Raw genomic sequence first — 54,935 nt, forward strand, 5'->3', positions numbered from 1 at the left:
TCGACGTGCGCGTCGAGCGGATCGCCGTCGACCGCGGCTGCGAGATCGTCGAGGTGTCCTGCCGCACCGGCGGGGATCTGGTGATGACCGCGACCGGCCGGATCGCGGCCCCCAAGACCGTCTACGCCTTCCCGGGGCAGGGCATTCAGGCCAAGGGGATGGGCCTGGACGCGCGCTCGCGGTCGAAGGCGGCCAAGGAGATCTGGGATCGCGCCGACAAGCACACCCGCGAGGCGCTGGGCTTCTCCATTCTCGCCGTCGTGCGCGACAACCCCACCTATCTCAAGGCGCGCGGCGTGGAGTACCGCCACCCGCAGGGCGTGCTGCACCTGACCCAGTTCACCCAGGTCGCCATGGCGACTCTCGGGGTGGCGCAGGTGGCGGAGCTGCGCGAGGCGGGAGCGTTCGTCGAGGGCGCGATGCTGGCCGGGCATTCGGTCGGCGAGTACAACGCGCTGGCCGCGGTCGCGGGCGTGCTGCCGCTCGAGGCCGTGCTCGAGGTGGTGTTCCAGCGCGGTTCGGCCATGCACGAGCTGGTGCCCCGGGATGCCCAGGGCCGCAGCGACTATCGCATGGCCGCCATCCGCCCCTCGCAGATCGGGCTGCCCGACGCCGAGGTCGTCGGCTTCGTCGCCGGGATCGCCGAGCGGACCGGGGAATTCCTCGAGGTCGTGAACCTGAACCTGCGCGGTTCGCAGTACGCGATCGCGGGCACGGTGCGCGGGCTCGAGGCGCTGGAGGACGAGATCGAGCGCCGCCGTGCGGAATTCGGCGGCAAGCCCGCCTTCGTGCTGGTGCCCGGCATCGACGTGCCGTTCCACTCCACGGTGCTGCGCAAGGGCGTGCCGGAGTTCCGCAACCGGCTCGAGGAGCTGCTGCCGGTCGACCTGCACCCGGAAGTGCTTGCGGGACGTTATATTCCGAACCTGGTGCCGCGGCCGTTCTCGCTGGAGCGCGACTTCATCGCCGAGATCGCCGACCTGGTGCCGTCCGAACCGCTGGCCCGGGTGCTCGCCGACTGGGACAGCTGGGCCGCGCGCCCGTCGCTGCTGTGCCGGGTGGTGCTGATCGAGCTGCTGGCCTGGCAGTTCGCCAGCCCGGTGCGCTGGATCGAGACCCAGGATCTGCTGTTCACCGATACCGCCCACGGCGGGCTCGGGGTGGAGCGCTTCGTCGAGATCGGCTTGGCCGCGACCCCGACCGTGGCGAATCTGGCGCGCAACACGCTGAAGCTGCCGCAGTTCGGCACCGCGAAGGTCGAGGTGCTCAATATCGAGCGCGAGGCGGGCGTGGTCTATTCGACCGACACCGATCCCGCGCCCGTGGAGGAGCCGGAAGAGGTTGCGGCCGAGACGGTTTCGACCGCCGCCGCGCCGGCCGCCGCGCCCGCCCCCGCCGCCCCGGCCGGCGGCCCGCGGCCCGACGACATCCCGTTCACCGCGGCCGACGCCACCCGCGTGCTCATCGCGCTGTGGACCAAGCTGCGGCTCGATCAGATCGGCCCGGTGGACACCATCGAGGGCCTGTGCGACGGCGTGTCCTCGCGGCGCAACCAGCTGCTGGTGGACCTCGGTTCGGAGCTGTCGCTCGGCGCGATCGACGGCGCGGCCGACGCCGACATGGGCGCGCTCTCGGCCACGGTCGAGCGGCTGGCCCGGACCTACAAGCCGTTCGGCTCGGTGCTGTCCGACGCCATCGGCGATCATCTGCGCAAGGTGTTCGGCCCGTCGGGCAAGCGCCCGGCCGCGGTGACCGATCGGGTCACCAAGGTGTGGCAGCTCGGCGACGGCTGGGCCCACCACGTCACCGCCGAACTGTCGCTGGGCACCCGCGAAGGCGTGAGCGTGCGCGGCGGCGATCTGGGCGGGCTGGTCTCCGGCACGCTGTCCGACGCCGCCGCGGTGGACGCGGCCATCGACGCGGCCGTGCAGTCGGTCGCCGCGCGGCGCGGGGTGAGCGTGTCGCTGCCCTCGGCGGGCGGTGGCGGCGGCGCGACCGTGGACGCGGCCGCGCTGGGCGAGTTCACCGAGCAGATCACCGGCCGCGACGGCGTGCTGGCGACCGCTGCCCGGGTGGTGCTCGAGCAGCTCGGCCTGAGCGAGCGGGTGTCCGCGCCGGAGGCGACCACGGACGCCCTGGTCGATCTGGTGTCGGCCGAATTGGGTTCGGACTGGCCGCGATTGGTGGCCCCGGCGTTCGACGCCCGCAAGGCGGTGCTCCTCGACGACCGGTGGGCCAGCGCGCGGGAGGATCTGGCCCGGCTGTGGCTGGCCGAGGACGCGCACGTCGCCGAGGTCTCCGTGGACGGATTCCTCGGAGCCGGGGAAGCCGTTGCGGTACAGGCGGAGTGGTGGCGGCAACGGGCCATGAAGCAGGCCCGCTCGGTGCTGGCCGGGGTGTACGAGCGGATCGCCGAGGCGGCGCGCACGGCCGACGCGGCCGGGGTGTGGTCCTCCGACACCGCCGTGATCACGGGTGCGAGCAAGGGTTCCATCGCGGCGGCGGTCGCCGGGCGGCTGCTCGGCGGCGGCGCGACCGTCGTGGTCACCACCTCGCGGCTCGACGACGAGCGGCTCGGTTTCTACAAGCGGCTCTATCGCACCCATGCCCGGCACGGCGCCGCGCTGTGGGTGGTGCCCGCGAACATGGCCTCCTACCAGGACATCGACGCGCTGATCGAGTGGGTCGGCAACGAGCAGACCGAGACCGCGGGCGGGTCGAAGATCCTCGTCAAGCCCGCCCTGTCGCCGACGCTGCTGCTGCCGTTCGCCGCGCCGCGCGTCGCCGGTGACCTCTCCGACGCGGGCGCCCGCGCCGAAATGGAGATGCGGGTGCTGCTGTGGTCGGTGGAACGCCTGATCGGCGGGCTGTCGGTGCTCGGCGCGGATCACGATGTGGACGCGAAACTGCATGTGGTGCTTCCGGGTTCGCCCAACCGCGGCATGTTCGGCGGCGACGGCGCCTACGGCGAGTCCAAGGCGGCGCTGGACGCGGTGGTCGCCAAGTGGCGCGCGGAGAAGTCCTGGTCGCAGCGGGTCACCCTGGTGCACGCGCTGATCGGCTGGGTGCGCGGCACCGGGCTGATGGGCCACAACGATCCGCTGGTGTCGGCGGTCGAGCGGGCGGGCGTGCAGACCTGGTCCACCGAGGAGATGGCCGACGAACTGCTGAAGTGGTCCACCCCGCAGGCCCGGCTGGTCACCGCGCAGGGCCCGCAGCAGATCGACCTCACCGGCGGCCTGGCCACCGCGGATCTCGACCTGCCCGCGCTGGCCAAGCAGGCCGACCGCGAAACCGACACGGAGACAACGGAATCCACGGGCCGCGTGCTCGCCGCGCTGCCCGCGCCGCCGACCCTGACCTCCGCGCTGCCGGTGCCCGAATGGGACACCGTCACAGCGGATCTCGCGGATATGGTCGTGATCGTCGGCGCCGGGGAGCTCGGGCCCTACGGCTCGGCGCGGACCCGGTTCGAGATGGAGGTGGAGGACCGGCTGTCCACCGCGGGCGTGCTGGAACTGGCCTGGTCGACCGGCATGGTCACCTGGGAGAACGATCCCAAGCCGGGCTGGTACGACGCCGAGAGCGGTGACTACGTCGACGAATCGGAGATCGCCGAGCGGTACCACGACGCGGTCGTCGAGCGCTGCGGCATCCGCCGCTACGGCGACGACGACGCCATGGTCGACAACACCGCGCCGCTGCTGACCTCGGTGTTCCTGGACAAGGATCTGACCTTCGTGGTCAACAGCGAGGCCGAGGCGCGCGCGTTCCACGCCGCGAGCCCCGACTCCACGGTGATCACCCCGGTCGAGGGTTCGGGCGACTGGCAGGTGACCCGCAAGGCGGGCACCGAGATTCGCGTGCCGCGCCGGGCCAAGCTCTCGCGCACGGTCGGCGGCCAGATCCCCACCGGCTGGGATCCCACCAAGTGGGGCATCTCCGCCGATATGGCCGGGTCGATCGACCGGGTGGCGCTGTGGAACATCGTCTGCACCGTCGACGCGTTCCTGTCCTCCGGCTTCAGCCCGGCCGAGCTGATGAGCTGGCTGCACCCGGCGATGGTCGCCAACACCCAGGGCACCGGCATGGGCGGCATGTCCTCGATGCGCTCGCTCTACATCGACAACCTGCTCGGTGAGCCGCGCCCGAACGACATCCTCCAGGAGGCGCTGCCGAATGTGGCGCTGGCGCACGTGGTTCAGTCCTATGTGGGCAGCTACGGCGGCATGATCCACCCGGTCGCGGCGTGCGCCACGGCGGCGGTGTCGGTCGAGGAGGGTTGCGACAAGATCAAGCTCGGCAAGGCCGATCTGGTCGTCGCGGGCGGCTTCGACGATCTGGGCATCGAGGGCATCGTCGGCTTCGGCGACATGTCCGCGACCGCGGATTCGGCGGCCATGAGCGCCAAGGGAATCGGCGATCGCTACTTCTCCCGCGCCAACGATCGCCGCCGCGGCGGGTTCGTCGAGTCGCAGGGCGGCGGCACGGTGCTGCTGGCCCGCGGCAGCGTGGCGGTGGAGATGGGCCTGCCGGTGCTCGGCGTGGTGGCCTACGCGCAGTCCTTCGCCGACGGCGTGCACACCTCGATCCCGGCGCCGGGGCTGGGCGCGCTGAGCGCGGGCCGCGGCGGGCCGGAGTCGCGGCTGGCGAGCGAACTGCGCAAGCTGGGCGTGTCGGCCGACGACATCGCGGTGCTCTCCAAGCACGACACCTCCACGGCCGCCAACGATCCCAACGAGTCCGAGCTGCACGAGCGGCTCGCCGACGCGCTGGGCCGGTCCGCGGGCGCCCCGCTGTTCGTCATCTCGCAGAAGTCCCTGACCGGACACGCCAAGGGCGGCGCGGCGGCGTTCCAGCTGATCGGCCTGTGCCAGGTGCTCGAACAGGGCGTCATCCCGCCCAACCGCAGCCTGGACTGCGTGGACGAGAAGATGGCCGACTACCCGCACCTGGTCTGGCTGCGGGAACCGCTCGCCCTGCGAGATCGCTTCCCGCTCAAGGCCGGTCTGGTCACCTCGCTCGGTTTCGGGCACGTCTCGGGTCTGGTCGCGGTCGTGCACCCGCAGGCGTTCATCGAGGCGATCGAGCCGGGCCGCCGCGAGGAGTACCTGCGCCGCGCCGAGCGGCGTCAGCTGGCGGGACGGCAGCGGCTGGTCGAGGCGATGTGCGGCGGTGCGCCGCTGTACGAACGACCGGCGGACCGGCGGCTCGGTGGTGACGGGACTCCGGCGGAGCGGAGCCGACGGCTCGAGGCCGACGTGTTGCTGGCGCGGGACGCCCGGTTGAGCGACGGGGTGTACACGGTGCCGGGGACCGGCTGCCGGTAGTCGAATTCTCGGCGGTGCCTGGCCACGACGCGGTGGCGGGCACCGCCGATTCGTTTGCGTACGAGGCGGTTCGGGATACCATGGCGCGGGCCGCACCACGTCGAGACTTAGGGGCGCTGTGACGATTCTTGGGATCGGGCTGGATCTGGTCACCATCTCCGAATTCGCCGAGCAGATGCAGCGTGCGGGGACGACCATGCTGCGGGAGAGCTTCACGGTGGGGGAGCGGCGGTACTGCGAGAGCAAGGGGACCGATCCCGCGCGCAGTTACGCGGCGCGGTGGGCGGCGAAGGAGGCGGTGCTGAAGGCTTGGGCCTCATCGCGTTTCGCGCGCAGCCCGCAGATCGGCGACAATCCCTACCCGCTGATCGAGGTGGTGAACGACGCCTGGGGGCGGCCCAGCATCAAACTGCACGGGCTCGCGGCGGAATTCCTGCCGCGCGCGCGGGTGCATCTGTCGCTGACCCACGACGGGGACACCGCGGCGGCGATGGTGGTGCTCGAGGATCCGGGCGAACTCGCGGACCTCATCGAGCACTAGGAGCGCGATTCCTTCTCGGCCACAAGCAGATACGCGACCATGAGCCGCTTCAGCTCCGCGACGGCGTCCTCGTGGCGCAGCCCGTCCTGCACCGAGAAGTTCAGCATCGAGTAGACCACGTGCACCAGGACCTGCGCCATCATCGAGCGGCGGGCGCGGGGCGTGCGCGGCATCAACGGGCGCAGCATCTGCTGGACCGCCTCGGCGAACTCCTTCTCGTGGATCGCGCCGGTGGCCCGGGTCGACGGGGTGGACTGCATGGCCAGCCAGACCTCGCGCCGGGACGGATCGGTCATCCACAGGTCGGCCAGGTGGTCGACCAGTTTGTTCATGTGCCGCAGCCAGTCCATCGACGGGATCTCGCCGTGGAAGTCGGCCAGCTCCTGCCCGACCGCCACCAGATCCTGGCGGTTGAGCTCGCAGACGATGACGTACTTGTTGGCGAAGAACTGGTAGAGCGTGCCGATCGGGACCTCGGCGCGGGCCGCGACCTCCTCACAGGTGAACGACTCGAAACCGACCTCCACCAGCAGTTCTCGGGACGCTTGGAGCAGCGCGTCGAATTTCCGCTTGCTGCGTTCCTGGGTGGGGCGGCGGCGGGGCATCAACTCCTGTGGGTCGTCCTGCATCTCCAACGCGGGGTCCGGACGCCTGCTCGCCCTCGAGGCCGTACGCGTTTCCACCACATACTCAGGCTAGCGGTAGCGACACGCGGATGACACGCGGCTACGCCGTCCGTGTCCCGATTCGTTGTTCCTCATAACCCATCCACGCCGGAAGTGGCGACGAACACATACCGAGTACGAGTATTTCTTGGCCTGATTATCCAGTGCAACGGAGGCGTGATCTGTGGCTCGATCAGCGGTGACCCTAGGCGTGTCCACCGAACGCGGCACTGTCCACGCGGTGGCGTTGTCCGACGACGGCGGCCGACTGCCCGAACGGGTGCTGGTGCAGCGGTCGGTCCGGACCCGGGGTGAGAGCAAATCCGAATTGGCGCAGGCCGTCGAGGTGGCGCTGGAGAGTCTCGCCGACGAAATCGGGCCCGACCGTGAGATTCTCGGCGCGGCCGTCACCTACCGCGACGCGGCCGAGCGCCGCGCGATCGTCAGCGGTCTCGCCGCGGGCGACTGGCACGAATGTTCGCTGGTGTCGGCCAAGTCGGCGCATCTGGCCCTCGCCGAGGCGATGACCTGGGTGGACGAGTTCGAGAATCTGGTCATCTGCGAGGTCGTGCCGGGTTATCAAGCGTTCTCGCTGATCTCGCCCGGCCGGGACCGGGTGGTGTCCTCGATCGCGGCCAGCGGCGCGGTGGTCAACAAGGAGACCATGCGCCCCGCGGTCACCGCCGCCTGGGACCAGTTCGACGCGGCCGGTGTCCGGCCCGACGCGGTCGTGCTCATCGGTTCCGCCGCCACCGAACCGTCCGTCTCCTCGGCCCTCGCCAGCGGCTTCGGCGCCCCCGTCCTGCCCAGCCGCATCGCCGTCCCCGCCGCCGCGATCGGCGCCGCCCTCGTCGCGCTCCCCGAATCCACCGCCGTCATAGGCGACGAGCCCGCCCGCATCAGCCGCAGCACCACCGCCGTGTTCGCCGCCGCGAGCGTCCTCGCGAGTGGTCTGGTCGCGGGCGGCGTCTACGAAATCACCAGCCGCACAAGGTCGGTCGGCACACCCGTCCTGTCCGAGGCCCGCGTCGCCGCCGACTCCCACCGCGCCCTCGCCGCCGCCGACCCGGAAACCCCAGCCCCCGAAGACGATTCGACCCCCGACGCACCCGCCGCCACCCCGTCCCCTGACACCCAACAGACGTCCTACGTCGGCGACCCCGAAACCACCCTCATCACCCTCGACCCCGGCACGGTCCCCTGGGGCCCCGAGGGCACCCGCCACCTCGGCTTACGCCAGGACACCCAATCCCCGAATCCGGAAGACGCCGAGGCCGCCAAGACCCCCGCGGGTTCGCTGCCGCCCACGGGTTCGGCTGCGGCTCGGGCCAATCCCGGGACGGTGCCGACGCAGTCGCCGAACAACTCGCTGTTGTTCCCGGGGGAGGCGACGCCGCCGGAACTGGGGACGGCCGAGTTCGGGAAGTGGTGGGACAACCACTGGCGGTTGATGATGCAGTGGGCGTCGTCGGCGATTCCGCGGACTTAGCGGCGCTTCTTTCGAGTCTCGGATCTCGGCCCGGCTGCGAACTACGCGGCCGGGCCGAGTCGTTGTTGCTGTATCGGACTCGGTCGAATCAGTCATGGGCAGCCGAACGGACAGCGGGAAACGGCTCGATGACGAAGGGTTGGTGGGGTGTTGCCGCGTGAATATGTGGAGCGCGTTGATCGACAGCGTCGGCGTGGCCGCTCCCGAAGGAGCGGCGCTCGCCCCCGGTCTCACACCGACAGATCCTTGCGCAACTTCGCCACGTGCCCGGTCGCCCGCACGTTGTACTGCGCCACTTCGATCTTCCCCTCCTCGTCCACGACGAAGGTCGAGCGGATCACGCCTGTGATCTTCTTCCCGTACATGGTCTTCTCGCCGAACGCTCCCCACGCCTGCAGCACCTCGCGGTCGGGGTCGGACAGCAGGGGGAACGTGAGGTGTTCGTTGTCGCGGAACTTGGCCAGTTTGGCGGGTTTGTCGGGGGAGATGCCCAGGACCTGGAGGCCGGCGTCGTTGAGGTCGGTGAGGTTGTCGCGGAAGTCGCAGGCCTGCTTCGTGCAGCCGGGGGTGCTGGCGGCGGGGTAGAAGTAGACGATCACCTTCCGGCCGCGATAGTCGGCGAGCGACACCTCCTTGCCGTCGGCGTCGGGCAGGGTGAACTCGGGTGCGGTATCGCCGACATTCAAGCGGTGATTCTCGGTCATGTCCAAGCACGGTAATCGACGGCTGTGACATCGGACGGCACATCCGGGCGGCGGATACACTCGGGGCTTCAGCGAGGCAATCGACTACAGGAGATGACGTGGCGAGGGACACCGAGCGTATCGAGCGCGATATCGAGGCGGCACGCAACCGGCTCGCGAACACACTCGACGAGCTCGCGGTACGGACCGATCCGCAGCGGATCGCGAACAACACCAAACAGGCCATCCTCGCGAAGGTGAACCAGCCGAAGGTGAAGTACAGCCTGATCGGCGCCGGTGCGCTGGTGGTCGGGCTGGTGCTGGTGCGGGTCTTCCGTCGCTGAGCGCAGACAGCGAAACACCCGGTGTGGCAATGCCAACCGGGTGTTTTCGTGTCAGCGGTGAATCAGACCGTGGGGCAGGCCATTCCGGTGCCGTCGGGATCCAGGTGCGGCGAGTAGCCGGGCTCGCCCCGGAACAGCGGCGCCCGGCCCGCGGCGCGCGCCTCGTCACAGTTCTTGAACGTGCCACCGGCCGAACCGGTTTGGGCCAGACCGGCCGAACCGGTCGCGCCGATGACGTCGTCGATACCGGACGATCCGGTGCCCGCCGAACCGGACGGGATCGGGTTGTCGGCGGACGCCGACGGGGCGAGCGGGGCGGCGAGGGTGACCAATCCCGCGCTCACGGTCACGATGAGCCTGCGAACGTTCATGTAATCCTCGATGTCTGCTGCGATGTGTACGCGACGGTTCGGCCGACACTCCCCGCAGTGACACGGGCTGGGAACCGCCGTGTCTACCTTTCTGATGACGGGTGTCGTTGTCAACCGTACGGCCGATCCTCGCTCATTCGCCCAGCCGTCGGCCGGTGAGGTGTTCGGCGGGCACATGTCCCATTCGCCCGGCTTCGAAATCCGCCATGGCCTCGATGATTTCGGCCCGGGAGTTCATGACGAACGGCCCGTACTGCACCACCGGCTCGCGGATCGGGCGGCCGCCGAGCAGCAGAATCTCGAGGTCGCCCGTCGGCGTGTCCTGGTGGTCGTCGGCGGTGACGGTGATCGCCTCGCCGTGGCCGAAGACCGCCAGCTGTCCCTCGCGCACCGGGCGGTCACCGGCGTGTCCGCTGCCGGACAGGACGTACGCCAGGGCCGAAAACTCTTGCGGCCAAAGGGTTTCCAGGCGAGCGCCGGGGCTGAGCGAGGCGTGGGCATAGGAAATCGGGGTGTAGGTCGAGCCCGGACCGGTGAAGCCGCCGAGTTCGCCCGCGATGACGCGGACGAGCGCGCCGCCGTCGTGGGAGCTGACCAGCGTCAGTTCCGAGGCCCGCAGGTCCTGGTAGCGCGGCGGAGTCATCTTCAGCGCGCGCGGCAGGTTCACCCAGAGCTGGACGCCGTGGAACAGTCCGCCCGAGACCACCAGTTCCTCCGCGGGCAGCTCGTCGTGCAGGATTCCCGAGCCCGCCGTCATCCACTGGGTGTCGCCCTCGCTGATGGTTCCCCCGCCGCCGTTCGAATCGTGGTGGACCATCGTGCCGTCGAGCATGTAGGTCACGGTCTCGAAGCCGCGATGCGGATGCCACGGCGCGCCCTTCGCCTCGTAGGGCTCGTAGACAACCGGACCCATCTGGTCGAGCAGCACGAACGGATCCGCCGCGCGCAGCCCGAGACTCGGGAACGGCCGCCGCACCTCGAACCCGGCCCCTTCCCGTTGTCGAGCCGCACTCACCACGGACACGACGGGCCGCTGCCGCGCATCGGATTCGGGCCGCGGCAGCCGGGGCAGCACCAGAATGTTGTCGACGGTGACGGCGGGCATCATGATCTCCTCGGTCGCTTTGGTGTCCATGTCAACCAAATCACGGTTAGGATCATTCCCATGGTGCGCTGGCTCGACGACGACGAACAGACCACATGGTCCGCCTTCATTCGCATGCGCCAACGCCTCGACGCCGCCATGGCCGCGGGCCTCGCCCGAGACGGCCTCTCCACGCCCGACTACGAGATTCTGGTCGCCCTCTCCGCCGCCCCCGACGACACCCTCCGCGCCAAGGACCTGGCCACCGAGATCTGCTGGGACAAGAGCCGCCTCTCGAAACACCTGTCCCGCATGGAATCCCGCGGCCTGATCACCCGCACCCCCGCGACCACCGACGCCCGAGGCATTCTCGTCCACCTCACCCCTCACGGCCGCCACCTCCTCGAAGAGGCCGCCCCCCACCACGTCGCCCTCGTCCGCCACCTCTTCATCGACGCCCTCACCCCCGAGGAAGCCAAAACCATCCGCTCCCTCGCCGAAAAGGTAACCACCACAGCCGAAACCACCAACCCCCTCGACCCCTGACCCCAGGCCCACGAACCCAGCCGCACCCCTTATTCGGATCCGCACCCGTTATATAGCCCTGTAAGGGGTGCGGATTCGAATAAAGGGTGCGGCTGGGTTGCCCGGGCGTTGGGGGGTCAGCGTTTCCAGTCGCCGAAGGGGGCGTCTCGTTCTCGGACGGCTTGGCGGAAGCCGGCTTCTGTGGAGCGGGATTGGAAGGCGTAGCCCTCTCGGGTGTGGCGGGAGATGCCGTCGAAGACCGTGCTGATCATGCCGAAGTTGGCTACGCCCTGGGCGAGGAGGGCGCTGTTGAGGGCCAGTTTGGCCATGATCAGTTGGTTGATGGGGAGTCGGGCTATGCGGTTGAGGAGGTGTTCGGTGCGGGTGTCGAGTTCGTCGGCGGGGCAGGATTCCACGGCCAGGCCCCATTCGACGGCCTGTTTGCCGGTGAGGCAGTCGCCGGTGAGCAGGAGGCGTTTGGCGCGTTGGTCGCCGAGGCGGTGGGCCCACATGCCGGCGGCGGGGATGCCCCAGACGCGGGCGGGCGGGTAGCCGATCTTGGTGTCGTCGGCGCAGATGATCTGGTCGGCGAACAGGGCGATATCGCTGCCGCCCGCGACGGCGAAGCCGTGCAGCTTGGCGACCGTCGGCTTGTTCGCGTGCAACAGGCTCGCGAAGCCGCGGTTGAAGCGGCTCATCATCTGATAGTCGATCATCGGGTCCCAGGTGCGCCGCGCGTCGTGATTGCGCGCCTGCACGGTGGGATCGAGGACGGTGCCGGTCGCCGGTTGCGCGGACTCGCTCGGATCGAAGCCGCCCTCGGCGAAGATCGACAGGTCGTAGCCGCCGCAGAAACCCTTGCCGCGCCCGGACACCACGATGACGTGCACCCGCGGGTCCACGTCGGCGCGTTCGACCGCGTGCGCGAGATCGATCGGCGTATCCGCGGTGATCGCGTTGCCGTGCTCGGGCCGGTTGAACGTGATCCGCGCGATCCGTCCGGTGACCTCGTAGGTCAGCGTCGGATAGGTCGCCGAGTCCGCGGGCGTGGGCCGCCCGGCGAAGGGCGAATCCTCGCCCGCGGTCGAGTCGTCGCGCCAGGCCGCCGGCCGCGTTCCGGGGTGCTCATCGGGTGCCACTCAAGAAGTGAACCTCGGTTCATTTCTTGGTGTCAAGAGTCAGCCCTGCCAGGGCCGGACCGGCGGCTTGACCCACAGGATCTTCTCGTCGAGGTGATCGCGTTGTGCCGCAGGGTGATTCGGATGCCGCGCGGCCCACGCGTCCTTCTCGTCGAGCAGTCGCGCGATCAACTGCCGGGTCTCCTCGCTGCCGGGCGGATTGGTGTCGGCGGCGCGGGCCAGTTTGCGCAGGGTCGCGGGGGCGAGTGCCAGCAGTTCGCCGCCGCTGATGCCGCGCTGCCAGGCGTAGGCGGCCAGGCGGCGCGCCTTCTCCGCGCGGCCCTTGGACGCGTGATCGTTGTGCGCGTAATCGGTCATCCCGGCACCTCCACCAGTACCGACCATCCTCGCCCGTCGTGTCCTGGTCCCGCCGACAGGCTGCCGCCGACCAGCGCGACACGCTCCTTCATCCCCGTCAGACCGTACCCGCTGCCGGAGTCGGGTGTGCGGTTGCGCGCCGCCGGATTGTGTACCGAAACCCGTACCCATTCCGTATCGAAACTGAGCACGACCGATACCGGCGCTCCCGGCGCGTGTTTGCTCGCATTGGCGAGGGCCTCCCGGGCGGCGCCCAGCACGGCCACCGCGGCCGTGGGGTCGACCGCCCGGACGGTTCCGGTCACCTGACGGTCGATCGTCATGTGGTGGTCGCGGCGGAACTCGTCGACCAGCCCGCGCACCGCCCCGTCCAGCGGCGGGGTGTCGTCGCGCAGCACCGTCGCCACCGCCCGCGCCTCGGCCGTGCTCTCGGCCGCCAGCCGCCGCGACCGCCGCACCCGCGCGAGCGCGCCGGGCAGATCGCTGTTCTCGCTCAACAGCCCTTCGGCGAGATCGAGCTGAACCGCAAGCGCCCCAAGGGAATTGGTGAGCACCTCGTGCATCTCCCGCGCGGTCTTCGTCCGCTCGTCGAATCCGGCGGCTCGGGTCCGCTCCTGCCGAGTGCGCGCGATCTGCTCCCGCAGCGATGCCGTCGCGCGCGCCCGGAACCGATACTGTCGCCGATACAGTCCCAGCAACGTCACCGCGCACAGCACGACCAGCGCGGTGATCAACGCGTCGGCGGGCCGGTGGGCCAGCGTCGCACTCGCCGCCAGCACCGCGCCGTCGGCCGCGGCCACGGTCACGATGATCGATCCGTTCACGCGGAGCTGCTGGCTCAGCAGGCCGATCGCCACGCAGGTCGTGACGAAGGCGGCCGCGTCCGTCGCCGGACCCGCGGCCGCCGCGGCGACGAAGGCGCCACCGGCCAACGCGCCCACCGCGATTCGCGGATGGCGGCGATCGAGTACCGAGAACGTCACCACCCCCGCGCACGCCACGCCCACCGCCGCCCACAGCCACACCGGGACGCGCCCGTGGTGGTTGTACAGCAGATTCACCCCCAGCGCCGCGCAGACGACGAACCGGGCGAGCGGACTCTCCGCCGGGTCGTCGCCGATCAGTCGCCGCCCGATGGTGCGCAGCCGCTCCCGCATGGTCCTCCTCGCCCGAGCCCTGATACCCGGCGCCCGTGCCGCCGGGGCGACATCACCGATGTCCGCATTGCTGCCGGGCATTCTCGTCCCCCCGGCCGCATCGCGCAGGACTACCAGCTTGACGGCCGCACCCGGCCGGGCCGGACCACCCGCGCCAGGCCGTCGCGTACCTCGGAAAGCGTTGCGGCGCCCAAGGTTTCGGCCCATGTGCGATTGAACGCCGCCAGCGCCGCGTCGGCCGCCCGGGTCACCGCCCGGCCGCGGTCGGTCAGGGTGATCAGCCGGGCGCGCGCGTCGCGCGGGTGCGGATTGCGCTGGGCGTACCCCTTGTTCACGAGCTCCTCGACCAACTGGCTCGCCGCCTGCTTGGTGACGCCGAGATGTGCGGCGAGCTCGCCCACGGTCGCGCCGTCGGGGGCCATGCGCACGAAGGCGAATCCGTGACTGGGCCGGATGTCGGCGAAGCCGGCCGCCACCACGCCCGCGTGCACGGCGTCGGTGACCTCCGCGGCGGCGGCCAGCAGCAGCAGGGGTAGATCCGGGGCGGGTACGGGAGCGCGGCGGGACATGGATGCATCTTGGCACTTGACGGAATGGGCAAGCCCCTTGACTATATAGACAAGAAGCTTGTCCAATTGAAAGGCGATCCGATGCCCGTGATCCGCGCCGACCAGGCCGAGGTCCACTCGATGCACAACGTCCGCTTCCACTCGCTCGTCCGGCCCGCCACCGGCAGCGCCGAGATCTGCCAATGGCGGCTCGAGATCGGTGCCGAGACGGTGGGTCAGCCGCATCGGGTCCTGCGCGAGGAGACCTTCGTAATGCTCAGCGGCACAGCAATTCTCACCATCGACGATGAATCCGTCACCCTCGCTCCCGGGGACGCCGCGGTCGCCCCCGCCGAATCCACCATCCGCCTGGACAATCCGTCCGACGCGCCCGCGACCCTGCTGGTGACGGTGCCCGTCGGCTTCCGCGCCGAACTCGCCGACGGCACGGTCTTCACCCCGCTGTGGGTCGGCTGAGCCGGGCTCAGACCCGTCGGGGGAACCGGGCCGCGAGCAGTTCCGTCAGCTCCCGCGCGACGGCCTCGTTCGCCGGATCGTCGGCGAGGGCGCGGGCCAGCCGCTGGACGCGCTGGGTGTAGCCGCCGCGCGCGGCGATCGACGCGAATTCCGCCTGTAGGCAGGCGGCGGCGGGGCGATTGCCCGCCGCGCGCAGATCGGCGATCCGCTCGATGACGGCGTCGACGCCGAAGGTTTCGACTATGTGCCGCAACCCGTATCGAGTAGGGGGTTCGAGGGTCCGCACGTGCGGAACGTTGGTTGTCGTGGGATGTCGTCGCAGGTAGCGCACATTCATCACTGGTGATCCCTCCCGTCACACAGGCCGAAAGCTCCCCTGGGGGTACGCACTTCCGGGCGTGGGAATCGCTCACCAGCCGGCGCGTATCGATCCTAACAGCCGGTCGCGGGGCGAACTGCGGTGCGGCGATGCGCATTTGAGTCCTTCTGGGCCGTCGGCGACACGACTACCCTGTCTGGATATGCAGTTGCCGCGCTGTTGGTTCGGCGTCGACGTCCTGGCCTCGCTGTCCCGGGAGAAGGTCATCATCCACTCCGCCGACGGGCAGCGGGTGGCCCGGCCGCTTCGTCGTGTCGCGAACCGGTTGGGGTTCGATCGGCAGGGGGAGGAGCTGTTCGGCGCGGTGGTGCAGGACGTGCTGGCGGGTCCGCCGGTGGACGCGGTGCGGTCGGAGGGCGGGCTGTGCTGCCACACCCATTGGGTCACCGCGCCGGACGGGATGGCGGTGGGCCTGGTCATCTGGCTGGCCGCCCCGCCGGTGGGGGTGCGGCCGGTCTACAACTCGTGGATCCTCGATGTGCACAAGGCCGCGACCCGCAGCGGCGGGGACGATCTCAGCCTCATCGGCACCGATCGCCGCGTCGGCGAGGAGCGCGCGATCCGAGATCTGTTGCGGCACATGAATCCCGAGGATGCGGGCGAGTTCGTCTCGCTGCATTACGACGCGCAGACCGGGAAGGAGGGCACGTTCGCCGAGGCGTTCTGGTCGGTTCGGCCGGACGATCGGTGGGTTCATTTCTGGTCCACGGCCTTCCTGCTCGGCACGGCCGAGGAGCGCGGGTCGACGGTCTACGGGCTGACCGCGCAGCTGCGGGACCGGCGGATCGATACGCGGCTGGGGACGCTCGTGCGGTACACCAATGCCACGTTGCTGATGGTCGACGCGCGGACGCGGGTGGCCATCACGGCCACCGGGGATCTCGCGCCGGAATTCGAGGACGAGCGGTTGCTCAACCAGGTGTTGCAGCAGATCGATACCGATCGGGTGCTGGCGGCGGCGCCGGATTCGACTGTGGAACAGACGGTTTCGGTCGACGGGGAGCGGTTCCGGGCGGCGGTGTTCTCGGTGACGAGCGCGCAGAAGGAGTCCGGGGCTCCGGTCGGGGTTCTGCTCGTGCCGCTGTGATTCGCTTCGGGCGCGAGGGTATTCGTCGTCTCGGAGGGGCGGGTCACTCGTCGCGGCGCGGCTCGCGGGCGGTCCACAAGGCCATGGCGCCGATGGTGTCGACGTGGACCGCCCCGAACGCTCGTCCCAGGGCCGCGACCAGCCCGTCGCGGTCGTCGTCGCGATTGTGGAACGCGCCACGCTTGTTGAACGCGTCGGAGACGGCGCGGCTGAGGCGGGTGTGCCCGACGCCGTGGGAGAGCACGGTCGCACCGAAGAACACCCCGTCGTCGGTGGTCGCGTTCGCGATGTGGCGGAACGCGATTCCCTTGTCCGCCCAGGTCCCGGGCACGCAGTGCAGCAGTAGGCTGGCCGCGACGGACCCGTACCGCCGGTCCACCGGCAGCGGCCGCAGCACGCTCCCGGTGCGCAGGACCGGCTCGATGTCCCGCCGCCGCAGCCGCCGGGCGGCCATGCCGAGCGAGTGCGGATTCAGATCGACCAGGGTGACCTGCGGCCGCCGCGCCGGATAGGTGGCGTGCGCGAGCAACCAGCCCGATCCGGGGCCGATGTCGAGGTGATCCGCGGCGACGTTGCCGTCGTACAGTTTGCGCAGATGGGTTGTCGGACAACGCCATACGACCGAGTTGTTGAATCCGAGCACCCAAAGGTCGTACAGCCGAAGCAAAGTCGGCGAATACGGCTCCGCCCCGTCCAGCTCGGCCTGGCTGATCTCGTTCGATTCCATGACCCCGACTCCCTCTGGTCAAGCTCCGAACCGGCTCTCTCACAAGACTTCCGCCAGCACACGGGGTTGCTCGCCGAGCGCTGCGTGGTGAGCATAGCGGATTCCGGTGGGTTAGCGTGGGGTAGTGGACGCACGGTCGTGGACGTGGGACAAGCGGGCCGACGCGGCGTATCTCGCGTTCGGGGACGGCCCGCGGCGGGTCGCGCGTACGGTTCCGGTACGGGACGGGGAGACGGTCGTGGCCGCGCTGGATTTCGGCGCGGACGGCGCGCTGCTGGGCATCGAATTGCTGAACGCGGAGGTGCAGCTCAGTGCTGGCATGAAGGCTGCGGCGGAGATTATCTCCGGGCCGTGAGCGGTCGCGCACCGCGGCGGGCGGTCATCGGGGCGGTGGGGTGGGACGCGGAGGCGGATCGGGCGTTTTTGGACGCGAATGTCGGTGGCTGACGAGGGCCGGGTTCCCGGTGCCGTTCGTGAGGAACGCCGCGGCGGCGCACAGAGCCAAGATCACATAGCACGACGCTGTCACCACGATGACAGCGTGATCGGACCATGCCGTGGACAGCGCGACACCCGCCGCGATTCCGGCCAGGGCGAGCCCTTCCATTCCCGTGCTGGCGATGGACATCACGCGCGAGATCTCCGGGCGGGCGGTCGCGGTTTGCAGGGTGCCGAAGACGGCGGCGACGAGGAGGGTGCCTGCGGAGGCGGACAGTATCTCGAAGAGGATGACGAGCGGATACACGAGCCGATGGAGCTGTCCGGCCGAAAGCAGACAGACGGTCGACACGGCGGAGAGCCCGCTCGATGCGGCGATGAGGGGCCACATTCCGAGCCATCGCAGGATCCGATGCGCGAGCAGACCGCCGACGATGCCGCCGACCGCGCCGAAGGCGAGCAGGACCCCTACGAGCGCGGGCGCCACGTGCAGGTCGCGGATCAGATACACCAGCATCACCGGGGCGAGGAGACTTCCGACCACGCCGGACAGCCACAGCAGCCAGACATCGCGTCGGCGTGCGACGGTCAGAACGAGCGTCGTGGTCGGGACGTGCGGACCCGGTTCCGAAACTCGTTCGGCGACAGCCGTTTCGGCCTCGACGAAGCGTAGTGGCCACAGCAACGCGGCCGAGAGCAGGTTCAATGCCGCGTCGACCAGCAAAATCGCCGGTGCCGGAACAAGTCTCGTCAGGGCGGGACCGGCGGAACTGCCGACGATGTCCGCGGCGCTGCTCATGCTGTTGAGCGCGCCCACCGCTCGGGTGCGTCGCCGTGGGGGCACCACGCTGTTGAGCGTCGAGTGACCGCAGCTCGCCACCAGCGTCTTCGTGGACACGACCACCACCACCGACGCCAGAAGCGTGGGCAGGGTGAGCATTCGGGACCACCACAGCAACGGGATCAGGCACGCGGACGCCGCCGCGAGGATCTGAGCGAGAGCCTGGACGGTGATGTGCCGCTTCCGGCTGTCGACCCAGGACGCGAGCGGGATTCGGGTGACCAGGCCGACGGTGAGCATCGTGGCTGTCACGGCGCCCACCGCCGACGTGCCGCCGCGCAGGGTGACCACCACGATCAGCGGAAGTACGGCCTCGGCCACCGAACCGCCGGTCAGGGCCAGTCCGCGGGAGGCGAGGTAGGTTCGGGTCGCCGATGTGGTCTCGGTTGTGGTCATGGGAGTCGATCCGTTGGTAGAGGGACCATTGGAACACGAGGTGCGGTGATTTCGCTTGTGGCGTAACCGGGTTCGGGCCCCGGCTCGCACCCCCTACCGTGGGCGTTATGACCGCACCGATCACCGGTACCGCCGCGGGCGTGCCGTTCACCGCGTTGCCGCCTGTGGGTGGGGGTGTCGCGCCGTTGGTTGTCAGTTGGCACATGCTTGATGCGCCTCGGTCGGATGGGGCGTTCGCGGCGGCGTTGCCGATGAATGGGTTGGCTGCTTGGCGGGTGCATTTGGGGATGCCTATGTGTGGGGCGCGGATGGTGGATGGGCGGGTTGATGCGGTGGTCGCGTTGGCTCGGGAGGATCCGTTGTTGGCGTATTTGGCGCCGTTCGTGCGGCAGGCGAGTGCGGAGTTTCCGGCGGCGTTGGCGGAGATTCGGGAGCGGTTTCCGGTGGGGGACGGGCCGATCGGGGTGCTCGGGGGGTCGTTGGGTGGGGCGGTGGCGCTGCGGGTGTTGGTGGATTCTCCGATCGCGGTTTTCGCGGGGGCGGTGGTGAATGCCGCGATTCGGATGCGGTCGGTGGTGGATCTGTTTCCGGGGCCTTATCCGTATGACGCGGAGTCCGAGGCGGTTGTCGAGGGGTTGGATTTCGTCGCGCGGGCGGGTGATATCGGGGCGCCGTTGTTGATCGTCAGTGGGGAGCGGGATCATCCGGCGTTGCGGGCGGACGCGGTGGAGCTGGCGCGGGCGTTGGGGGATCGGGCCGAGTTGCTGTCGGTGCCCGGGTTGGCGCATCCGCTCGCCGACGAGCCGGGTATCGAGCCCGCGCCGCAGCTGCCGGTGGCTCGGGCGGTGGACGCGGGGTTGATCGCGTGGTTCGGCCGTCATCTTCCGAAAGTGGAATAGCCGATTGCCAGGGCCGTGGGCCGGTTGCGAGACTCGGCGGCGGTGAGGGAGCGGCTCTCATCGGTGCTTTCGAGGAGGCCCTGTGTTGCGGGTTGTCCAATGGGCCACGGGCGGCGTGGGCAAGGCCGCGATCGAGGCGGTGCTCGCGCATCCCGAACTCGAGCTCGTCGGGTGCTATGTGTATTCCGAGGACAAGAGCGGCAAGGATGTCGGCGAGATTCTGGGTGGCGCGCCGCTGGGTGTGATCGCCACCAATGACGTCGAGGCGATTCTCGCGCTCGACGCGGACGCGGTGGTCTACGCGCCGTTGATTCCGAACGCGCGCGAGGTGGCGCGGATTCTGCGGTCGGGTAAGAACGTCGTCACGCCGGTGGGGTGGTTCTATCCGAGTGAGCGGGACGCGAAACTGGCGCAGGCGTGCGTCGACGGCGGTGTCACTCTGCACGGCATCGGGATCAATCCGGGCGGGACGACCGATGTGCATCCGCTGGTGTTGTCGGCGATGTCGTCATCGGTGACTTTCGTTCGGTCCGAGGAGTTTTCGGATATGCGGACCTATGACGCTCCCGATGTGTTGCGTTCGGTGATGGGGTTCGGGGGGACGCCGGAGCAGGCGCGGGAGTCGCCGATGCTGGGGCTGTTGAGCGGCGGGTTCACGCAGTCCGCCCGAATGTGTTTGGACGCTTTGGGTTTCGCGGAGGCGGAGATTCGGACGTCACACGAGGTCGGGGTGGCGACCGGTCCGATCGACTCGCCGCTGGGGGTGCTCGAGGCCGGGCAGGTCGCCGCGCAGCGGTTCGTGTGGGATGCGGTGGTGGCGGATCGGGTGGTGGTGCGGATCGCGGTGAATTGGCTTATGGGAGAGGAGAATTTGGAAGCCGGGTGGGGGTTCGGGGCGGAGGGAGAGCGGTACGAGATCGAGATCAAGGGGGATCCGGATACGTTCGTGGTGATTCGGGGGTGGCAGCCGGCGTCGGTGGCGGAGGGGTTGCGGCGGAATCCGGGGATTGTGGCTACGGCTAATCATTGTGTGAACTCGATTCCGTATGTGTGTGCGGCGGGGGTGGGGATCAAGTCGGGGGTGGATCTGCCGTTGGTGGCTGGGCGGGCGCATCCGGAGTTGGCGCGGGGGGACTGAATTCGCGGATCGGCGGGATGAGCGGTCAGTGGGGCCGCGTGACCGAAACCGGCATCAGTGAGCCACGCGGGCCAAAGCCCTTGCGGGCGTTGCGTTTGCTGCCGTTGATCATGTCGTTGAATCGGTCGATGGGCCACCGACCCCCGATTCGCCACCAACGCCGCACGATTGACCCACCGCGCCGCCATCGACCACCTCATCGGAGAGCGAATCGCGACCGCCCCCCGAGCCCACTGGCAACACATCCTCCAATCCGCGGGCATCCCGGTAGCCTCCACCCAGAACACCGCCGAAATAGTCGCCCACGAACAAACCCGAGCCCTGCGAATCCTCGGCACCCCCACCCCCGACGAAATCCCCCTCGTCGGCCTCCCCCTCTCCTTCGACGGCAAGCGCCCCCACCCCTCCCCGCCGCGCGCGCCATCGGCGCGGACAATCACCTGCTGGAGCAGGTGCTGAAGGACGGCGAAGGGTAGGGCCGGTCAACGGTTGGCGCGGGCGCGAAGTGCGCGGGCGCGGTCTTCGAGGATCCGAATCCGCCGCTGCGCCATCGCATTCGCGGGCGACTCTCCGGCGGTGAGGGCGTCGAAGACGGCCGCGGCGTCCTCGAGCGCGTCGCGTGCGCCGACACCGGCGGCCGGGGTGATGGCATGATCGGCGTCTCCGATCAGCACAACGCGCGGATCCGGGGTGGCGGCGGACTCGAGCGGAACGGTGCGCGCGTTGGAGACATGCACCCGATCGGTATGGGAGAGCAGGGTATTGGTGAGGTTCGGAATGGAGGGCGTGGCCGCGCGGACGGCGTCGGCCCATTCGTCGACCGGCCGCATGCCGAGGTCGTCGGTGTCGCGGAGCGGTTCGCGGGGGAGTCGGATGAACCACATGGGATGGTCGTCGGCTCGCCAGATATGGCCGAAAGTGGCTCCGGGAGCACCGTTTTCGGCGACTTCGGCGAAGAAGTGCAGGACCTGGGGGTCGGAGTCGAGTTCCATAGCGACGGTGGCGCGCCCGTAGAGCACGACATCACCGGCGTATTCGGGAACGCGATGCGGTTCGAGGTGCGCGCGCACCACGGAGTCGATGCCATCGGCGCCGATCACGTGATCATCGGCAAGCGGGACGGTCTCGTCACCGAACCGCACGACGGGCGTGCCCTCGGCGAGAGCGATGTCGGTGACGGCACTGCCGTAACGCAATTCGGCTCCGGACCGCGCGACGAAGTCGTCGAGAATCTCCATGAGCGCCGCGCGCAACCAGAACCGATGCCCCCGACTCATCGAGGCGCCCCGCCCGCGACTGTCGGCATAGTGCAGGGCGTGGACGGGGAAGGACGCGGCATCGAGTACCTCCTGATCGACTCCGAGGTGATGAAGCGCCTCATGGCCGCGCCCGTCGACGAACAGAAACGCGCCCCGCGGGCCGGGCCGCTGCTGCTCGAACAGCGTGACCTGGCGATCCCCCCGGCGAGCGAGAGCGCCAGCGAGGGCGGATCCGGCGATGCCGCCGCCGATGATGGTCACCATGGGGAGCTCCTCCTCGGTGGTACTCAACTGTGCGTAGCCCAGCTATCGTCCGCTAGCCCGATGAGCGACAACAGGATTCGCCGCCTAGCCACACGGTACATTCGCCCTCGGCGTTTTGTGGAAGGTGTGGCCAACGACGCCGAACTCGAGGTCGAAGCCGGGTGCGAGCGGATCCGCCTGTGTACGCGGACGCCGGATGCGCCCAGACCCGCGGACCTCGGAGCGATGCCTTCTCCGAAATCAGCGGGGCCAGAAGCACATTCGAGGGAGGGCAGCCCCCTACCCCTTCAAGGCTCGGCTCATCGGCTGGCCGACGGCGTCATTCGCCAGGGTGGTCAACATGGCGAGCGAGCGTTGCGTTTCGGGGATCGCCCGGGAGAGGTAGCGCGCGACGGGGCTGAGCGTGGCGACGGTCGCCTCGTCGAGCACCGGGTCATGATCGTGGGCTTGCTGGTCGGCGAGATGCGCCAGGGCCTTGGCGGCCGCTGCGCGCATATCCGGTTGGGCGGCAAGGGCTTCCAGGATTCGGGGAGCCAGTCCCATGAGCTGGTCGTAGGCTCGCCGCGCCGCGCCGGTCTCGGGGAGGTGGCGGTCGAGCGTGATGCGCATGGCGGCAGCGCCGCTGCCGGAGCACATGATGGCGAGGCAGAATTCCATCAGCGCTGGGAAGTTCTCCTGGATGACCTGCTGGGCTTCCTCGTACGGAGGCTGGAATTCGGTGGCGGTTTCGATGGTGAGGGCGCGGATATTGCGCAGGCTCGGGTCGACGAAGTGGCGGGAGTAGGAGTAGTCGTCCACCGCGCCCGAGACAGGGTAGAGCGGTGAGGGTCCGGCGGTCTGCTGGACGGTGTAGACGTGGCCGCGCACCTTGGCGATGGCGTCGCGTATCCGGTCTCCGGTGTGCTTGTACCAGTCCAGGTCCGCGGCGGGGATGTATTCGCGGTACAGATCGTCGCCCGTCCTTCCCCGGTCGGGGTTGGGAACCCGGAAGTTCATCGCCGGGTCGGTTGTCTGGTTGTCGTCGTCCCCCCACGGGTGGCCGATGACCTCGCTGTAGGAGTGCATGTCCAGCACTCCGCTGATGTGCATGAAGGTGTTGAGCAGCCAGCGGATGTTGCGGGTCTCCGGTTCGGAGAACGCGTAGGGCCCGCGGTAGATGTTGGAATCGCACGGGCTGGAGCTGGTGCCGATCCCGCTGTCGAACAGGAAGTCGTAGTTTCGGTTGAGATCGACACCGCGGCAGTCGGTTCCGGCATTGTAGGAGCGATTCTTGCGCCACATGGGGTCGGTGGACATCACGTATTCGCGCCCGTCCGGGTTGACCAGCGGGACGATGAAGAGGTCCACCGACTCCAGCAGCAGCCGCACGGTATCGATGCTGTAGGTGACCGACCCGAACGTCAGGTCGGTTCCGGTCCGGTAGGAGTAGGTCAGATACGACATCCAGGTGGCCAGCAAGTCGGTGTTGACGAGTTCGCGCGCGTGCACCCCGCCGAGCAACAGCACCCCCTCGCGCTCCACCCGGTCCCCGGCGCGGACCCGCAGCGCGTGAATCGTCCTGCCCTCCACCGATTTCAGCGGCAACTCGATGGCCGAGCAGAACGAGGAGTTGATATTCGCCAGGTAGCCGATCCAGCCCTCGACGGTGTTGTAGGTCAGGTACCCGGAGGGGACGGCGAGCGCCGGGGTGTCCAGCGGCACCGCCGCCCAGTCGATCGGTGGGGCGATTTCCAACGGCGCGCGTTCGGTCACCGCACGGACGGTGACGGTGTAGCCGTCCTCCGCGAGACCGGCGATCTCGTCGACGGACAGGTACCCGTCGATGGTTATCGCGTCATCCGTCGCGGCCACCGTCGCCCCGAACAAGTCGAGCCCGCGCCCGGCCAGCGCGCGCATCGCGGTGGCACTGTCCGCCGCGACCTGGACGAAGTAGCGCCGCACGCGCGGTTCCTGAGTAGTCATCGTTCCCCCCTGGGACTGAGTAGTCGGACCTCCTCACTGTGCCCGGGCCGCTCGCGCCGGAGCAACGATCGGTCCGCCCCGTGAACCGAACCGGCCCCGACCACTAACGGAACCCTCGCCCCGACCGGGTCCAGCACCGCCCTAACAAACGCGTCGAAGTCACCAGCGGATTGGACGAAACCATTTGGGGCTCAGACGATCCCGGCTGCATGGGATGATATTGCCGCCCTCCGGCTGAAGGCCCTCTCCGAACTACTCCGGGTCAAGCGCGCATCGATCTGTATTGACCGGGGACTGCGAGTCATCGCGACCGCGACGACGTAATTGAGTGTGACAATGGCCAGTGCCAGCGGTCCGAGGCCCGCGCTGAAGCGGTTCGCGCGGGACTATGCGGAAACCGGTGGGCGAAACATGGACTGGACGCGATCCCGATCTTGCTTCATGATCTGTTCGCGCTGTTGAAAGGTGCGCCATCAGGGACTCGAACCCCGAACCCGCTGATTAAGAGTCAGCTGCTCTGCCAATTGAGCTAATGGCGCTGGTGTCACCCGGAGGAAGTGAAAGCTTCCGTCCGGTGCGGGGAAAACCATAACAGGCAAGCCCGGCGAACGTGAAATCCCCTGGTCAGGGGTGGTACGCGCGAGGGTGTTAACGAGCGTGCCCGTGGGCGGGATGTAGGGGGTGGCGGATCTGGTGTGTCGGGTGTCTCGGTGGCCCGCGTGCTGGCAAAATGATCGGACGTGGTCTCGGGTGATCCCGGTGGGATCGTCCAGCGTGGCGGGTGCGGGCTCGGTGCGCGTGAGGCAGGGAATCGGGGTTGGACATGAGCATATGGCGGGTGCGGCGGCGGTCTCGGGGGCCGTTCGGCGCGATGGCGGTTCTCGCGGTGGTGGCGCTGGCCGCGACCGGGTGCAACAACTCGGGCGCGAGCGAGGCCGGGCCCGTACCGCAGGGGCCGCCGGTCGGGGAGCTCATGCGGCCCAAGCTGGTCACGCCGGTGCCCGATGGGGCGGTCGGGGTCGCGGCGGGGGATCCGCTGCTGGTGCGGGTGGACGACGGACAGCTGGCGGGGGTGACGCTGTCGGGCCCGGACGGGGAGGTGCCGGGGCGGATGGCGCCGGACGGACGGTCGTGGACGGTGGCCGAGCCGCTGGCGTTCGGGCGGAGCTACCGGTTGCAGGCCGAGGCGGTCGGACTGGGCGGAAAGTCTTCCAGCGCAGTCAATTTCACGACGATCACCCCGCGCAGCAAGACCCATCCGTGGCTGTTGCCCGCCGACGAGGAGGTGGTCGGCATCGGCCAGCCGGTGGCCGTCCAGTTCGACGAGAACATCCCGGATCGACGCGCCGCGCAGGATGCGATCAAGATCACCACGGTGCCGCCGGTGGAGGGCGCCTTCTACTGGGTGAACAACCGCGAGGTGCGCTGGCGCCCCGAACACTTCTGGCAGCCGGGCACCCGCGTCACCATCGACGTGAACACCTACGGCCGCGACCTCGGCAACGGCCTGGTCGGCGACACCAGCATCCACTCCACCTTCACCGTCGGCGACGCGGTCGTCTTCACCGCCGACGACGACACCAAGATGGTGACCGTCGAGCGCAACGGCGAGGTGATCCGCACGATGCCGACCTCGATGGGCAAGAACTCCTCGCCCACCGACAACGGCGTCTACATCCTCAGCGACCGCTTCGACCACATGATCATGGATTCCTCCACCTACGGCGTCGCGGCCACCGGCCCCAACGGCTACCGCACCCCCGTCGACTGGGCCACCCGCATGTCCTACAGCGGCATCTTCATGCACTCCGCCCCCTGGTCGGTCGGCCAGCAGGGCTACACCAACACCAGCCACGGCTGCCTGAACCTCAGCCCCGCGGACGCGCGCTGGGTCTACGAGACCGCCAAGCGCGGCGATATCGCGATCGTGAAGAACACCGTGGCGGGCACCCTGTCCGGCGTCGACGGCCTCGGCGACTGGAACATCCCGTGGCCGGAGTGGAAGGCGGGCAACGCCGACCGCTGACCCGTCGGCGGCCGCCGCGCAATATCGTTGCGGCACAATGGTTCACGGGTCTCCGGGCTGCGGGACGGCAGGTGAAGCATCATCATTTCAAATGGAAGTGTACCGCGACCCGCCGCGCCGACCGTCGACTTCCGGCGAACCACCCGAGTATCCAGCAACTTTCTGGCAAAATATGGTGTGAGGCCGGGGCCCTCGCGCTCCGGAGGGGACGCGAGGGACACCGGTGATACCGCTCACTGACTCGGCTGTGGCAGTTCGCAATTGCCCAGATGCGGATTCACACCCATGTAGTTGAGCGGCCCCGACACGATCGTCAACGCGATATTCCCGAAGCTCGCACAGGTGATCGGCCCGCTGTCGAAGTAGTGCCGCTGCGCCGCGGCGATGAACCCCACCACCAGCCAGATGAGCAGAAGTACGGATCCGGTCCTGGTCTTCATGGGCCATTCCAATCGTCGCCGCTCACTCGCTCGCGGTAGGGCGATTGTCCCATTCGTGGGGGGTTCGGATCGAGTCCTTCGGCGTGGCGAACGGGCCGGGCGCGTTGGGGCGGGGCATTAGGATCGATGGTCATGAGCGAGGGCGGGGGGAACCCGGATCTGTCGGTCGTGCCGGACGAGGTCGCGAAGCTGGGCAAGTACGCGTACGACCTCGCCGATATCCTGCGGTCGGCCCTGGCCGACGCGAGCCGGGAGGTGACCGCGTTGACCGAGAGCGGTTGGACCGGGACGGCCGCCGCCAGTTTCGCCGAGGGCTGGGACGAATGCCGGGACGGCGGGCAGCGGATCATCGAGGCGCTCGGCACGCTGGCGGCGTCCGTGGGCGTCACCGCGGAAACCTATGCGGCGCACGACAATCAGTTCGCCGCCGAGGTGTCGAGCCTGGATCTGTCGTGAGCGAGGCGTTCGACGTCGACCTGGACCGGCTCGAGAGCGTCGTGGCGCGGCTGTCGGGTCTGGCGGGGTTCGTCAACGACCATCTCGCCACGCTCGATCGGAAGGTGGCCGCCGTGCACGCCGGATCGTGGACCGGCGTCGCCGCCGAGGCGCACCGGACCGCACATCGCGAATGGGCCGCGGGCGCAGCCGAATTCGTCGCCGGGATCAGCGAGATGAGCGCGTTGGCCAGGCAGGCGCACGGCCACTACAGCGAGGCGCAGGACGTCAACGACAAGATGCTGGGCGGGGGCTGAGGTGCCGTCGGTCGATCCGCAGGTCTATTACGACGCGGCCAGGGCGTGCCAGCAGTTGGCGCACGATCTGGAGGCTCCGGTGAATGCCCTGCGCGGAAGTCTCGACGGCTGTGGGGGAATGGCGGGCCATTACGACGCGGTCGTCGGCTGGGCCCGTGAATACGACCAGCACGCCAGGTCTTTCGATCAGTACGCCACGAATTATGTTGGGGCGCTGTATCATTTCGGCGATCTGCTCTACGCCGCCGGGCACAACTGGGCGATGGCGAATTGGAAGGCCGATCGGAATCCGAACAAGGGCGATCCGCCGACCAAGCCCGCTCCGGCGTTCTCGCCGACGGTCACCGTGCAGCAGACGGTTCCCTCCGCCGGGAGCAACGGCAAGGGGCTGGACACCAATATCCCCGGTCTGCTGGAGCAGGTGGGCCTTCCGATTCCCGACGGCGACAGCCGCAAACTGGGAGTGGCGGCCGACGCCTGGAAGGCATTCGCCGCGCACGCGACCGTGATGGGCGCCGAGGCTCGCCTGAGGTCGGTCGCCGGAATGTTCGACGAGTTGCAGGCCCGGGACGTCACCCATATCAACGAGCACTTCACGACGCTGGGCAGCGGCGCCCACGCGCTCGCGGCCTTCCCGGGCAGCCTCGCCGTTCCGGTCGCCGATCATCGACAGGCGTTGACCGAATTGCGCGGCGGTGTGGACAGCGCGCTGTCGGATGTGAAGCGGGATCTGGCGCTCGCCGTCGGGTTCACCGTGGTGGCGATGACGATCGAACTGGTCGCGACCGCGGGCCTGGCCGCCCTCGGGCCGGAGGAGGCCACCGCCGCCGTGGGTACCGCCTCCGGTGCGGCGGCGGTCGCTCGCGCGGCGAAGATTCTGCATGATCTGGTGCGGGACAGCCGGTTGCTCATCATTGTCGGGAGTGCGGCGGCCGGATGCCTGGCGTTCAAGGCCGTGGAGAGTCTCGATATTCGGTCGGCGATCGCGGGGATTCTTTCGCTGGCTATTCAGCAGATTCAGGAGGGTGGGCAGGTCAGTGCCACTCGGTATGAGGATCTGCCGCTTGCTCCGGAGGTTCCGGAGGCGGGGTTGACGGATGCGGGTGAGAAGTACGTCCGAGGCAGGCATTTTCCGGGAGGAGCCGAGCTGAATCCGACCAAGAGCACCTTTCTCGAGGGCGAAGATCCTGATGCCCTTGTGGAAGCCTCCGACGGCATTACGGCCCGTGGTCCCAATGATGACGGCAACTACGAGCGTGAGGTGGACGCGGGTCGCGTGGTCGGCAACCTTTCGCCGCGTGCCGGAGGTCGCCCGACGACGAAATACAAGGTGATCACTGACAGGTGGGGAGCGGTTATATCGATGTTCCCCGTGGAATAGGAGGATGCTTTGGGGATCGGCGTGTCTGTCCACAACCAGGTGAACGAGAAAGTGGAAGAAGTATCAGGGTACGACGATGAGGCGGTCAGCGATTTCATTGCTCGCGCACCGCAAGCGTCACTGGCACGAGGGGTTCATTCGCATGCGGACACGATGTTCAACACCAAGCAGCTGAGGCAGTTGATCGAGGAGCTGAAGGCTTTCCCGCCTACCGACGAGAAGGATGCGCAGCTGATCGCGGTCCTGATCCGGGCGGCGGAATCGGCGATTCGCCAGCGCGGCTACCTCTGGTTCAAGGGAGACTGAACGAGAATGGCCCAGGTCGGACTCGGTCCGGCCTGGGCCATCAGGGTGAGCGACGGGACTCGAACCCGCGACAGCCAGGATCACAACCTGGTGCTCTACCAACTGAACTACGCTCACCATCACCGGGAGACCCGGCGCGCTAGATCGTAACGCCTGTTCCGGTTCGTGACCTAATCGGCCTGGTCAGCGCCGGTTGTGGGGGTGGCGAGGCGGGTCGCCACGGCGGCGATCTCGGCGGTCGAGGGGCCGGGGGGTGCGACGAAGGCGGTGCGGCGGTAGTACTCGAGTTCGCGGATGGATTCCTTGATGTCGGCCAGGGCGCGATGGGTGAGGCCCTTCTCGGGCTGGCCGAAGTAGATGCGGGGGTACCAGCGGCGGCACAGTTCCTTGATCGAGCTGACATCGATCATGCGGTACTGCAGGTAGGAATCGAGGTCGGGCATGTCGCGGGCGAGGAAGCCGCGGTCGGTGGCGATGGAGTTGCCCGCCAGCGGGACCGTGCCGGGGGTGGGAACCCACTTCTTGACGTAGTCCAGGACCTGCTGCTCGGCCTCGGCCAGGGTGACGGTGGAGCGCCGCACCTCGTCGGTGAGCCCGGAACGGGCGTGCATCTCCTGCACGACGGGCGGCATCGCGGCCAGGGCGTCGTCGTCGGCGTGAATGACGATGTCCACGCCGTCACCGAGAATGTTGAGGTCGCTGTCGGTCACGAGTGCGGCCACTTCGATCAGCTTGTCGCTGTCGAGGCGCAGACCGGTCATCTCGCAGTCGATCCACACCATGAGTTTGTCGCTCATCGGTGACACCCCGAGGTCACGCTCGACCGAGGCATCGGATTGCGGCGTATCGCAAGCACCAACTTCGACTCCATGAGTTTGTCGGACACCCGGGCCACATTACTGGGTTGACCTGCCGGGTTTACCCACTGCGTTCGATATGGTGTGGCCAGGATTCGAGCTTGGTCCAGGTAGATCGGCAATGTTGGCGCGCAGTTGGCAGGGCGGATGGAGGATCGGCGATGACTACTCCCCAGGAACGGGCGGCGGCGGCCCGCAAGGCGGCCGAGGAGGCGGCTCGGGTGGCGGCGGAAGCGCAGGCCGCGGCGGAGGCTGCGGAGCGGGAGGCGGCGGGCGAGGTCTCTTCGAATTCCTCTGAAGCCGAGGAGGTTTCGGAGTCGTCGGCGATACCTGAGAGCAAATCGGGCGCTGCCGCAACGGATTCCGATGCCGCAGCGCTGCGGATCGCCACGGGGTATGCGGCCGAGGGTGCGGCGCTGGAGCTCGGTGCGGTGATGGTCGACGTGCGAGTGAATTCCGATGCGCGCGTGCGTATTCCGTTGCGGACGATCAATCGGCACGGGCTGGTCGCGGGGGCGACCGGAACCGGGAAGACCAAGACCTTGCAGGGGATCGCCGAGCAGTTGTCGGCGGCCGGGGTGCCGGTGGTGCTGGCCGATATCAAGGGCGACCTGTCGGGACTGTCGAATCCCGGTGTCGCCGAGGAGAAAACGAAGGCCCGCGCGGCGCAGACCGGCGCCGCCGACTGGGCCCCGGCCGGTTTCCCGACCGAGTTCGTATCCCTCGGCACCGAGGGCATCGGGGTGCCGATCCGCGCGACGATCACCTCCTTCGGTCCCGTGCTGCTCAGTAAGGTATTGGGGCTCAACGCGACTCAGGAATCGACCCTCGGGCTGATCTTCGACTGGGCCGACAAACGCGGACTCGGGCTGCTGGATCTGAAGGATCTGCGATCGGTCATCCAGCACCTCACCAGCGCCGAGGGCAAGGAGGATCTGAAGGGGATCGGCGGGGTGTCGGCCGCGACGGCCGGGGTGATCCTGCGGTCGCTGGTCAATCTGGAGGGCGAGGGCGGGGACACGTTCTTCGGTGAGCCCGAACTCGATCCGGCCGACCTGCTGCGCACGGTGGACGGGCAGGGCGTGATCACGCTGTTCGAATTGGGCACGCAGGCGGCGCGGCCGGTGCTGTTCTCGACATTCCTGATGTGGGTGCTGGCGGATCTGTTCCAGACCCTGCCGGAGGTCGGCGATGTCGACAAGCCCGAACTCGTTTTCATCTTCGACGAGGCTCATCTGCTTTTCGACGGCGCCTCCAAGGCGTTCCTCGATCAGGTGGAGCAGACGGTGAAACTCATCCGCTCCAAGGGCGTCGGCGTCTTCTTCTGCACCCAACTCCCCACCGACATCCCCAATCAGGTGCTCTCCCAACTCGGCGCGCGCGTCCAGCACGCGCTACGAGCCTTCACCCCCGACGACCAGAAGGCCCTGACCAAAACCGTACGCACCTACCCCAAAACCGACGTCTACGACCTCGAACAGGCCCTGACCTCCCTCGGCATCGGCGAGGCGATCGTCACGGTGCTGTCCGAACAGGGCGCCCCCACCCCCGTCGCCTGGACCCGCCTGCGCCCACCGCGCTCCCTCATGGGCGCCCTCGGCGCGGACGAGATACGGTCACGAGCCCAGGCGAGCCCGCTGTACACCAAGTACGGCGAAACGATCGATCGAGAATCGGCCTACGAGGCCCTGTCCGCGAAAGTCGCTGCCGCCCAGCCCGATTCCCCACCCCAGGCCCGAGACGAGCCGTCCGCCGCCGACCGCATCATGAGCAACCCGGCCGTCAAGAGTTTCCTGCGTTCGGCCGCGAGCGCCGCGGGCCGGGAAATCAGCCGCAGCATATTCGGCACTCGTCGGCGGTAGGGGACCAGGAACTCGTCCCTCCGGTCGACGAGGAAATCGAACCCGGTCGAGTAACGACGGGCCGGTTTGTATTTCCATAACTGGTTTATTGCCAAATTCGCAGCGCCAGACCATGATTGTCCCGTTCAGCGTGTCGATCGGAATGGGAGACGAACCTCTCGTGGCTGGCTGTAGGAAGCACGGCGTGGTGCCCGTATTGGCTTTGGTTCCCGCGGTTGCGAGCCTGTATCTCGCGGCGGGCTGTACGGTACCGATTTCGCCGGAATCGACCGCCACCTCGAAATCGACGCCGCCGGCCCCGACGCGAAATCTCGTGCAATCCCCGACCGCGAGGCCGACACCAACCACGACGACGACCACGACGACCATCCCGCCCACCGCCCAGGCGGATCCGGTAGATTACGCTGCGGTCTGCGCCGACGCGGTAACCGGAAAACGCCTCGATGACGACGAGTGCGCCGATGCCGACGAAAGCTTCTCCGGCGACGACAGAGCCGCCCTCGAATACGCGGCGGCGGGCCTCGCGGGCGGAGCCGCGGGGACGGCGATGTGGTACTACCTCTCGGTCCGAAACCGAATAACAGCTCCTGCGGTCGGCCAATTCGTCTCGAATGGAACCTACGCGACCCCCCTCCGAAATTCGGTGGGCGGAATACCCATCATCTATCGCTACGGAAGCGTCGACACTACCGGCGGTCCCTTGACCCCGACCGGCGTACTGCGCGGCGGCCTGGGATTCCACTCCTCCGGAGCCCATTCGTGATCGGTACGTTTCTCCGAAACCCTGTTGCGCCTCAGCCCAAATCGCGCGACATCAAATCGCCGTACGTCTCCCGGCGCACCATCTCCCGCAACCGCCCCTCGTACACCGACACGATCGGCGGCCTGCCGACGCCGTTGTAGGACGAGGCGAGGCTGTGGTGGTAGGCGCCCGTGCTGGGGACGGCGAGCACCTCGCCGGGGCGGAGGTCGGCGGGGAGGCGGATGTCGCGGGCGAGGATGTCGCCCGCCTCGCAGTAGCGGCCCGCGACGGTGGCGGTCAGGTGCGGGCCGGTGGGGTGGCGGCTGGCGACGACGGCGTCGTAACGGGCGTCGTAGAGGGCGACGCGGGGGTTGTCGTTCATGCCGCCGTCGACGATCACGTAGGTGTGGCCGTTGTCGATGTGCTTGATCGCCATGACGCGGTAGAGGGTGACGCCCGCGTGGGCGACGATGGCGCGGCCGGGTTCCATGGCGATGTGCGGGCGGGGATGGTGGGTGCGGGCGCAGGCGGCGTCGAGGGCGTCGTCGATGATGTCGGCGAGTTCGGCCAGGTTCAGCTCGGGGTCGCCGCGGCGGTAGGCGACCGCGTGGCCGCCGCCGAGGTCGAGTTCGGTGAGGGTGACGCCGTGGTCGTGGCGGACGCGGGCCAGCTCGGCGACCAAGCGGCGGATCGCCTCGCCGTAGAAGTCGGGGTCGTGGATCTGTGAGCCGAGGTGGCAGTGGAAGCCGACGAGGCGCAGATTCGGTTGGCGCAGAACGCGTTCCACGGCCTCGCGGGCCTGCGGGCTGCCCAGCGGGAGGCCGAACTTCTGGTCGGTCGCGCCGGTGCGGACGGCCGGGTGGCCGGGCACGTCGATGCCGGGGGAGAGCCGGAGCAGGACCTGCTGGGGCGCGGTGGCGAGCGCGGCCAACAGGGTGATCTCGGCGAGCGAGTCGACGACGATGCGGCCGACGCCCGCGGCGACGGCGGCCTCCAGTTCGCAGAACGGTTTTCCGGTGCCGTGCAGGACGATTCGCGCCGGATCGACCCCGGCGGCCAGGGCGATGGCCAGTTCGCCGCCGGAACACACGTCCAGCGACAGGCCCTCCTCGGCGATCCACCGGGCCACCGTCCTGGTGAGCAGCGCCTTGCCGGCGTAGATGATCTCGGCGTCCGGGAAGTGCTTGCGGTAGGTGCGGCAGCGGCGGCGGACCTCGGTCTCGTCCAGAACGTAGGTCGGGGTGCCGTACTGATCGGCGATGTCGGCGAGGGCCACGCCGGCGACGGTGATGCGGCCGAGCTCGTCGTAATGGGTTTCGCACGGCCAGACCGAGGTGTCCACTCGCGGAGACGGCATTCCCGAGCGCAGGGACGGGAAGATCTCGAGCAGCGTCACGGCTTCTCCTGTGGGTTCCCCGCTTTCTCCTCACTGCGGGGCCACCCTCAGGACTACGCCGCTTCCGTTCGGAAGGATCTCGTGGTTACGGGTCCTTGACATCCTCGGCGCGCGTCTTGACGTCGCGCTGACGCCAATGTGATCAGCCTCCCAGCTTCTTGTAGAACGAGCCGACGATGGGTGCGGTGATGGCACGGGGCGCGTACTGCCCCGCGACGCTCATTCCCTTGCTGATCAGGCCGGGAACCACGCGCATCTTGTTGCGGGCCAGCGCGTCGATGGACATCTTGGCGGTGGCGGCGGCGGTGACCCAGATGAACTCGGGGATCTTGGTACTGACCTCCTCCTGGTCCGGGTTGTCGGTGCGGACCGGGCCCGGGGCCAGCAGGGTGACATGGACGCCGCTGCCGGTCAGCTCGCCGCGTAGGGATTCGGAGAAGCTGTTGGTGAACGCCTTGCTCGCGGCGTAGGTGGCGTTGTTGGGGATGGGCATATTGCCCGCCGCGGAACCGGTGATGAGGATGCCGCCGCCGCGGCGCTCGATCATGCCCGGCAGCACGGCGAGCGTAAGGTCGTGCACCGCAACGGCATTGAGCTCCATGATGGACCGCTCGAAGTCGGCGTCGAGTTCGGCGACGGGCCCGAAGGTGGCGACCCCGGCGTTGTTGCACAGGACGGCGATATCGCGGGAGGCCAGTTCGGTGCTCAACGGCGCGCGCTGCTCCCGATCCGACAGATCCACCGCCCGCACCTCCGCGGTGACTCCGTAACGCTCGGTCAGCCGCTGCGCCAACTCGGCCAGCAACTCACCCCGCCGCGCCACCAGGATCAGCGAATATCCGCGCCGCGCCAGCTCTTCGGCCAACGCGGTTCCGATCCCGGACGACGCTCCGGTGACAACGGCACGATTCTCGGCAGTGGGTGCGGGAAGGCTCACGCCCGGGGAGCCTACCCACGTCTCCCCACCCCACCAACCCCACCCACTGACCCGCCCAGCCTTCTCCAGGCCATACCACCTCCAGCTGAAGCAGCACAGCCGCACCCTTTATTCGAATCCGCACCCTCTGTAGGGCCATGCAAGGGGTGCGGATCCGAATAAGGGGTGCGGCTGGGTTGCCGTGCGTTGAGGTTGTGGGCCGGGGGAGGGTCAGGGGCCCATGATGGCCAGGCCCCAGTCGAGGTGGCCGTGCCAGATGGTGGCTATGCGGCCGCCTTGGACGGCGGGTTTGGGGTCGCCGATGGGGCCGCCCGCTTTGCGGATCTGGGCGATGGTGGTGTCGAGGTCGGCGGATTTGAACGCGAGGCCGGGGAGGGTGGGGGGTCGGTCGCCCGCGCCGACCACCTCGAGGAAGGGGTCGCCCACTCGGTAGAAGGCCATTTCGGGGCCGGAGGGGCCGCGGGGGTGGAAGCGGCGGCGGGGTTCGGGGACGTCCAGAACCTTGTTGAGGGTGGTGACCGCCTGGTCGAGATCGGGGACCCAGTAGACGAGATGGTCGATGGCGGTTACACCGTTGGGATGGGCCGGTGGTGTCGGGGCCGCACCGGGACGGAGGGGTTCGAGAACGGGAATCCCCAGCGCGGCAGGGTCGGCGGCGGGATGGTCGAAACCCCAGGCGGCTCGGCCCACCAGGGCGCAGACCACCGACCCGATCCGAACAACCTCATCATCGACGACGAAACCCAATGCCCCCCAAGCCTTCTCATCCCCAGGCACCCCCACCCGGTCCACCGACACCCTCACAACGCCGCCGCCAGCCGCGTCCCCTGATCGATCGCCCGCTTGGCGTCCAACTCCGCCGCCAGCTCAGCACCGCCGATGAGATGCACCCGCACCCCCGCCGTCCGCAACGGCTCCTCCAGCTCCCGCACGGATTCCTGTCCGGCACAGACGATCACGTTGTCACACTCGATGACCCTGGCCCGAGAACGCTTGTCGCCGAAGCTGATGTGCAGGCCGCGGTCGTCGATGCGTTCGTAGTTGACGCCGCCGATCTGTTCGACGCCCTTGGCCTTGACGGCGGCGCGGTGGACCCAGCCGCTGGTCTTGCCGAGGGTCTTGCCGAACGGGCCCGATTTGCGTTGCAGCAGAACGACTTCGCGGGCGGCGGGTGACGGCTTGGGGGTGGTGAGCTGGCCGGGGGCGTCGGGGTCGTCGGCGAGGACGCCCCATTCCTCCTTCCACTCGTCGAGTTTCAGCGTGGGGTGGCCCTCGACGGTGAGGAATTCGCTGACGTCGTAACCGATTCCGCCCGCGCCGATCACGGCGACCTTCCTGCCGACCGGCTTGCCGTCGCGGACCAACTCGGCGTAGGTGAGGACCTTGGGATGATCGATGCCGGGGATGTCGGGGACGCGCGGCCGCACCCCGGTCGCCAGGACGACGTGGTCGTAACGCCCCTCGATCAGCTCCGCCGCGCTCACCCGCCGGTTCAGGAACACCCGCACCCCGCTGAGTTCCAGCTTGCGGGTGTAGTAGCGGATGGTCTCGCCGAACTCCTCCTTGCCGGGAATCCGCCGCGCGATGTCGAATTGGCCGCCGATCTTGTCGTCGGCCTCGAACAGGTCCACCTTGTGGCCGCGTTCGGCCAGGTTCACCGCCGCCGACAGCCCGGCGGGGCCCGCGCCCACCACGGCGATCCGCTTGGTGCGCCGGGTCGGCGACAGCACCAGCTCCGTCTCGTGCCCGGCGCGCGGATTGAGCAGGCAGGAGACCGTCTTGTGCACGAACGCGTGGTCCAGGCACGCCTGATTGCAGGCGATGCAGGTGTTGATCTCGTCCTCGCGGGTCTGCTCGGCCTTGCGCGCCCACTCGGGGTCGGCCAGCAGCGGGCGGGCCAGCGAGATCAGGTCGGCGTCGCCGCGGGTGAGGATCTCCTCGGCGGTCTCGGGCATGTTGATGCGGTTGGACGCGCACACCGGAACGCCCACGCGCGCTTTGATCTTCGCGGTGAACTCGACGAAGGCGGCGCGCGGCACCGAGGTCACGATGGTCGGCACCCGCGCCTCGTGCCAGCCGATGTCGGTGTTGATGATGCTGACCCCGGCCTGCTCCAATTCCGTTGCCAGCGCGAGGATCTCGGTCTCGGTCTGACCCTCCTCGACGAATTCGGCCATGGACAGCCGGAAGACGATGACGAAGTCCGCGCCCACGGCCGCGCGGATGCGCCGCACGATCTCCACGGCGAAGCGCCGCCGGTTCGCCGCGCTGCCGCCCCAGCGGTCGGTGCGCTTGTTGGTGCGCGGGGCCAGGAACTGGTTGATCAGATAACCCTCGCCGCCCATCACCTCGACGCCGTCGTAGCCCGCGAACTTCGCCAGCCGCGCGCAGCGCACGTAGTCCTCGATGGTGCGCTCGACGCCCTTGTCGGAGAGCTTGCGCGGCTTGAACGGATTGATCGGGGCCTTGATCGACGACGCCGAAACACTGAACGGCACATAGGCGTACCGCCCGGCGTGCAGGATCTGCAGGGCGATGCGCCCGCCCTCGGCGTGCACCGCGCGGGTGACGGCCCGATGCCGGTACGCCTCGGTCTTGTTGGTGAGCTTGGCCCCGAACGGCAGCAGCCAGCCCTCCCGATTGGGCGCGTATCCGCCGGTGATGATCAGGCCGACGCCGCCGCGGGCGCGTTCGGCGAAGTAGGCGGCCAGCCGGTTGATGTCCCAGGCCCGGTCCTCGAGCCCGGTGTGCATCGAGCCCATGACCACGCGATTGCGCAGGGTGAGGTGCCCGAGGTCCAGCGGCTCGAACAGATGGGGGTAGGCGTGCGACGACATGGCGTCACCTTTCGGTCGGAGGCTGCGGCGACAGGTCCCGGCGCAGGCCGTCGAGTACCTCGTCGCACCATTCGATCAGGCCCGTCTCGGCCCGAATCCCGCCGCGCAGCACCAGATATTGATGCAGCGCGGAACCGGTGAGCCGGTGGGGGTCGGGGAAGTCCTTCTTCTCGATGAGGCGGTACACCTCTAGCCGCTGCGCGTGCCGCTCGCGGTGGCGGGCCACCTCAGCGCACAACGCGGCCGCGTCGCCGTGCGCGGCGGCCCGGACCTTCACGCCGAGTTCGCTGCGCATGGGTCCGATGTCCTCGGTCGGTTCGGCGATCCAGCGGCGCAACTCGGCCCGGCCCGCGGGGCTGACGGTGTAGACCTTCTTGTCCGGCCGGCCCGCCTGGGCGACGGCCCGGCCGCCGACCCAGCCCCGCTCCTCCATGCGCTTGAGGACGCGGTAGATCTGCTGGTGGGTGGCGTTCCAGAAGAAGCCGATGGACTTGTCGAAGCGCTGCGCCAGCTCGTACCCCGACCCGGCGCGCTCGGTCAGCGATACCAGCAGGGCGTGCTCGAGGGCCATGGCGTGAGGGTATCGGCAAAGCCGACCCTATGCAACGGGGTGCATAGCAAGTTCCCCGTTCAACGAGAAACAATCAGAGACATTGCGTATCATCGGCTCCGGCGCTTCGGTGCCGATCTTGGATACGGGAAGTGCACCTCGCGAATCCGGGAGGTTCGCGGGGTGCGCTTCTGTCCGTTCGGGTCAGCGCACCGCCCGGCTCGCGATCGCCGCGGCGACCACGACCGTCGCCCCGGTGGCGATCGAGGTGGTTCCGGCGGCGGCCGCCGCTCCCGATCCGGCCAGCGTCAGGTAGATCGAGCCGAAGACGGCCACGCCCAGCACCATGCCGAGCTGCGAGGCGGTCGCCAGGATGCCGCTGGCGTCGGCCGCCAGCACCGGCGGAACCTTGCTCAGGGCGCGATTCATCAAGGGGCTGAACGCGATTCCGTAGCCGAGGCCGGTCGCGGCGGTCAGCGTCAGCTCGACCGGTCCCATGCCGTGGCCCGACCGCACCAGCGCGCCGAGCGCGACCATGGTGGCCGCGGCGAACAGCTGTCCCGCGGGAATCATCGCCGCGTGATAGCGCGCGGGGACGCGGCTCCAGTTCATGCTCGCCAGCGCGAACGTCACGCCCATGGGCACGAACAGCAGGCCCGCGTGCAGCGCCGAGTAGCCGAGCGTGCCCTGTACGTGGATGGCCATGAGGAACAGCCAGCCGCTGAAGGTCGTCATCACCACCATCAGGGTCAGCGCCGCCCACACCAGTCCCGGCGCGCGCACCACCCGGTCGGCGAACAACGGTTCCCCGCCGCGCCGGTGCACCAGCCGCTCGACCGCGCCGAATCCGGCGAAACCGATTGCGGCGCAGGCGATCGCGAACCAGGTCCAGGCGGGCCAGCGCTGTTCGTGACCGAGCACCAGCGGCAGCACCAGCAGCAACACCGCGGGGGTGAGCACCGCGAGCCCGGCCAGATCCAGCCGCCGGTCCACCCGGGCGGTCGCCGCGGGCAGCAGGCGCGGCGCGACCGCGAGCAGGGCGACGCCGATCGGGACGTTCACCAGAAACACACCGCGCCAACCGGTTTCGGCGATATCCGCGGTGACGATCAGCCCGCCGACGATCTGCCCGACCACCATGCCGCCGGAGATGACCGCCGCGTACGCCGACAGCGCGCGCATCCGCGCGGTGCCGGTGAAGTTCTTCTGGATCAGGGTCATGATCTGCGGCACCATCGCCGCCGCGCCCACCCCCTGCGCGAAGCGGAAACCGATGAGCGCCACCGCGTTCCAGGCCAGTCCGCACGCCAGCGACGCGATCGTGAACAGCGCCAGCCCGGTCAGGAACATCGTGCGCTGACCGAACCGATCGCCCAGCCGCGCGCCGGTGACCATGAGCACCGCGTAGGCGATCACATAGCCGGAGACGATCAGTTGCAGCGCGGACCCCGTCGCGCCGAGCGAGGTCCGGATCGAGGGGATGGCGACATTGACGATGGAGGCGTCCAGCACGGCCATGAACTGTCCGAGCAGGATGACGGCGAGCAGGGTGTAGACGCGCCGGGGCGCGGGGTCGAGTGCGCCGACCGCCGGTGACGGTGGGGCTTGGGTCAGCGGTTGTGTCATGGGACCGAGCCTGCGCCGCGGCCGATCCTGGTAGAAGGAGCCTGCTCATACTGGTAGTGCCAGCACCTGGATACCGACCGGGCGATGCGCGACGATGGTCGGGTGACCGCCATCGAGACCCCCGCCGCCGATTCCCGCGAGGTGCGCAAGGCGCGGCGCGGCGAGTTGGGCGCGTTCCTGAAATCGCGGCGCGCGCGCATCGCGCCCGCCGAGGTCGGCCTGCCCGCCGGATCCCGCCGTCGCACACCGGGATTGCGCCGCGAGGAGGTCGCCCAGCTCGCCGGGGTCGGGGTCACCTGGTACACCTGGCTCGAACAGGGCCGCGACATCAATGTCAGCGTGCAGGTGCTCGACGCGATCGCGCGCACGCTGGCGTTGGATCCGGTCGAGCGGGCGCATCTGTACCGGCTCGCGGATGTGCCGACCGTGCCGAGCTGGCACGCCGAGGACGTGATCCCGGAGGAGTTGCAGGAGATCCTGGATCAGCTCGATCCGCTGCCCGCCGCGCTGTTGTCGGCGCGCTACGACGTGCTCGCGCACAACGCGGCCTACGAGGCGCTGACGCCGGGGTTCACCCGGGGCGATCGCAATGTGCTGCGCCGGGTCTTCCTGACGCCCGACTGCTGCAACCCGTATCCCGGTCGGCCGGACCATCTTTCGCGCATGGTCGGCTTCCTGCGCAGCGCCTACGTCAAGAATCTGCACGATCCGCAGTGGACGGCGTTCGTCGAGGACCTCTGCGAGCGCAGCCCGCTGTTCGCCACGCTGTGGGCGCGCAACGACGTCGCCTCACCCCTGGGCCGGTTCCGGATGATCCGCAACCTGGCGGGCGGCGACATCGACGTCGTGCTCACCAGCATGTCCCTGCCCACCATCGCGGGCTCCTGGGTGCAGATCTACACCCCGGCCGACGACGCCGCCCGCGCGAAGCTCGACGCCCTGCTCGCCATGACCCCCGAGGACCGCGAGCGGCCCTGGCTCGACCACGCGCGAGAGTGCCACGCGGCCTCCTGAAAGCGGCTGGGGCCGAAGGCGAGTGGCGAGACACGAGGGATGTGACCGGCTCGGCCCGAAGGCGAATGGCGCTCAGGCCGAGCGCCAGGACGCCATGCCCAGGGCGATGAGGCGGACCTGGCGGACCGTGCGCTCGATGAGGCCGGGACGGTCCGCGCGGGGGGCGGAGACGTAGTCGGCGATGTGGTTGGCGACCGTCGAGACGATGAGGTCGGCGGCCAGCTCCAGATCGTCCGGTGACCAGCTGTCCAGGGCGGGGACGCGGGACAGGTCGACCACGAGTTCCCTTGTGATGAGCTGCATTTCGACCGCGATGGCGCCGCGCAGGGCGGCCGAGCCGCCGTGCCGCTCGCGGATCAGGAAGCCGTAGAGGTCCTCGCGCCCGGTCACCTGGGCGAACACGAAACGCACGGTCTCGGCCAGGCGGGCGTCGGGGGTGCGGCGCATCTCCCGCAGCGCCAGCCGCAGTTGGCGCACGCCCTCGTCGACCAGGCTGGCGCCCAATTCGTCGAGCGAGGCGAAGTGCCGGTAGAAGGCGGTGGGCACGATCCCGGCCGACCGCGCGATCTCGCGGAGGCTGAGGGCGGCGAAGCCACGATCGGCGGCGAGCGCGAGGGTCCCGTCCAGCAGTGCCCGGCGGGTGCGCTCCTTGCGCTCGATTCGAGTCTCCACCTGCTCGCTCATCTCGATGAGCATACATCCGTTCACGATTGGTTCCTTCACTCGGCTGTTACGGCGGTCACATCCGCTGCAGGTTGAATAACTGAGGTACGAGCGGGCACACTAACTGAGTGTACAGATGTACACCGGAATGACAGCAGTCTTGGGAGACGGTAATGGTGGGACTCATCGACCTGGTGCAGACGCTGACCTCGCCGCACCCGATCGATCGCTATCTCGAGCTGGTGCGGCCCACGCTCACCCTGCGCGACCTGCGCGCGGAGGTCATCGACGTGCGCCGCGCCACACCGGGATCGGTCACGCTGACCCTGCGGCCGAACCGACAGTGGAGCGGTCATCGGGCCGGGCAGTACGTGCAGATCGGCGTGCTGATCGACGGCGTCAAACACACGCGCTGCTATTCGCCCGTGGACCCGCAGGGCCACCGCGACCGGCTGGTGCGGCTGACCGTCAAGGCCCACGAGCAGGGCCTGGTCTCGCGCTACCTGCACCGGAACGCCAAGCCGGGCATGGTCGTCGACCTGGCCCCGGCAGCGGGCTCCTTCGCCCTGCCCGACCCGCGCCCGGACAAGATCCTGCTGATCAGCGGCGGCAGCGGCATCACCCCGGTGCTGTCGATGCTGCGCACCCTGGCCGCGGAGAACCACGCGGGCAAGGTGGTGTTCCTGCACTACGCGAAGTCGCCCGAGGAGGTGCCGCACCGGGGTGAGCTGGACGCGATCGCCCAGCGCCACCCCAATTTCCGCATCGCGCTGAGCTATCCGTCGCTGGGGCTGGCCGAACAGCTCGACGGCGCGCCGTGGAGCTGCGCCGAACCGCTGGTGAGCGGCTACTTCGACTACGACCAGCTGGAGCGCGTCGCACCCTGGTTCGCGGACGCGCAGACCTTCCTGTGCGGGCCGCCCGCGCTGATGACCGCGGTGCGCACGGTGTTCGAGGCGGAGAACCTGACCGACCGCCTGCACACCGAGGAGTTCGTCGTCACCACCACGCCGATCGACCCCGACGAGGTCGAGGGCACCACGACGTTCTCCGCCAGTGGGGTGCGCTCGGACAACGCGGGCGCGAGCCTGCTCGAGCAGGCCGAGAACGCCGGTCTCACACCGGAATACGGCTGCCGCATGGGGATCTGCTTCTCCTGCACCGCGGTCAAGCGCTCGGGCTGCACCCGCGATCTGCGCAACGGCGAACTGCACAACGATCCCGACCAGCCGATCCAGCTGTGCATCAGCGCCGCGGTCGGCGACGTGGACATCGAAATCTGAGAGGGGAACCCGATATGACCATCCTCACCGAAACCAAGGACGGCCCGCTCGTGCTCAGCCCGCAGGAGGTCGAGGAGATCGGCCGCCAGCTGGACGCGCTGCGCGAGCGCATCACCGCCGACCTCGGCGAGCGCGACCGCGAGTACATCTACTCCATCATCAAGGCCCAGCGCGGCTTCGAGATCGCCGGGCGCGGCCTGATGTACCTGGGCTTCCTGCCCCCGTTCTGGCTGGCCGGGGTCGGCGCGCTGAGCATCTCCAAGATCCTGGACAACATGGAGATCGGCCACAACGTCATGCACGGCCAGTGGGACTGGATGCGGGAGCCGGGCCTGAATTCCCGGGTGTTCGAATGGGATACGGTCTGCCCGGCCGACCAGTGGAAGCACTCGCACAACTACATGCACCACACCTACACCAACATCCACGGCCGCGACCGTGACATCGGCTACGGCGTGCTGCGCATCGACGAGGGCCAGAAGTGGAATCCGTACTACCTGGGCAACCCGGTGTACGCCTTCCTGCTCATGATGCTGTTCGAGTGGGGCGTGATGGCCCACGACCTGGAGATCGAGAACATCCTCCAGGGCAAGCGCAAGTGGTCCGACATCAAGCGGCTGGTCAAGGGCCAGTGGCGCAAGGCCGGTAAGCAGGTGCTCAAGGACTACATCGTGTTCCCGCTGCTGAGCGGGCCGCTGTTCTTCTCCACCCTGGCCGGGAACGCCACCGCCAACATCGTTCGCAACATCTGGGCGTACTCGATCATCTTCTGCGGCCACTTCCCCTCCGGCGTACAGACGTTCACCGAGGAGGAGACCGCCAACGAGACCCGCGGCGAGTGGTACGTGCGGCAGATGCTGGGCTCGGCGAACATCACCGGCTCCAAGCTGTTCCACATCCTGTCGGGCAACCTGTCGCACCAGATCGAGCACCACCTGTTCCCGGATCTGCCCGCCAACCGCTATCCCGAGATCGCGCCCGAGGTTCGCGCGCTGTGCGAGAAGTACGGGCTGCCCTACAACACCGGTCCGCTGAGCAAGCAGGTCGGCGAGGTCTGGGCCAAGATCTTCCGGCTCGCCCTGCCGCCCGCGCTCGTCGGGGAAACGCCCCGGCCAGGTGTTATCGTGATGCGGCAGCCGCAGGATGCGCAGCCGAGCGAAGTGGGCGGGTAGATGGTCGGAAAATTCGAGAGCAACAAGGATCTGATCCAGGAGTTGACCTCGTCGGGTGCCAAGCATGTCGGCAATATCGCCAACATCATCACCGGCACCGTATCGGAGGTGACCCGCGAGATCGGCGAATGGATCACCGACGCCATCGAGATGCGTGAGGCCGCCGCCGCGGCCCGCCGCGACGAGGAGGCGGCCGCGCGGGTCGACGCCGACCGCCCCGAGCCGGACGTGCTGTTCGACGAGGCGCCGCGGCCGCCGGAAACCGATGCGGTGCAACCGTATATCGACGCCGACGTGGAGATCGTCGACGATCAGCGCTGACGCTCAGAACACCGGCAGCCGTCGCCGGTGTTCGAGCACATCGGTGATGAGATCCTTGTAGCCGTCGGCGAGTTCGGCCAGGCGCATCCACTGCAACCTGGCCGCGCCGTCGACACCGCGCCCGGGAGCGGCGGGCCGCGGCGGTGTGTGCAGGCCCAGCGCGTCCTGGGCCGCCACCCATTTCTCGGCCATGCGATCGATGACCGCGCCCAGGGTCTCGGTGTGCAGCGAGGCCCCCTCGCGATGAGAGATGTTGTCCGCCACCCAGTTATCGATGCGGGCGATCAGCGCCAGCCGCTCGCGATCGATGTCCTCGAGCAGTTGCACACACGCCGCGACCCGCGCGGGGGAGGCGTTCGGGGCGTGCGCGGCCCGTTGCGCCAGGTCGCGGCGCTCATGACACCGCGCCAGCCGATGCGCCGATTCGAGCACGCCGTGGTCGCGGCGCCCGGGCTCGGGCGGTACGCGGAACGAACGCAGGACCAGCGTCACCGACGGCAGGTCACCGGATCGGACACGGCCGAGGTATTCGGTCGTCATGGCGCCCCGCCTCGTTCGTTCTCGATGTGGATACGCCAGGGCCGAGGGGGATCACGGGGAGGGGCTCCCCTCGGCGCCGGCGCAGACCCGCCCGCCTCGGACACGATGGTCCGCACAAGCGCCCACGGCACAGAGGAAACCGGGAATTCCGCGACGATGCGAGAAGAGAGTGCCCGAGGAAAGCAGGACATACTCAGGAAAGCGCGTCACCCCCGAGCCACGCAACCGCTTACGCCGGAACTGGGCGAAGCTGCCGGAGAATCGTTATACACCATTACAAGCCGGTCACGCGCCCGTCCGTCCCGAGAGCGCGCCGCCGCCGTCGGCTAACCTGTGGCACGTGGCCGCCTACGTCTCGTCGCCGGAGCTGACCTTCGGTTTCCTGTTCGCCCTGGAGGATCCCGAGCGGATCGCCGAGGTGGTGCGCAATCTCATGGAACGCCGGGCGGTTTCGGTCTTCCGCCTCGCCCACATGTCCGGCACCGACGGGCCGCCGGAACGTTATGTGGTCAACTGGGCCGCCATCCCGCAGATCTCGGTCACCACCACCGCACCGGATCAGGATCAGTTGCGCGCCAACCGGATCATGCTGGTGAACGCGTTTCTCGACGAGGAGGGTTCGGTGAGCCTGTACTCCGCGCAGGGCACCGTGCCGGAGTAGCCGCTCAGCTGGCGACCAGGCGTTCGGGTCCGGTCAGCCGATGCAGCAGGACCTGTTCGAGCAGGGCCACCAGGACCTGTTTCACCGATTGCCGGTCGCGCGCATCGCATTCCAGCAGGGTGATGTTCTCGTCGAGGTCGAGCGCCTCGCGGACCTCGGTCAGATCGAAGGCGGGCTCGCCCGCGAAGCGGTTGACCGCGGCCACGAACGGGGTGTTGCGCTGTTCGAAGTAGTCCAGCACCGGATAGCAGTCCTCGATGCGGGAGGTGTCGATCATGACCACCCCGCCGAGGGCGCCGTCGAGCAGATCGTCCCAGAGGAATTCGAAGCGCTCCTGGCCGGGCGTGCCGAACAGGTAGAGCACGAGCGTGCGGTCGAGGGTGATGCGGCCGAAGTCCAGGGCCACCGTGGTGGTGGTCTTGTCCGCGCGCCGGCCCGGATCGTCGACGCCGACCGAGACCTCGGTCATGGCGGCCTCGGTGGCCAGCGGCTCGATCTCGGAGATCGCGCCGATGAACGTCGTCTTGCCGACGCCGAACCCGCCGCTGATCACGACCTTGACCGAGGACGCCGTCGGCTGCGGCGGCGGGGTGTCCTGATGCTCAGAGTGCCCGTACAAGATCCCTGATCCTCTCGATGGCGGCGGTGGACAGTTCTTCGGCCGCGCGCACCGAGACGTGCCCGGCGGTGACCAGATCGCTCACGACGACCCGCGCGACCCCGATCGGAACACGCAGTGCCGCGGCGATTTCCGCGATGGAGTGCGGTTGCTGGCACAGCCGCACGGCGGCGTGCTGTTCGAAGCGCAGCGGCGCCGACAGCGCGGCCGGGGTGGCCTGCACCAGGGTCTCGATCCGCAACCCGTCGATCAACGGGGTGGTGCGGCCGCCGGTCATGAGGAACGGGCGCACCACCGGTTCCTGGGCCGCCGTGACCTCGCCCGAGACAGCCGCCGGAATCGCGTACGGATCCGACCAGGAGGCGGGGCGCTGGCGATCGTTCATCTGCGCAACGACTCTCGCAGCTCGGTGATCAGCGCGGGGGTGAGCAGCGCGCCCGCCCGGTCGGACAGCACCGCCATCTGATAGCCGACGAGGCCGATGTCGGCGTCGCTGTCGGCGATCACGCCGATGCAGCTGCCGTCGGCGATGGCCGAGACCAGCAGGAAGCCGCGCCGCATCTCGATCATGATCAACTTCAGGCCGTCGAAATCGTAACTGCGCGAGGCGCTTCGGGACAGGCTGACCAGCCCCGACACCATGGCGGCGAGCCGGTCGGCGCCCGCCCGGTCCAGCCCCTCGGACATGGCCATCAGCAGGCCGTCCGACGAGACCGCCACGGCGTCGCGCACCCCGTCGGTGCCGCGCACGAAATCGGCCAGCAGCCAGTTGAAGGTGTGCGGACCGCTCTCGGGCAGATGGGTGGTCACCTGGTCTCCTCCTGTGTGATCGATGCCGAGAAGTGTTGCCGCTCGGCCTGTTCGCCGCGCTGGTGACCGGCTCGGAACGATGCGAGCATGCCGCGGACCTCCTCGGGTGAGCGTTCGGCGGCGGGTGCCGCCGGATGCGTGGGGGTGGGTGCGGTGTAAGCCCCCGTGTCGCGAGTCTTGCGGGTCCGTTTGACCAAACCGTTTCGGGTGCGTTCAGGTTCGGCTACGGCCGCCCGCCGCGGCGCCGGCTCGACGTCGACGGCCCGTTGCCGTTGCGCCACCGCGGCATTGAGCGAATCCTTCATCGGTCCCGCGGGCAGGGTGGGGAACGGGTCCGCCGGGACGCCGGGGTACTCGCGCGGAGGAGCGTGGTGCCGCCCGGTGGTCTCGCGCACGGTCGGGGTGGTGGGCTCGAAATCGGACTCGTCGACGGCGGGGGCGACGGGCACCGCGGGCGCCGCGGGGGCCTCCGGGGCCAGCAGCGCGGCGGTACCGGCCGCGGTCGGGCGCAGCATGGCGGTGGCGGTCGGATCGATATCCGGTTCGAGTGCGGCCGAGGGCAATTGGGCCTGCCGCCGCGTTTCCAATCGCGGCGTCGGGTCGGCGATGAGGTCGCCCGGCAGCTGCATGCGCGCGACCACACCGCTCACCGGCGACACCGTCAGTTCGATCTCGATGCCGAGCCGCTTGGCCAGCCGCCCGACCACGTAGTGGCCCAGGAAGCGGGTCGGGGCGACCAGGAAGTCGGCCTCGCCGCGCAGCCGGGCGTTGGCCTCGGCCAGCTGCTCGGGCGGCATGCCGACGCCGTGGTCGACCACGGCGAGCATGTAGTTCACCCCGGTGCGGCGGCCGTAGATCTCGACCTCGAGATCCGGTGGGGAGAAGGCCAATCCGTTCTCGATGAGCTCGGCCAGCAGATGCGACAGCTCGCTGACCACCGCGCCGGTGATCGGCACGTCGTCGACGCGGCGCAGCACCACCCGGCGGTAGTCGTCGACCTCGGCGAGCGCGGCGCGCAGCACATCGGTCAGCGGGATCGGCTCCGACCAGCGCCGCGGGCTGGCCTCGCCGACGAGCACCAGCAGACTCTCGGCGTTGCGGCGCATGCGGGTGGCGAGGTGGTCGAGTTCGAACATGTTCGACAGCGCGTCGGGATCGAGTTCCTCGCGCTCGAACTCGCTGATCAGGCTGAGCTGGCGGCGGACCAGATTCTGATTGCGCCGCCCCAGATTCGCCAGCGATTCGGTCGTGTTGCGCCGCAGCAGCGCCTGTTCGGCGGCCAGTTCGTGGGCCGCGCGCTGGACGCGGTCGAAAGCCTGTGCCACCGAGGCGATCTCGGCGCTCGCGCCGCGCGGGGTGCGGACCGGTTCGGGCGCCTCGGGGGCGGTGTCGGCGGCGGCGTGCCAGGCGGCGATCACATTCGGCAGGCGGCGCGAGGCCACGTCGTCGGCCTCGGCGGCCAGCGCCGCGAGCGGTCGCACGATCGTGCGCATGCTCGCCACCACGAGCGCCACCAGCACCAGCACGGCCAGCAGTGCGAAACCGAGATAGATCGCGAGCGTGGTGGCGGCCTCCGACCGCAGCGTGTCGGCCCGTGCCTCGATATCGGCGCCGACGCCGCGCTGCACCTCGCGCTGCGCGTCGATCACCGTGGACATCTGCGCCCACCACTGCGTCGCGTCGACCGGGCGGGCGAGCGGTCCGCGCTCGGAGGCGAGGGCGACGGCCTCCGCGTCCGCGGCCCGGGTCGCCTCGTCCGAACGCAGCGTGGTCTCGAACGCGGCACGCTGGGCGGGGGTGGCGTCGCGCTGGAAGTCCGCCTGCGCGGCCTGTTTCGCGGCCAGGATCCGCAGCAGTTGCAGGTACTCGCCGGCGCCGAAGCTCTGGGCGGCGAAGACGCCGTTGAGGAAGCCGCGCTCCTGGGCGGTGAACTCCTTGGTGTCGCCGAGCGCGTGCAGCGCCTCGAGCCCGCGCCACACCTGATCGTCCTGGGCGTGGACCAGGCCCGGCCGCGCCTGGTTCAGCGCCTCGATCGCGGCGCTGTAGAACTGGAACGCCGTCGCCCGATCGATCCGGCGGGCGTTGACATCGGAGCGCGTGCTGCTCAGCGAGCCCAGCCGGTCCAGCGCGGAGCGGATCGTCCCGGCGTCGGAACCGTTGCCGGACAAGGCATCCTGCAACGAGATCAGTGCCCGATCGGTGGCCGAGCGCTGCCGGTCCAGGGTCGGGCGCAGCGCCCCGTCGCCGCCGAGCAGCCCGTTGGTGAGGCCGCGCTCGCGCTGGATCTCGTGCACCGCGTCCTGCACCGACAGCGCCAGCGTCACCGCGCGCGTGGTGTCGCCGGTGGCGCGGTACCCGCCCACCTCGTCGACGATCACCACGCCGAGCAGCACCAGCACCAGCGCGACCGACACCAGGAGGACCCGGGTCAACTGGCCGCGAATGGTGCGGGGACGCACCAGACGGGCCGCGGTGAATCGGTCGCCGCCGCGCGACGACTGGCGCGCTCCCCGGAATTGCACGTTTTCTCCCTCATTCGGATTCCCCCGGTGGCCGCGTCACCCCGGAGAATCAGATGAAAACGTGGCACACTACCGCGCGGTACGCAAGCGGACGCTCAGGGGCAATCGCGTATCCGCGATTCGTAGATGCGCCGCACCACGTGTTCGATGTCGGGTTCCTCGATCGACAGGTCGCGCACCTCCACCCGCGCCGACACGGCGGTGAGAAGCGCGGCCGCCGTGGTCTTCTCGGGATCGAAGGCCAGCCGCTGCCGGATGCCGTTGCCCTCGCTGGCCAGCAGGTCGGCGCCGGGCAGTTCCACCAGATCCGGTGCGGGCGAGGCGAGTTCGACCACCAGGACGCGCCGCGCGCCGACCGTCGCGGCGAGTCCGGTCAGCGAGCCGTCGTAGGCGAGGCGGCCGTGGTCGACCACCAGCACGCGTTCGCACAATCGCTCGATATCGCCCATGTCGTGGGTGGTGAGCAGTAAGGTGGTGCCGCGTTGGATACGTTCGTAGCTCAGGAATTCGCGGAGGCGCTGTTTCGACAGCACGTCCAGTCCGATGGTGGGTTCGTCCAGGATCAGCAGTTCGGGCGAATGCAGCAGTGCCGCGGCGATTTCCCCGCGCATGCGCTGGCCCAGCGACAGCTGCCGGACCGGGACGTCGAGGGTGTCGACCATCTCCAGCTGCTCGACCAGTTCGTGGGTGCGTTTGCGGGCGTGATCGGGGTCGAGCCGGTGGATGGCGGCGAGGATGGTGAACGATTCGCGCAGCGGCAGATCCCACCACAGCTGCGAGCGCTGACCGAAGACGACCCCGATCCGGCCGGCCAGTTCGCGCCGCTGGCGCACCGGTTCCAGCCCGCAGGTGCGGACCGTGCCCGAGGTCGGCACCAGAATGCCGGTGAGCATTTTGATGGTGGTGGATTTGCCCGCCCCGTTGGCGCCGATATAGCCCACGGCCGCACCGGATTCGATCGTGAAACTCATCCGGTCCACGGCGGTGAGCAATTCGCGGCGGCGTCGTAAGCGGCGATCGTCCTTGCGGCGCAACACGAATTCCCGGGTCAGGTCACTGATCTCGATCGCGTTCATCCGCCGCCTCCCTGATAATGCCGGATACCCATCCGCCAGCAAGTCAACGCGAGCGCCCAGATCCACAGGGCCGCAACGGGTGTCGCCCAGGCCAGGGAGGTCGGCAGCCAGGCCGGGCCGGGCAGCCCCAGCAGTGCGATGGTGGGCAGGTAGGCGACGAAGGCCACCGGCACCGCGAAGCCGAACACCAGCGTGAGCGGATGGCCGAACACGGAGGTGGGCTGCTGGGCGGCGAAGGATCCGCCGTAGGTGAAGCTGTTGGTCAGCTCGGCGCCGTCGATGAGGAAGAACTGGAGTCCGGCCGCGCAGACGAACAGCCCGGCGAAGATGGCGATGCCGCTGACCAGCGACAGCACCAGCAGCGCGAATGTGGCCGGGGTCCAGACGATCTCGTTGGTGGTCAGGCCGACCGCGAGCACCGCGGCCGCGACGCCCGCGCGGGCGAGCCGCCGCAACGAGATGTCGCTGGTCACCAATTGCAGCAACAGCGGTTGCGGGCGCAGATGGAAGGCGTCGAGGGTGCCGGTGCGGATGTAGGCGGGCAGGGTGTCGGTGTGGCCCACCGCGATCTGCGCCACGGCGAAGGCGAGGTTGGACAGTCCGAACAGCAGCAGCATCGCGTCCATGTCGAGTCCCCCGAGCACCCGCACGTTGTGGTAGATCACCCACACCTCGGCGAATTCCACCACGCCCACCAGCAGGGAGGACAACATGTCGGCGGCGAACGACAGCGGATAGGCCTGTTGGGAGCGCATCCGCGAGCCGAGCACCGCGGCGTACGGGGAGAACCAGTGTCCGTGCGTCGCAGCGGTTTCGGCCGGCACGATCACCTCAGCCACCCTGCACCTCCAGTTTGCGCTGCCCCGCGCGCAGCAGCAAGCGGCCGAGGAGCAGCGCCACGGCGACCCAGACCAGTTGCACCGCGATGATCTTCGCGGCGTCCATCCCCGTCGCGCGGCCCGACAGCACATCGATCGGACCCTGCAACAGCGACGGGAACGGCGTCAGCACGGCCGCGGTGTAGAGCCAGCCGGGGAACAGGTGCACCGGGACGAACAGCCCGGCCAGGAAGGTCGCCACGATCTGATAGAGCAGCCGCAGCCCGCGCGTCTCGACCAGCCAGAACCCCACCAGCGCCACCGAGAACAGCAGCAGCGCCGAGATCGTCACCGCCAGCAGCACACTCACCGCGCCGAGCGCGTAGGGCGCCGAACCGTGCGGCAGCGCGAGTTGCAGGGTGAGCATCCCGGCCGCCACGCTGGGCGCGCCGCGCAGCAGCAGCGTGCACGCGGCCCGGCCGAGATCGGTTGCCAGACAGGACATCTGGATGTCCAACGGGCGCAGGAAGTCGACCGCGATATCGCCGTTGCGGATGCGCTCGACGATGTCGGGCGGCGGACCCATGAGCGCGAGCGCGCCCAGCAACCCTTGCGACAGCCACACATACGCCCCGATCTCGTCGGCGCCGTAACCACCGAAACCCGCGCCGGTCCGCACCGCCGCCAACAACACCGAGGCCCGGACCAGCCCGAACACCACGTTGGTGAACATGCCGGCGAACATCGCCGCGCGATAATGCCACTGTCTGCGGAACCCTGCTGCAGCCAGTCGTATATACACCCCGGGGTCCGCGCGCACAATCAGTTCACGGTACGGGCACCGGGTTGCGTTCACAACCAGATCGGCGACTCACAGGGGTTCCGATGCGGATACCGGTCGGTTGCCGAATCGGCACGAGCGTGCGGTTTTTCCGCCGAATCGATGCGGGGCCGCGCATCGAAATGTTAGAAACAGTGACGTTTCAAAACAACCCGGAGGACCGCCCATGACCACGGTTTTCGAGGCGCTCGAGTCCAATGTGCGCGGATACTGCCGGTATTGGCCGACGGTCTTCACCACCGCCCGCGGCGCGTGGCTGCGCGACGAAGCGGGCCGGGACTATCTCGACTTCTTCGCGGGCGCGGGCGCGCTCAACTACGGCCACAACAATCCCGTGCTCAAGGCCGCGTTGCTGCATTATCTGGCCGAGGACGGCGTCACCCACGCGCTGGACATGTCCACCACGGCCAAGCGGGAACTGCTCGAGACCCTGCGCGACGTGGTCCTGGTCCCGCGCGGGCTGGACTACAAGGTGCAGTTCCCGGGCCCGACCGGAACGAACGCGGTCGAGGCCGCGCTCAAACTGGCGCGCAAGGTGACCGGCCGGATTCCGATCGTCCACTTCACCAACGCCTTTCACGGCATGACCCTCGGCGCGCTCGCGGTGACCGGCAACGCGGCCAAGCGGGCGGGCGCGGGAGTGCCGCTGCCGCACGGGTATCCGCTGCCCTACGACGGCTGTCTCGGCGGCGTCGACGACCTGCTCTGGCTCGAGCGCGCGGTCGACGACGTGTCATCGGGGCTGGACAGGCCCGCGGCCGTGATCGTGGAGACCGTGCAGGGCGAAGGGGGTGTGAACCTGGCGCGGCCGTCGTGGTTGCGGCGGCTGGCCGAAATATGCCGCGCCCGAGGCATTCTGCTCATCGTGGACGACGTGCAGATGGGGTGTGGGCGGACCGGTCCGTTCTTCTCCTTCGAGAGCGCGGGCATCACGCCGGACATCGTCACGCTGTCGAAGTCCATCGGCGGCTACGGCCTGCCGATGGCGCTGGTGCTCATGCGGCCCGACCTCGACCAGTGGGCCCCGGGCGAACACAACGGCACCTTCCGCGGCAACAACGCCGCGTTCGTCACCGCGCGGGTCGCGCTGCGGCGCTACTGGTCCGACGACGGGCTGGCCACCGGCACCGCCGCCAAGGGCGAGCGGGTCCGGCGCGCGCTGACCGAACTCGCGCGGCGTTTCGACGGATTGTCCACGCGCGGACGCGGTCTGGTGCACGGGCTGGTCTTCGACGACGCCTCGCGCGCGGGCAAGGTCTCGCGCGCCGCGTTCGAGGCCGGGCTGCTGGTGGAGACCTCCGGTGCGCGCGACGAGGTGGTGAAACTGCTGCCCCCGCTGACCGTCGGCGAGGACGAACTCGACCACGGGCTGGGGTTGCTCGCGGGTGCGGTCGAGGTCGTCTGCGCGGGGTGATCCCGAAGGGGTTCGGCGCGGGGCGGTTTCGTGTCACCATGACCAGGAGTGAGCCGCGCCACACCGTTGCGCAATCGTGACCCTCGGCACGGTCGGCGTGCCATATGTTGTTGCCTACAACATATGGCCGTGCGCGCCGGGTCCGGCGCGGACCCGGCCGCCCGCTCGAAAGGTTCACCTGATGAGGACGAAAACGTTCGGGGCCATCGCCGTCACCCTGGCCGCCCTGTTGCCGCTCACCGCCTGCGGTTCCAACTCCTCGCGCACCGACAACACCGCCACCGGTTCCGGCGGGGGAGGTGGGGCCAACGGCACCGTCGGGGTGATCCTCCCGGAGACGGCGACCTCGGCCCGCTGGGAGGGTTTCGACCGGCCCATGCTCCAGAAGGCGCTCACCGCACAGGGATTCGACGCCGATATCGAGAACGCCCAGGGCGATGTGCAGAAGTTCAGCACGCTGGCCGACGGCATGATCGCCAAGGGCGTCAAGGTCCTGGTCATCGCCGCCATCAACAGCGAGGTCGGCACCGCGGTCGCGGCCAAGGCGAAGAAGGCGGGCATCCCGACCATCGACTACGACCGGCTGAACCTCGGCGGCTCCTCCGACTACTACGTCTCCTTCGACAATGTGCGGGTCGGGCAGTTGCAGGGGCAGGGCCTGGCCGACGCGCTCAAGGACAAGGCGGGCGGTCAGGTGATCGAGATCGAGGGCGCCCCGACCGACAACAACGCCACCCTGTTCGCCCAGGGTCAGCGCAAAGTCCTTCAGCCGCTCTATGATTCGGGCGCGCTGAAGCTGGTGCACAGCCAGCCCATCGACGGCTGGGACAACCAGAAGGGCGGCCAGGTCTTCGAGCAGTTGCTCACCGGCAACGGCGGCAAGATCGATGGCGTGGTCGCGGCCAACGACGGCCTCGCGGGCGCGATCATCACCGTGCTGAAGAAGAACGGCCTCAACGGCAAGGTGCCCGTCACCGGACAGGACGCCACCGTCGAGGGGCTCAAGGCGGTGCTGCGCGGCGATCAGTACATGACGGTGTTCAAGCCGATCAAGGACGAGGCCGAGGCCGCGGCGAAACTGGTCGCCGCGCTGGCCAAGGGCGACAAGGCCACCGACGGCCTGGCCACCGCGTCGAGCACCGACCCCAAGGGCAACCGCACCGTGAAATCGGTGCTGCTGGACCCGCATTCGATCACCCGCACCGAGGTCAAGCAGGTCGTCGATCTGGGTTATGTGAAGGCGAGCGAGCTGTGCGGCGGTGACGTGGCGCCGCTGTGCGCCCAGCAGGGCATCGCCTGATGTCCGAGCCGCTGCTCCAGATCACCGGGCTCAACAAGAGTTTCGGCGCGGTGCACGTACTGCACGACG

General features: G+C 68.9%; 56 protein-coding genes and 2 tRNA genes (2 of these 58 running past the window's edge). 26 read left to right on the forward strand and 32 right to left on the reverse strand.

The window, feature by feature from the left end; genetic code table 11:
- Positions 1 to 5,330 carry the 3' portion of a fatty acid synthase subunit beta domain-containing protein gene (locus ACWDSJ_RS26475; protein WP_450035040.1) on the forward strand. It extends 3,973 nt beyond the left edge of the window, so 5,330 of the gene's 9,303 nt are visible here — the last part of the coding sequence; the start codon falls outside the window, past its left edge; its stop codon occupies positions 5,328 to 5,330.
- Positions 5,331 to 5,448: 118 nt separating this feature from the next.
- Positions 5,449 to 5,871 (forward strand): holo-ACP synthase AcpS, encoded by a 423-nt coding sequence (gene acpS, locus ACWDSJ_RS26480; RefSeq protein ID WP_387369579.1) that lies wholly within the window; start codon positions 5,449 to 5,451, stop codon positions 5,869 to 5,871.
- Here the strand turns inward: acpS and ACWDSJ_RS26485 are convergent.
- Entirely contained in the window at positions 5,868 to 6,500 is a 633-nt protein-coding gene (locus ACWDSJ_RS26485) for a TetR family transcriptional regulator (RefSeq protein ID WP_387369747.1), read from the reverse strand. The genes acpS and ACWDSJ_RS26485 overlap by 4 nt on opposite strands.
- A gap of 247 nt (positions 6,501 to 6,747) precedes the next feature.
- On the opposite strand from ACWDSJ_RS26485, the gene ACWDSJ_RS26490 reads away from it, so the two are divergent.
- Positions 6,748 to 8,025, forward strand: a complete 1,278-nt coding sequence (locus ACWDSJ_RS26490) for a hypothetical protein (RefSeq protein ID WP_450035041.1) — start codon at positions 6,748 to 6,750, stop codon at positions 8,023 to 8,025.
- A gap of 230 nt (positions 8,026 to 8,255) precedes the next feature.
- Here ACWDSJ_RS26490 and bcp read toward each other — a convergent pair whose 3' ends face one another.
- Positions 8,256 to 8,729, reverse strand: a complete 474-nt coding sequence (bcp, locus tag ACWDSJ_RS26495) for a thioredoxin-dependent thiol peroxidase (protein WP_387369591.1) — start codon at positions 8,727 to 8,729, stop codon at positions 8,256 to 8,258.
- A 98-nt stretch (positions 8,730 to 8,827) separates the two neighbouring features.
- Here bcp and ACWDSJ_RS26500 point away from each other — a divergent pair, with 98 nt between their 5' ends.
- The gene (locus ACWDSJ_RS26500) at positions 8,828 to 9,052 is read left to right on the forward strand and encodes a DUF3618 domain-containing protein (RefSeq protein WP_387369593.1); all 225 of its coding nucleotides are present in this window, start codon (positions 8,828 to 8,830) and stop codon (positions 9,050 to 9,052) included.
- Positions 9,053 to 9,114: 62 nt separating this feature from the next.
- Here ACWDSJ_RS26500 and ACWDSJ_RS26505 read toward each other — a convergent pair whose 3' ends face one another.
- On the reverse strand, positions 9,115 to 9,423 hold the full coding sequence (locus ACWDSJ_RS26505; RefSeq protein WP_387369595.1) for an excalibur calcium-binding domain-containing protein: 309 nt from the start codon (positions 9,421 to 9,423) through the stop codon (positions 9,115 to 9,117).
- Positions 9,424 to 9,556: 133 nt separating this feature from the next.
- Positions 9,557 to 10,528, reverse strand: a complete 972-nt coding sequence (locus tag ACWDSJ_RS26510) for a pirin family protein (protein ID WP_450035110.1) — start codon at positions 10,526 to 10,528, stop codon at positions 9,557 to 9,559.
- A gap of 60 nt (positions 10,529 to 10,588) precedes the next feature.
- On the opposite strand from ACWDSJ_RS26510, the gene ACWDSJ_RS26515 reads away from it, so the two are divergent.
- Entirely contained in the window at positions 10,589 to 11,053 is a 465-nt protein-coding gene (locus tag ACWDSJ_RS26515; protein WP_450035043.1) for a MarR family winged helix-turn-helix transcriptional regulator, read from the forward strand.
- 116 nt (positions 11,054 to 11,169) lie between these two features.
- Here the strand turns inward: ACWDSJ_RS26515 and ACWDSJ_RS26520 are convergent, their stop codons facing one another.
- The 4 genes from ACWDSJ_RS26520 to ACWDSJ_RS26535 all read right to left on the reverse strand — a co-directional run bounded on the left by ACWDSJ_RS26520 (position 11,170) and on the right by ACWDSJ_RS26535 (position 14,254).
- A complete protein-coding gene (locus ACWDSJ_RS26520; protein ID WP_450035044.1) occupies positions 11,170 to 12,171 on the reverse strand; it encodes a crotonase/enoyl-CoA hydratase family protein in 1,002 nt (333 codons plus the stop codon).
- 39 nt (positions 12,172 to 12,210) lie between these two features.
- The gene (locus ACWDSJ_RS26525) at positions 12,211 to 12,528 is read right to left on the reverse strand and encodes a hypothetical protein (RefSeq protein ID WP_387369601.1); all 318 of its coding nucleotides are present in this window, start codon (positions 12,526 to 12,528) and stop codon (positions 12,211 to 12,213) included.
- Positions 12,525 to 13,685: a sensor histidine kinase gene (locus ACWDSJ_RS26530; RefSeq protein ID WP_387369603.1), complete on the reverse strand. Its 1,161-nt coding sequence runs from the start codon at positions 13,683 to 13,685 to the stop codon at positions 12,525 to 12,527. Before ACWDSJ_RS26530 ends, ACWDSJ_RS26525 begins: the two co-directional genes overlap by 4 nt.
- Before the next feature lie 110 nt (positions 13,686 to 13,795).
- Positions 13,796 to 14,254, reverse strand: a complete 459-nt coding sequence (locus tag ACWDSJ_RS26535) for a MarR family winged helix-turn-helix transcriptional regulator (RefSeq protein ID WP_450035046.1) — start codon at positions 14,252 to 14,254, stop codon at positions 13,796 to 13,798.
- Between the two features lie 81 nt (positions 14,255 to 14,335).
- On the opposite strand from ACWDSJ_RS26535, the gene ACWDSJ_RS26540 reads away from it, so the two are divergent.
- On the forward strand, positions 14,336 to 14,710 hold the full coding sequence (locus ACWDSJ_RS26540; protein ID WP_450035048.1) for a cupin domain-containing protein: 375 nt from the start codon (positions 14,336 to 14,338) through the stop codon (positions 14,708 to 14,710).
- A gap of 7 nt (positions 14,711 to 14,717) precedes the next feature.
- Here ACWDSJ_RS26540 and ACWDSJ_RS26545 read toward each other — a convergent pair whose 3' ends face one another.
- Complete coding sequence (locus tag ACWDSJ_RS26545) at positions 14,718 to 15,047, reverse strand: hypothetical protein (RefSeq protein WP_450035050.1); 330 nt, start codon at positions 15,045 to 15,047, stop codon at positions 14,718 to 14,720.
- Positions 15,048 to 15,231: 184 nt separating this feature from the next.
- Between ACWDSJ_RS26545 and ACWDSJ_RS26550 the strand changes: the two genes are divergently transcribed.
- Entirely contained in the window at positions 15,232 to 16,176 is a 945-nt protein-coding gene (locus ACWDSJ_RS26550) for a hypothetical protein (RefSeq protein WP_450035052.1), read from the forward strand.
- Between the two features lie 43 nt (positions 16,177 to 16,219).
- Here ACWDSJ_RS26550 and ACWDSJ_RS26555 read toward each other — a convergent pair whose 3' ends face one another.
- Positions 16,220 to 16,903, reverse strand: a complete 684-nt coding sequence (locus tag ACWDSJ_RS26555) for a class I SAM-dependent methyltransferase (RefSeq protein ID WP_450035053.1) — start codon at positions 16,901 to 16,903, stop codon at positions 16,220 to 16,222.
- A gap of 124 nt (positions 16,904 to 17,027) precedes the next feature.
- On the opposite strand from ACWDSJ_RS26555, the gene ACWDSJ_RS26560 reads away from it, so the two are divergent.
- Positions 17,028 to 17,258 (forward strand): DUF2283 domain-containing protein, encoded by a 231-nt coding sequence (locus ACWDSJ_RS26560; RefSeq protein ID WP_450035055.1) that lies wholly within the window; start codon positions 17,028 to 17,030, stop codon positions 17,256 to 17,258.
- 24 nt (positions 17,259 to 17,282) lie between these two features.
- Here the strand turns inward: ACWDSJ_RS26560 and ACWDSJ_RS26565 are convergent, their stop codons facing one another.
- Positions 17,283 to 18,578 carry an MFS transporter gene (locus tag ACWDSJ_RS26565; protein WP_450035056.1) on the reverse strand — a complete coding sequence of 432 codons (1,296 nt, stop codon included), beginning with the start codon at positions 18,576 to 18,578 and terminating at the stop codon, positions 17,283 to 17,285.
- Positions 18,579 to 18,685: 107 nt separating this feature from the next.
- On the opposite strand from ACWDSJ_RS26565, the gene ACWDSJ_RS26570 reads away from it, so the two are divergent.
- The 3 genes from ACWDSJ_RS26570 (at position 18,686) to ACWDSJ_RS26580 (ending at position 21,074) form a co-directional block, all read left to right on the forward strand.
- Positions 18,686 to 19,477 carry an alpha/beta hydrolase family protein gene (locus ACWDSJ_RS26570; protein ID WP_450035058.1) on the forward strand — a complete coding sequence of 264 codons (792 nt, stop codon included), beginning with the start codon at positions 18,686 to 18,688 and terminating at the stop codon, positions 19,475 to 19,477.
- A gap of 82 nt (positions 19,478 to 19,559) precedes the next feature.
- Positions 19,560 to 20,615, forward strand: a complete 1,056-nt coding sequence (locus ACWDSJ_RS26575; protein ID WP_450035060.1) for an NAD(P)H-dependent amine dehydrogenase family protein — start codon at positions 19,560 to 19,562, stop codon at positions 20,613 to 20,615.
- Positions 20,616 to 20,783: 168 nt separating this feature from the next.
- On the forward strand, positions 20,784 to 21,074 hold the full coding sequence (locus tag ACWDSJ_RS26580) for a CoA transferase (protein ID WP_450035062.1): 291 nt from the start codon (positions 20,784 to 20,786) through the stop codon (positions 21,072 to 21,074).
- A gap of 23 nt (positions 21,075 to 21,097) precedes the next feature.
- On the opposite strand, the gene ACWDSJ_RS26585 is transcribed toward ACWDSJ_RS26580, so the two are convergent.
- The 3 genes from ACWDSJ_RS26585 to ACWDSJ_RS26595 form a co-directional block, all read right to left on the reverse strand.
- Entirely contained in the window at positions 21,098 to 22,138 is a 1,041-nt protein-coding gene (locus tag ACWDSJ_RS26585; protein ID WP_450035064.1) for an FAD-dependent oxidoreductase, read from the reverse strand.
- A 279-nt stretch (positions 22,139 to 22,417) separates the two neighbouring features.
- Positions 22,418 to 24,100 carry a M14 family zinc carboxypeptidase gene (locus ACWDSJ_RS26590; RefSeq protein WP_450035065.1) on the reverse strand — a complete coding sequence of 561 codons (1,683 nt, stop codon included), beginning with the start codon at positions 24,098 to 24,100 and terminating at the stop codon, positions 22,418 to 22,420.
- Between the two features lie 466 nt (positions 24,101 to 24,566).
- A tRNA-Lys gene (locus ACWDSJ_RS26595) sits at positions 24,567 to 24,639 on the reverse strand.
- Between the two features lie 284 nt (positions 24,640 to 24,923).
- On the opposite strand from ACWDSJ_RS26595, the gene ACWDSJ_RS26600 reads away from it, so the two are divergent.
- A complete protein-coding gene (locus ACWDSJ_RS26600) occupies positions 24,924 to 26,126 on the forward strand; it encodes a L,D-transpeptidase (protein WP_450035067.1) in 1,203 nt (400 codons plus the stop codon).
- Between the two features lie 233 nt (positions 26,127 to 26,359).
- Here ACWDSJ_RS26600 and ACWDSJ_RS26605 read toward each other — a convergent pair whose 3' ends face one another.
- Positions 26,360 to 26,566, reverse strand: a complete 207-nt coding sequence (locus ACWDSJ_RS26605) for a hypothetical protein (RefSeq protein WP_387369721.1) — start codon at positions 26,564 to 26,566, stop codon at positions 26,360 to 26,362.
- Between the two features lie 132 nt (positions 26,567 to 26,698).
- On the opposite strand from ACWDSJ_RS26605, the gene ACWDSJ_RS26610 reads away from it, so the two are divergent.
- The 4 genes from ACWDSJ_RS26610 to ACWDSJ_RS26625 are packed head-to-tail and all read left to right on the forward strand — an operon-like array spanning position 26,699 to position 29,005.
- Positions 26,699 to 27,022 carry a WXG100 family type VII secretion target gene (locus ACWDSJ_RS26610; protein WP_450035069.1) on the forward strand — a complete coding sequence of 108 codons (324 nt, stop codon included), beginning with the start codon at positions 26,699 to 26,701 and terminating at the stop codon, positions 27,020 to 27,022.
- Positions 27,019 to 27,318, forward strand: coding sequence for a WXG100 family type VII secretion target (locus ACWDSJ_RS26615; RefSeq protein WP_450035070.1), 300 nt, complete (start codon positions 27,019 to 27,021; stop codon positions 27,316 to 27,318). Before ACWDSJ_RS26610 ends, ACWDSJ_RS26615 begins: the two co-directional genes overlap by 4 nt.
- A gap of 1 nt (position 27,319) precedes the next feature.
- Entirely contained in the window at positions 27,320 to 28,699 is a 1,380-nt protein-coding gene (locus tag ACWDSJ_RS26620) for a hypothetical protein (RefSeq protein ID WP_450035071.1), read from the forward strand.
- 9 nt (positions 28,700 to 28,708) lie between these two features.
- Positions 28,709 to 29,005, forward strand: a complete 297-nt coding sequence (locus tag ACWDSJ_RS26625; RefSeq protein ID WP_450035073.1) for a hypothetical protein — start codon at positions 28,709 to 28,711, stop codon at positions 29,003 to 29,005.
- 44 nt (positions 29,006 to 29,049) lie between these two features.
- Here ACWDSJ_RS26625 and ACWDSJ_RS26630 read toward each other — a convergent pair.
- Positions 29,050 to 29,122 (reverse strand) — tRNA-His (locus ACWDSJ_RS26630).
- A gap of 53 nt (positions 29,123 to 29,175) precedes the next feature.
- Entirely contained in the window at positions 29,176 to 29,802 is a 627-nt protein-coding gene (gene orn, locus ACWDSJ_RS26635) for an oligoribonuclease (protein ID WP_450035074.1), read from the reverse strand.
- 221 nt (positions 29,803 to 30,023) lie between these two features.
- On the opposite strand from orn, the gene ACWDSJ_RS26640 reads away from it, so the two are divergent.
- Positions 30,024 to 31,724, forward strand: coding sequence for a helicase HerA-like domain-containing protein (locus ACWDSJ_RS26640; RefSeq protein WP_450035075.1), 1,701 nt, complete (start codon positions 30,024 to 30,026; stop codon positions 31,722 to 31,724).
- 112 nt (positions 31,725 to 31,836) lie between these two features.
- The gene (locus ACWDSJ_RS26645; protein WP_450035077.1) at positions 31,837 to 32,487 is read left to right on the forward strand and encodes a hypothetical protein; all 651 of its coding nucleotides are present in this window, start codon (positions 31,837 to 31,839) and stop codon (positions 32,485 to 32,487) included.
- A gap of 31 nt (positions 32,488 to 32,518) precedes the next feature.
- On the opposite strand, the gene lysA is transcribed toward ACWDSJ_RS26645, so the two are convergent.
- The 6 genes from lysA to ACWDSJ_RS26675 form a co-directional block, all read right to left on the reverse strand.
- On the reverse strand, positions 32,519 to 33,862 hold the full coding sequence (gene lysA / locus ACWDSJ_RS26650; RefSeq protein ID WP_450035079.1) for a diaminopimelate decarboxylase: 1,344 nt from the start codon (positions 33,860 to 33,862) through the stop codon (positions 32,519 to 32,521).
- A gap of 142 nt (positions 33,863 to 34,004) precedes the next feature.
- On the reverse strand, positions 34,005 to 34,799 hold the full coding sequence (gene cmrA, locus ACWDSJ_RS26655) for a mycolate reductase (RefSeq protein ID WP_387369737.1): 795 nt from the start codon (positions 34,797 to 34,799) through the stop codon (positions 34,005 to 34,007).
- Positions 34,800 to 35,009: 210 nt separating this feature from the next.
- Positions 35,010 to 35,504: a VOC family protein gene (locus ACWDSJ_RS26660; protein WP_450035081.1), complete on the reverse strand. Its 495-nt coding sequence runs from the start codon at positions 35,502 to 35,504 to the stop codon at positions 35,010 to 35,012.
- A 95-nt stretch (positions 35,505 to 35,599) separates the two neighbouring features.
- Positions 35,600 to 37,636, reverse strand: coding sequence for an FAD-dependent oxidoreductase (locus tag ACWDSJ_RS26665; protein WP_450035082.1), 2,037 nt, complete (start codon positions 37,634 to 37,636; stop codon positions 35,600 to 35,602).
- Between the two features lie 4 nt (positions 37,637 to 37,640).
- Complete coding sequence (locus ACWDSJ_RS26670; RefSeq protein ID WP_387369743.1) at positions 37,641 to 38,207, reverse strand: PadR family transcriptional regulator; 567 nt, start codon at positions 38,205 to 38,207, stop codon at positions 37,641 to 37,643.
- Positions 38,208 to 38,390: 183 nt separating this feature from the next.
- Positions 38,391 to 39,812 (reverse strand): MFS transporter, encoded by a 1,422-nt coding sequence (locus tag ACWDSJ_RS26675; protein ID WP_450035084.1) that lies wholly within the window; start codon positions 39,810 to 39,812, stop codon positions 38,391 to 38,393.
- Positions 39,813 to 39,896: 84 nt separating this feature from the next.
- Between ACWDSJ_RS26675 and ACWDSJ_RS26680 the strand changes: the two genes are divergently transcribed.
- A complete protein-coding gene (locus ACWDSJ_RS26680; RefSeq protein WP_450035085.1) occupies positions 39,897 to 40,826 on the forward strand; it encodes a helix-turn-helix transcriptional regulator in 930 nt (309 codons plus the stop codon).
- Positions 40,827 to 40,898: 72 nt separating this feature from the next.
- On the opposite strand, the gene ACWDSJ_RS26685 is transcribed toward ACWDSJ_RS26680, so the two are convergent.
- Complete coding sequence (locus ACWDSJ_RS26685; protein WP_387369078.1) at positions 40,899 to 41,510, reverse strand: TetR family transcriptional regulator; 612 nt, start codon at positions 41,508 to 41,510, stop codon at positions 40,899 to 40,901.
- A gap of 152 nt (positions 41,511 to 41,662) precedes the next feature.
- Between ACWDSJ_RS26685 and ACWDSJ_RS26690 the strand changes: the two genes are divergently transcribed.
- From ACWDSJ_RS26690 to ACWDSJ_RS26700, 3 genes are read left to right on the forward strand one after another with little or no spacing between them, the layout of a single operon-like run.
- Positions 41,663 to 42,772 carry a ferredoxin reductase gene (locus tag ACWDSJ_RS26690; protein WP_387369076.1) on the forward strand — a complete coding sequence of 370 codons (1,110 nt, stop codon included), beginning with the start codon at positions 41,663 to 41,665 and terminating at the stop codon, positions 42,770 to 42,772.
- Positions 42,773 to 42,786: 14 nt separating this feature from the next.
- On the forward strand, positions 42,787 to 43,944 hold the full coding sequence (locus ACWDSJ_RS26695) for a fatty acid desaturase family protein (protein ID WP_450035087.1): 1,158 nt from the start codon (positions 42,787 to 42,789) through the stop codon (positions 43,942 to 43,944).
- On the forward strand, positions 43,945 to 44,265 hold the full coding sequence (locus ACWDSJ_RS26700) for a hypothetical protein (protein ID WP_450035088.1): 321 nt from the start codon (positions 43,945 to 43,947) through the stop codon (positions 44,263 to 44,265).
- A gap of 3 nt (positions 44,266 to 44,268) precedes the next feature.
- Here ACWDSJ_RS26700 and ACWDSJ_RS26705 read toward each other — a convergent pair whose 3' ends face one another.
- Positions 44,269 to 44,805 (reverse strand): DUF4254 domain-containing protein, encoded by a 537-nt coding sequence (locus ACWDSJ_RS26705; RefSeq protein ID WP_450035090.1) that lies wholly within the window; start codon positions 44,803 to 44,805, stop codon positions 44,269 to 44,271.
- A gap of 340 nt (positions 44,806 to 45,145) precedes the next feature.
- On the opposite strand from ACWDSJ_RS26705, the gene ACWDSJ_RS26710 reads away from it, so the two are divergent.
- Complete coding sequence (locus tag ACWDSJ_RS26710) at positions 45,146 to 45,466, forward strand: hypothetical protein (protein WP_387369068.1); 321 nt, start codon at positions 45,146 to 45,148, stop codon at positions 45,464 to 45,466.
- 4 nt (positions 45,467 to 45,470) lie between these two features.
- Here ACWDSJ_RS26710 and ACWDSJ_RS26715 read toward each other — a convergent pair whose 3' ends face one another.
- The 7 genes from ACWDSJ_RS26715 to ACWDSJ_RS26745 form a co-directional block, all read right to left on the reverse strand.
- A complete protein-coding gene (locus tag ACWDSJ_RS26715) occupies positions 45,471 to 46,088 on the reverse strand; it encodes a GTP-binding protein (RefSeq protein ID WP_450035112.1) in 618 nt (205 codons plus the stop codon).
- Complete coding sequence (locus tag ACWDSJ_RS26720; protein WP_387369066.1) at positions 46,069 to 46,470, reverse strand: DUF742 domain-containing protein; 402 nt, start codon at positions 46,468 to 46,470, stop codon at positions 46,069 to 46,071. The genes ACWDSJ_RS26715 and ACWDSJ_RS26720 overlap by 20 nt, the downstream gene beginning before the upstream one ends.
- The gene (locus ACWDSJ_RS26725) at positions 46,467 to 46,895 is read right to left on the reverse strand and encodes a roadblock/LC7 domain-containing protein (RefSeq protein ID WP_387369064.1); all 429 of its coding nucleotides are present in this window, start codon (positions 46,893 to 46,895) and stop codon (positions 46,467 to 46,469) included. The genes ACWDSJ_RS26720 and ACWDSJ_RS26725 overlap by 4 nt, the downstream gene beginning before the upstream one ends.
- Positions 46,892 to 49,417: a sensor histidine kinase gene (locus tag ACWDSJ_RS26730; RefSeq protein WP_450035091.1), complete on the reverse strand. Its 2,526-nt coding sequence runs from the start codon at positions 49,415 to 49,417 to the stop codon at positions 46,892 to 46,894. Before ACWDSJ_RS26730 ends, ACWDSJ_RS26725 begins: the two co-directional genes overlap by 4 nt.
- A 95-nt stretch (positions 49,418 to 49,512) precedes the next feature.
- Positions 49,513 to 50,493, reverse strand: coding sequence for an ABC transporter ATP-binding protein (locus ACWDSJ_RS26735; protein WP_387369060.1), 981 nt, complete (start codon positions 50,491 to 50,493; stop codon positions 49,513 to 49,515).
- A complete protein-coding gene (locus ACWDSJ_RS26740) occupies positions 50,490 to 51,323 on the reverse strand; it encodes an ABC transporter permease (protein WP_450035092.1) in 834 nt (277 codons plus the stop codon). The genes ACWDSJ_RS26735 and ACWDSJ_RS26740 overlap by 4 nt, the downstream gene beginning before the upstream one ends.
- A 1-nt stretch (position 51,324) precedes the next feature.
- The gene (locus ACWDSJ_RS26745) at positions 51,325 to 52,044 is read right to left on the reverse strand and encodes an ABC transporter permease (protein WP_450035094.1); all 720 of its coding nucleotides are present in this window, start codon (positions 52,042 to 52,044) and stop codon (positions 51,325 to 51,327) included.
- A 274-nt stretch (positions 52,045 to 52,318) separates the two neighbouring features.
- Between ACWDSJ_RS26745 and ectB the strand changes: the two genes are divergently transcribed.
- From ectB to ACWDSJ_RS26760, 3 genes are all read left to right on the forward strand, one after another.
- The gene (gene ectB, locus ACWDSJ_RS26750) at positions 52,319 to 53,566 is read left to right on the forward strand and encodes a diaminobutyrate--2-oxoglutarate transaminase (RefSeq protein ID WP_450035095.1); all 1,248 of its coding nucleotides are present in this window, start codon (positions 52,319 to 52,321) and stop codon (positions 53,564 to 53,566) included.
- Between the two features lie 181 nt (positions 53,567 to 53,747).
- Positions 53,748 to 54,866 (forward strand): sugar ABC transporter substrate-binding protein, encoded by a 1,119-nt coding sequence (locus ACWDSJ_RS26755; protein ID WP_450035096.1) that lies wholly within the window; start codon positions 53,748 to 53,750, stop codon positions 54,864 to 54,866.
- A protein-coding gene (locus ACWDSJ_RS26760; protein WP_387369050.1) for an ATP-binding cassette domain-containing protein crosses the window boundary here: on the forward strand, positions 54,866 to 54,935 show its 5' end (the start). It continues 704 nt past the right edge of the window; the window shows 70 of its 774 coding nt (coding positions 1–70); it begins with the start codon at positions 54,866 to 54,868; its stop codon lies beyond the right edge, outside the window. The genes ACWDSJ_RS26755 and ACWDSJ_RS26760 overlap by 1 nt, the downstream gene beginning before the upstream one ends.

The sequence above is a fragment of the Nocardia sp. NPDC003482 genome, assembly GCF_053588115.1.

Excerpts from the sequence above, each read along its gene's own strand:
- ACWDSJ_RS26535 (WP_450035046.1), bottom strand. The coding sequence starts at position 14,254 with ATGTCCCGCCGCGCTCCCGTACCCGCCCCGGATCTACCCCTGCTGCTG.
- ACWDSJ_RS26745 (WP_450035094.1), bottom strand. The coding sequence starts at position 52,044 with ATGTTCACCAACGTGGTGTTCGGGCTGGTCCGGGCCTCGGTGTTGTTG.
- ACWDSJ_RS26690 (WP_387369076.1), top strand. The coding sequence starts at position 41,663 with ATGGTGGGACTCATCGACCTGGTGCAGACGCTGACCTCGCCGCACCCG.
- ectB (WP_450035095.1), top strand. The coding sequence starts at position 52,319 with ATGACCACGGTTTTCGAGGCGCTCGAGTCCAATGTGCGCGGATACTGC.
- ACWDSJ_RS26485 (WP_387369747.1), bottom strand. The coding sequence starts at position 6,500 with ATGCAGGACGACCCACAGGAGTTGATGCCCCGCCGCCGCCCCACCCAG.
- bcp (WP_387369591.1), bottom strand. The coding sequence starts at position 8,729 with ATGACCGAGAATCACCGCTTGAATGTCGGCGATACCGCACCCGAGTTC.
- ACWDSJ_RS26670 (WP_387369743.1), bottom strand. The coding sequence starts at position 38,207 with ATGGCCCTCGAGCACGCCCTGCTGGTATCGCTGACCGAGCGCGCCGGG.
- ACWDSJ_RS26720 (WP_387369066.1), bottom strand. The coding sequence starts at position 46,470 with ATGAACGATCGCCAGCGCCCCGCCTCCTGGTCGGATCCGTACGCGATT.
- ACWDSJ_RS26540 (WP_450035048.1), top strand. The coding sequence starts at position 14,336 with ATGCCCGTGATCCGCGCCGACCAGGCCGAGGTCCACTCGATGCACAAC.
- ACWDSJ_RS26550 (WP_450035052.1), top strand. The coding sequence starts at position 15,232 with ATGCAGTTGCCGCGCTGTTGGTTCGGCGTCGACGTCCTGGCCTCGCTG.
- ACWDSJ_RS26555 (WP_450035053.1), bottom strand. The coding sequence starts at position 16,903 with ATGGAATCGAACGAGATCAGCCAGGCCGAGCTGGACGGGGCGGAGCCG.
- ACWDSJ_RS26570 (WP_450035058.1), top strand. The coding sequence starts at position 18,686 with ATGACCGCACCGATCACCGGTACCGCCGCGGGCGTGCCGTTCACCGCG.
- ACWDSJ_RS26510 (WP_450035110.1), bottom strand. The coding sequence starts at position 10,528 with ATGCCCGCCGTCACCGTCGACAACATTCTGGTGCTGCCCCGGCTGCCG.
- ACWDSJ_RS26705 (WP_450035090.1), bottom strand. The coding sequence starts at position 44,805 with ATGACGACCGAATACCTCGGCCGTGTCCGATCCGGTGACCTGCCGTCG.
- ACWDSJ_RS26600 (WP_450035067.1), top strand. The coding sequence starts at position 24,924 with ATGAGCATATGGCGGGTGCGGCGGCGGTCTCGGGGGCCGTTCGGCGCG.
- ACWDSJ_RS26515 (WP_450035043.1), top strand. The coding sequence starts at position 10,589 with ATGGTGCGCTGGCTCGACGACGACGAACAGACCACATGGTCCGCCTTC.
- ACWDSJ_RS26755 (WP_450035096.1), top strand. The coding sequence starts at position 53,748 with ATGAGGACGAAAACGTTCGGGGCCATCGCCGTCACCCTGGCCGCCCTG.
- ACWDSJ_RS26700 (WP_450035088.1), top strand. The coding sequence starts at position 43,945 with ATGGTCGGAAAATTCGAGAGCAACAAGGATCTGATCCAGGAGTTGACC.
- orn (WP_450035074.1), bottom strand. The coding sequence starts at position 29,802 with ATGAGCGACAAACTCATGGTGTGGATCGACTGCGAGATGACCGGTCTG.
- ACWDSJ_RS26640 (WP_450035075.1), top strand. The coding sequence starts at position 30,024 with ATGACTACTCCCCAGGAACGGGCGGCGGCGGCCCGCAAGGCGGCCGAG.
- ACWDSJ_RS26525 (WP_387369601.1), bottom strand. The coding sequence starts at position 12,528 with ATGACCGATTACGCGCACAACGATCACGCGTCCAAGGGCCGCGCGGAG.
- ACWDSJ_RS26605 (WP_387369721.1), bottom strand. The coding sequence starts at position 26,566 with ATGAAGACCAGGACCGGATCCGTACTTCTGCTCATCTGGCTGGTGGTG.
- ACWDSJ_RS26695 (WP_450035087.1), top strand. The coding sequence starts at position 42,787 with ATGACCATCCTCACCGAAACCAAGGACGGCCCGCTCGTGCTCAGCCCG.
- ACWDSJ_RS26735 (WP_387369060.1), bottom strand. The coding sequence starts at position 50,493 with ATGAACGCGATCGAGATCAGTGACCTGACCCGGGAATTCGTGTTGCGC.
- ACWDSJ_RS26590 (WP_450035065.1), bottom strand. The coding sequence starts at position 24,100 with ATGACTACTCAGGAACCGCGCGTGCGGCGCTACTTCGTCCAGGTCGCG.
- ACWDSJ_RS26645 (WP_450035077.1), top strand. The coding sequence starts at position 31,837 with ATGATTGTCCCGTTCAGCGTGTCGATCGGAATGGGAGACGAACCTCTC.
- ACWDSJ_RS26530 (WP_387369603.1), bottom strand. The coding sequence starts at position 13,685 with ATGCGGGAGCGGCTGCGCACCATCGGGCGGCGACTGATCGGCGACGAC.
- ACWDSJ_RS26675 (WP_450035084.1), bottom strand. The coding sequence starts at position 39,812 with ATGACACAACCGCTGACCCAAGCCCCACCGTCACCGGCGGTCGGCGCA.
- ACWDSJ_RS26585 (WP_450035064.1), bottom strand. The coding sequence starts at position 22,138 with ATGGTGACCATCATCGGCGGCGGCATCGCCGGATCCGCCCTCGCTGGC.
- ACWDSJ_RS26505 (WP_387369595.1), bottom strand. The coding sequence starts at position 9,423 with ATGAACGTTCGCAGGCTCATCGTGACCGTGAGCGCGGGATTGGTCACC.
- ACWDSJ_RS26665 (WP_450035082.1), bottom strand. The coding sequence starts at position 37,636 with ATGTCGTCGCACGCCTACCCCCATCTGTTCGAGCCGCTGGACCTCGGG.
- ACWDSJ_RS26610 (WP_450035069.1), top strand. The coding sequence starts at position 26,699 with ATGAGCGAGGGCGGGGGGAACCCGGATCTGTCGGTCGTGCCGGACGAG.
- ACWDSJ_RS26685 (WP_387369078.1), bottom strand. The coding sequence starts at position 41,510 with ATGAGCGAGCAGGTGGAGACTCGAATCGAGCGCAAGGAGCGCACCCGC.
- ACWDSJ_RS26565 (WP_450035056.1), bottom strand. The coding sequence starts at position 18,578 with ATGACCACAACCGAGACCACATCGGCGACCCGAACCTACCTCGCCTCC.
- ACWDSJ_RS26680 (WP_450035085.1), top strand. The coding sequence starts at position 39,897 with ATGCGCGACGATGGTCGGGTGACCGCCATCGAGACCCCCGCCGCCGAT.
- ACWDSJ_RS26545 (WP_450035050.1), bottom strand. The coding sequence starts at position 15,047 with ATGAATGTGCGCTACCTGCGACGACATCCCACGACAACCAACGTTCCG.